The 42,518-nt window shown below is 50.4% G+C and carries 34 protein-coding genes; 17 read left to right on the top strand and 17 right to left on the bottom strand.

Annotated elements, in window-relative coordinates:
- Nucleotides 1-267: 267 nt before the first annotated feature.
- Nucleotides 268-990: a glutamine amidotransferase-related protein gene (locus IOQ59_RS17210; RefSeq protein ID WP_193954696.1), complete on the top strand. Its 723-nt coding sequence runs from the start codon at nucleotides 268-270 to the stop codon at nucleotides 988-990.
- A gap of 43 nt (nucleotides 991-1,033) precedes the next feature.
- On the opposite strand, the gene IOQ59_RS17205 is transcribed toward IOQ59_RS17210, so the two are convergent.
- Nucleotides 1,034-1,975, bottom strand: a complete 942-nt coding sequence (locus tag IOQ59_RS17205) for a carbon-nitrogen hydrolase family protein (protein ID WP_193954695.1) — start codon at nucleotides 1,973-1,975, stop codon at nucleotides 1,034-1,036.
- A gap of 350 nt (nucleotides 1,976-2,325) precedes the next feature.
- On the opposite strand from IOQ59_RS17205, the gene IOQ59_RS17200 reads away from it, so the two are divergent.
- From IOQ59_RS17200 to IOQ59_RS17175, 6 genes are all read left to right on the top strand, one after another.
- Nucleotides 2,326-2,664 (top strand): carboxymuconolactone decarboxylase family protein, encoded by a 339-nt coding sequence (locus IOQ59_RS17200; RefSeq protein WP_193954694.1) that lies wholly within the window; start codon nucleotides 2,326-2,328, stop codon nucleotides 2,662-2,664.
- A 506-nt stretch (nucleotides 2,665-3,170) separates the two neighbouring features.
- Nucleotides 3,171-4,244 carry a RelA/SpoT domain-containing protein gene (locus tag IOQ59_RS17195; protein WP_193954693.1) on the top strand — a complete coding sequence of 358 codons (1,074 nt, stop codon included), beginning with the start codon at nucleotides 3,171-3,173 and terminating at the stop codon, nucleotides 4,242-4,244.
- 95 nt (nucleotides 4,245-4,339) lie between these two features.
- Nucleotides 4,340-5,113, top strand: a complete 774-nt coding sequence (locus IOQ59_RS17190) for a hypothetical protein (RefSeq protein WP_228050977.1) — start codon at nucleotides 4,340-4,342, stop codon at nucleotides 5,111-5,113.
- Nucleotides 5,114-5,487: 374 nt separating this feature from the next.
- Complete coding sequence (locus IOQ59_RS21660; RefSeq protein WP_228050981.1) at nucleotides 5,488-6,270, top strand: competence protein CoiA; 783 nt, start codon at nucleotides 5,488-5,490, stop codon at nucleotides 6,268-6,270.
- A gap of 88 nt (nucleotides 6,271-6,358) precedes the next feature.
- Nucleotides 6,359-7,012: a hypothetical protein gene (locus tag IOQ59_RS17180; RefSeq protein ID WP_193954691.1), complete on the top strand. Its 654-nt coding sequence runs from the start codon at nucleotides 6,359-6,361 to the stop codon at nucleotides 7,010-7,012.
- A 495-nt stretch (nucleotides 7,013-7,507) separates the two neighbouring features.
- Nucleotides 7,508-9,067 carry an IS1182 family transposase gene (locus IOQ59_RS17175; RefSeq protein ID WP_193954690.1) on the top strand — a complete coding sequence of 520 codons (1,560 nt, stop codon included), beginning with the start codon at nucleotides 7,508-7,510 and terminating at the stop codon, nucleotides 9,065-9,067.
- A 335-nt stretch (nucleotides 9,068-9,402) separates the two neighbouring features.
- On the opposite strand, the gene IOQ59_RS17170 is transcribed toward IOQ59_RS17175, so the two are convergent.
- The 9 genes from IOQ59_RS17170 to IOQ59_RS17130 form a co-directional block, all read right to left on the bottom strand.
- Nucleotides 9,403-9,690, bottom strand: a complete 288-nt coding sequence (locus tag IOQ59_RS17170) for a cupin domain-containing protein (RefSeq protein ID WP_193954689.1) — start codon at nucleotides 9,688-9,690, stop codon at nucleotides 9,403-9,405.
- Between the two features lie 238 nt (nucleotides 9,691-9,928).
- Nucleotides 9,929-11,140, bottom strand: a complete 1,212-nt coding sequence (locus IOQ59_RS17165; RefSeq protein ID WP_193954688.1) for a CaiB/BaiF CoA transferase family protein — start codon at nucleotides 11,138-11,140, stop codon at nucleotides 9,929-9,931.
- Nucleotides 11,140-12,327 carry an acyl-CoA dehydrogenase gene (locus tag IOQ59_RS17160; protein WP_193954687.1) on the bottom strand — a complete coding sequence of 396 codons (1,188 nt, stop codon included), beginning with the start codon at nucleotides 12,325-12,327 and terminating at the stop codon, nucleotides 11,140-11,142. Before IOQ59_RS17160 ends, IOQ59_RS17165 begins: the two co-directional genes overlap by 1 nt.
- Before the next feature lie 509 nt (nucleotides 12,328-12,836).
- On the bottom strand, nucleotides 12,837-13,277 hold the full coding sequence (locus tag IOQ59_RS17155) for a universal stress protein (protein ID WP_193954686.1): 441 nt from the start codon (nucleotides 13,275-13,277) through the stop codon (nucleotides 12,837-12,839).
- 4 nt (nucleotides 13,278-13,281) lie between these two features.
- Complete coding sequence (locus tag IOQ59_RS17150; RefSeq protein WP_193954685.1) at nucleotides 13,282-14,598, bottom strand: TRAP transporter large permease; 1,317 nt, start codon at nucleotides 14,596-14,598, stop codon at nucleotides 13,282-13,284.
- Nucleotides 14,588-15,145: a TRAP transporter small permease subunit gene (locus IOQ59_RS17145; protein ID WP_193954684.1), complete on the bottom strand. Its 558-nt coding sequence runs from the start codon at nucleotides 15,143-15,145 to the stop codon at nucleotides 14,588-14,590. The genes IOQ59_RS17150 and IOQ59_RS17145 overlap by 11 nt, the downstream gene beginning before the upstream one ends.
- A gap of 140 nt (nucleotides 15,146-15,285) precedes the next feature.
- Nucleotides 15,286-16,308, bottom strand: coding sequence for a TRAP transporter substrate-binding protein (locus tag IOQ59_RS17140; protein WP_193954683.1), 1,023 nt, complete (start codon nucleotides 16,306-16,308; stop codon nucleotides 15,286-15,288).
- A gap of 478 nt (nucleotides 16,309-16,786) precedes the next feature.
- Complete coding sequence (aptA, locus tag IOQ59_RS17135; protein ID WP_193954682.1) at nucleotides 16,787-18,103, bottom strand: omega-aminotransferase AptA; 1,317 nt, start codon at nucleotides 18,101-18,103, stop codon at nucleotides 16,787-16,789.
- Between the two features lie 313 nt (nucleotides 18,104-18,416).
- Nucleotides 18,417-19,865 (bottom strand): NAD-dependent succinate-semialdehyde dehydrogenase, encoded by a 1,449-nt coding sequence (locus IOQ59_RS17130; RefSeq protein ID WP_193954681.1) that lies wholly within the window; start codon nucleotides 19,863-19,865, stop codon nucleotides 18,417-18,419.
- A gap of 426 nt (nucleotides 19,866-20,291) precedes the next feature.
- Between IOQ59_RS17130 and IOQ59_RS17125 the strand changes: the two genes are divergently transcribed.
- Entirely contained in the window at nucleotides 20,292-21,227 is a 936-nt protein-coding gene (locus tag IOQ59_RS17125; RefSeq protein ID WP_193954680.1) for a LysR family transcriptional regulator, read from the top strand.
- A 106-nt stretch (nucleotides 21,228-21,333) separates the two neighbouring features.
- Here the strand turns inward: IOQ59_RS17125 and IOQ59_RS17120 are convergent, their stop codons facing one another.
- On the bottom strand, nucleotides 21,334-22,263 hold the full coding sequence (locus IOQ59_RS17120) for a LysR family transcriptional regulator (protein WP_193954679.1): 930 nt from the start codon (nucleotides 22,261-22,263) through the stop codon (nucleotides 21,334-21,336).
- A gap of 117 nt (nucleotides 22,264-22,380) precedes the next feature.
- On the opposite strand from IOQ59_RS17120, the gene speB reads away from it, so the two are divergent.
- On the top strand, nucleotides 22,381-23,337 hold the full coding sequence (gene speB / locus IOQ59_RS17115) for an agmatinase (protein WP_193954678.1): 957 nt from the start codon (nucleotides 22,381-22,383) through the stop codon (nucleotides 23,335-23,337).
- Between the two features lie 840 nt (nucleotides 23,338-24,177).
- Here the strand turns inward: speB and IOQ59_RS17110 are convergent.
- The gene (locus tag IOQ59_RS17110; protein ID WP_193954677.1) at nucleotides 24,178-24,867 is read right to left on the bottom strand and encodes a TorF family putative porin; all 690 of its coding nucleotides are present in this window, start codon (nucleotides 24,865-24,867) and stop codon (nucleotides 24,178-24,180) included.
- A gap of 261 nt (nucleotides 24,868-25,128) precedes the next feature.
- Here IOQ59_RS17110 and IOQ59_RS17105 point away from each other — a divergent pair, with 261 nt between their 5' ends.
- Nucleotides 25,129-26,613, top strand: coding sequence for an aldehyde dehydrogenase (locus tag IOQ59_RS17105; RefSeq protein WP_193954676.1), 1,485 nt, complete (start codon nucleotides 25,129-25,131; stop codon nucleotides 26,611-26,613).
- 203 nt (nucleotides 26,614-26,816) lie between these two features.
- Here the strand turns inward: IOQ59_RS17105 and IOQ59_RS17100 are convergent, their stop codons facing one another.
- The 3 genes from IOQ59_RS17100 to IOQ59_RS17090 form a co-directional block, all read right to left on the bottom strand.
- Nucleotides 26,817-27,656 (bottom strand): helix-turn-helix domain-containing protein, encoded by an 840-nt coding sequence (locus tag IOQ59_RS17100; protein ID WP_193954675.1) that lies wholly within the window; start codon nucleotides 27,654-27,656, stop codon nucleotides 26,817-26,819.
- 125 nt (nucleotides 27,657-27,781) lie between these two features.
- Nucleotides 27,782-29,164, bottom strand: a complete 1,383-nt coding sequence (locus tag IOQ59_RS17095; RefSeq protein WP_193954674.1) for an aspartate aminotransferase family protein — start codon at nucleotides 29,162-29,164, stop codon at nucleotides 27,782-27,784.
- 287 nt (nucleotides 29,165-29,451) lie between these two features.
- Nucleotides 29,452-30,168 (bottom strand): GntR family transcriptional regulator, encoded by a 717-nt coding sequence (locus tag IOQ59_RS17090; RefSeq protein WP_193954673.1) that lies wholly within the window; start codon nucleotides 30,166-30,168, stop codon nucleotides 29,452-29,454.
- A gap of 241 nt (nucleotides 30,169-30,409) precedes the next feature.
- Between IOQ59_RS17090 and IOQ59_RS17085 the strand changes: the two genes are divergently transcribed.
- The 7 genes from IOQ59_RS17085 (at nucleotide 30,410) to IOQ59_RS17055 (ending at nucleotide 39,662) form a co-directional block, all read left to right on the top strand.
- Entirely contained in the window at nucleotides 30,410-31,747 is a 1,338-nt protein-coding gene (locus IOQ59_RS17085; RefSeq protein WP_193954672.1) for a glutamine synthetase family protein, read from the top strand.
- A gap of 459 nt (nucleotides 31,748-32,206) precedes the next feature.
- Nucleotides 32,207-33,301: a polyamine ABC transporter substrate-binding protein gene (locus IOQ59_RS17080; protein WP_193954671.1), complete on the top strand. Its 1,095-nt coding sequence runs from the start codon at nucleotides 32,207-32,209 to the stop codon at nucleotides 33,299-33,301.
- Nucleotides 33,302-33,514: 213 nt separating this feature from the next.
- A complete protein-coding gene (locus IOQ59_RS17075) occupies nucleotides 33,515-34,684 on the top strand; it encodes an ABC transporter ATP-binding protein (protein ID WP_193954670.1) in 1,170 nt (389 codons plus the stop codon).
- Nucleotides 34,681-35,640 (top strand): ABC transporter permease subunit, encoded by a 960-nt coding sequence (locus IOQ59_RS17070; protein WP_193954669.1) that lies wholly within the window; start codon nucleotides 34,681-34,683, stop codon nucleotides 35,638-35,640. Before IOQ59_RS17075 ends, IOQ59_RS17070 begins: the two co-directional genes overlap by 4 nt.
- On the top strand, nucleotides 35,640-36,455 hold the full coding sequence (locus IOQ59_RS17065; RefSeq protein WP_193954668.1) for an ABC transporter permease subunit: 816 nt from the start codon (nucleotides 35,640-35,642) through the stop codon (nucleotides 36,453-36,455). Before IOQ59_RS17070 ends, IOQ59_RS17065 begins: the two co-directional genes overlap by 1 nt.
- Before the next feature lie 346 nt (nucleotides 36,456-36,801).
- Nucleotides 36,802-37,524 (top strand): glutamine amidotransferase-related protein, encoded by a 723-nt coding sequence (locus tag IOQ59_RS17060; RefSeq protein WP_193954667.1) that lies wholly within the window; start codon nucleotides 36,802-36,804, stop codon nucleotides 37,522-37,524.
- A 158-nt stretch (nucleotides 37,525-37,682) separates the two neighbouring features.
- Nucleotides 37,683-39,662 carry a methyl-accepting chemotaxis protein gene (locus IOQ59_RS17055; protein ID WP_193954666.1) on the top strand — a complete coding sequence of 660 codons (1,980 nt, stop codon included), beginning with the start codon at nucleotides 37,683-37,685 and terminating at the stop codon, nucleotides 39,660-39,662.
- Nucleotides 39,663-39,863: 201 nt separating this feature from the next.
- Here IOQ59_RS17055 and IOQ59_RS17050 read toward each other — a convergent pair whose 3' ends face one another.
- Both IOQ59_RS17050 and IOQ59_RS17045 read right to left on the bottom strand, forming a co-directional pair.
- Complete coding sequence (locus IOQ59_RS17050) at nucleotides 39,864-40,991, bottom strand: polyamine ABC transporter substrate-binding protein (protein ID WP_193954665.1); 1,128 nt, start codon at nucleotides 40,989-40,991, stop codon at nucleotides 39,864-39,866.
- Nucleotides 40,992-41,084: 93 nt separating this feature from the next.
- Nucleotides 41,085-42,431 carry a glutamine synthetase family protein gene (locus tag IOQ59_RS17045; RefSeq protein WP_193954664.1) on the bottom strand — a complete coding sequence of 449 codons (1,347 nt, stop codon included), beginning with the start codon at nucleotides 42,429-42,431 and terminating at the stop codon, nucleotides 41,085-41,087.
- Nucleotides 42,432-42,518 lie beyond the last annotated feature (87 nt).

Genomic DNA, 42,518 nt, shown 5'->3' with positions numbered 1-42,518 from the left:
TGGGTACAGCCTCACCTGACCGGGGAGCTCTATCTAATCAAACAGAGCAGATGGAGAGATACAAGGTTGGGTCGAGCCAACGGCGATACCCAACATCTCTATTAAGATGACTCTGAGCCGTTGGCATATATAGCTGACGTTGCTTTCGCTGCGATGCTTCAGATAATCTGATGGTATCCAATTTCAATATCCACGCTTTCATGACTGAGCCTTTCCACGTGGGTTTAAGGTCACACATGCTTTGACTAAGCGGTGCAGGAAACAGTCATGATAATAGGTATCCTCGCGACCGGTATTACACCGGATGAGTTAATCGATCAGCACGGCTCTTACGCTGAGATGTTAATGCGGCTGTTTGATCATGCGCAGCATCAGTTCGACTATGAACTGTTTGATGTCCGGGACGGTATCTTTCCACAGGACGCGGTGCAGTGTGACGGATGGATCATCACCGGTTCTAAGTTCAATGTGGATGACAATTATGATTGGATCATTAAGCTCAAACAGCTGATTGTGGAGATCGATGCGGTGGGCAATCCAATCGTCGGTATCTGCTTTGGTCATCAGATTATTGCTGAAGCCTTCGGTGGGCGAGCTAAAGCATTTGAGGGTGGCTGGGGTGTGGGATTGCACCGTTACAATATTGTCGGAGCTCCCCGCTTTATTGCTGATGCCTCAGAGTCCTTTACGATCAGTGCCATGCATCGCTATCAGGTGACGGAAAAGCCTGAGAACGCATCGGTTTTTGCAACCTCGGACTTTTGTGAGTATGCGGGGCTAATATACGGCAACAATATCCTCACCTTGCAGGCGCATCCGGAATTTAACCTGCAATACGAAGAGGCGCTGGTGAATATGCGTAAAGGTATCACCATCCCTGAAGATACTGCGGATGCAGCGTTGGCAACCTTGTATCAGGATGGCGCGGCGACTGACTCTGTCGCAGTGGCACACTGGCTGGCGGACTTCTTAACTCGTAAACCGGTGTGATCTATATACGCTGAAGCTCTTCAAAGTGCGCCAACGCGTGAGGCTACTTGTCCACAAAACGTATCGGCGGTTTAGAGCTCCGATCAACATCCAGATGGAAAACATCGGGGCGACCGTAATGCCCCGCAACATCCAGCGCCTTACGTGAGCTTCGGGCGTCTTCCACGTTTATGTCCGCATACAAGATTCCTTTGTCCTGATGCAGCGGGCCGCTGTGAACGCCGCCAAAAGGTTTCACAATCACCGCGTCGCCGGGGTTCACCCATTCATCGTCACTAAACAGTGCGTCTCGCTCTGGAAAATCCTCGGGCACATCTGAACCGTGTATTGCGGTGGCTGTACTCAATACCCAGCAGCCACCTTCCCGCGCAATATGATTCATCGACGCAAGCCACATCTCACCACTGTCCCAGGTGGGCGCAATATAGATATCAATATCCTGGGCAAAGAGGGCGAATCGAGCGAGAGGCATGTAACTTTCCCAGCAGATGAGGCAACCGATACGTCCAACGGGGGTATCAACGACGCGCAGACCAGAGGCATCTCCCATTCCCCACACCATGCGCTCGGGATTGGTGGGCATAAGTTTACGATGACGGTTCAGGATTTTGCCATCTGCACCGATCACAACCACTGTGTTAAACAGCGTCGTGCCACTGTAATCCGAGTCCACTTCATTTAGACCCATGACCACCACAACGTTATGTTTGGCCGCCGCTTCGCAGATACGATCCAACCCGCCCTGACCGATATCGACCGCATTTTGTCTTAGCTTCGTGTGCAGCAGGTTACCCAGAGACATATCCCCGCCGGGGCGCAGTCGCCAGATCCATGTGGGATATCCGGGCAGGTAGGCTTCGGGGAAAACAACCAATTGAGCCCCGTTGGATGCCGCCTCTTCTAAGGTTTCCAAAGCGCGCTGTGTGGTTGCTTCGAGATTGAGTAATACCGGTGGTTTTTGTGCAATAGCTACCTTGGTGGTCATTGTGCTTCCCCTTTAAGCGACGTACTACCAAGCATAGCCAAGAGTTTGCATGTTAGATCAAAAAATGATCAGTGGTTTTTTGGGTGTCGCTAGGGCGTAAGGTGCTATTCACAAGGTGCTAGCAACAAGGTGATTCATAAGGTGACCCAAGAGGCGTTACATTATTTGATCAGGGTGGGAGCGGTCGACAGTTGTAAAGGGACGTTACATACAGCCCTAATCAGATCTGCTAAGTTCTGCCGCTGCCACACAGGTCCCTGACACCTGCTTATAAGCGGGTAGCTGCTATTCTTAAATCGATTACGTAAAACAGATCTCTCAAATGTTTAAAGCTGCGGAGATAACCACTCATGTCAGACGCAAAACTCCCCAAAACCTACACCCGTATACGGGCGCAGTATCCCAAACTGGCCGAAGCGATTGATGAGCTGGGGCAGGTGGTTAGGCAGGAAGGCCCAATCGATCTGAAATCAGCAGAACTGATCAAACTGGCCGCCGCCGTCAGTATCCGTTCCGAAGGTGCAGTGCATAGTCATGCTAAACAAGCACGAGCAGCTGGCGCCAGCACCGATGAGATCCACCATACGATCATTCTGCTGACCAGCACCATCGGCTTTCCGGCAGTCATGGCCGCGTTAAGCTGGGTGGATGATGTTATCGATCATGGGGATGTTGGGCATTACCCGTGAGTAGACGCAGTGACATTCGGTTCCCTTGCGTGTTGAACCGAATGTCTGATAAATCAGTGCTTGCTGTGGTGGGTGGGTAGTCGGTTAAACATCGCTCCGTAGACGCGGTAAGGCCTTGCGTAACCCTTCCAATATCTTGCTCCAGCCAATACGTCGTTTCCAGAGATTGCCATTGATAACAACGTTATAGCAATCAATCCGGTTGCTGCGGTATAGTTCTACACGATGGGTAATTGGAGTACCCGTATCGAAATCTGTTATTTCGATTAACCTGCGTAGCTCGGGCAGCTCAGGTGGAAAATCAGGATGATTATCTTCTTTCCTTGTTGTTCCTTCTGTTTGACCCTTCTCTCGCAAGGCTTTCGATGACCTGTTGGTATTTACGCGACCTTCGATACATTTTATTCCTCCTATCCTTGGAAGATATTTGAACCTTGCAAGCTACGAAAGCTTGCAAGGGCTATATATTAAAATATTAGCATCTAACAGATAAGTCGAGGTATAGCATGGCTTGGATGAAACCAAGGTTTTCGAAAAAGAAAGTATCTAAAGCCGGTAGCATCCTTAAAGCTGAGGATAATACACACCCGGAATATGAGTGGGCGATAGATGTCCTTACTAACTGGCGCTCGATTCATGGCTACCCAATTAATACATTTCAATCAACATTGAGAGATAAGCTATATAAAATTGATAGGGATGCTCTTGTTGCTCAGCGCCTAAAGCGATCTCCTTCAGTAATATCAAAACTGCAGCGTTTCGATTCTATGCAGTTACACAGAATGAATGATATTGCTGGCATTCGTGCGGTTGTAAAAAACTTAACGAAAGTCAGGGAGCTTGAGAAAAGCTACAAAAATGGAAGGCTGAAGCACGAACTGGTTAGCGAGAAAGATTATATCGAAAACCCAAAAGATACGGGCTATCGAGGTATTCACCTTGTTTACCGATACAAAAATGATAAGGCACCGGATTATGATGGACTTCATGTAGAACTTCAAATAAGAACACGGTTACAGCATGCTTGGGCTACCGCTGTCGAAACCATGGGAACTTTTCTTAATCAAGCTTTAAAATCTAGCGAAGGCCCTGACGAGTGGCTTAGTTTCTTTGCGCTGGCAGGCTCGGCAATAGCGCACTTAGAGGAGAGTTCACCTGTTCCAGGATATGAGTCTCTTGATAAAATAGCTACGTTCAAACAAGTCCTTCAAGCCTGTGACACTCTGGATGTAGAAAATAGGCTCGATGCTTTCAGTGTGGCAGCAGAATCTATACATAAGGATCATCAAGCGGGCAACTACCACCTAATAACTCTGGATCTCGAAGAGAAGCTTGTTTATATAAATAGTTATGGTCGTCGTAAGCTCGGCGAGGCAAACGAGGAATACGCTAAAATCGAAAGAGATATAGCCAACGGAAAACCATTTCAAGTGGTTTTAGTTGCTGCCGGCCCTATTGAATCGTTAAGGAAAGCGTATCCAAACTACTTTCTCGACACTCACGAGTTTCTAAAGCAAATTAAAAGAATGCGGCGTTCTGTGGAAAAAGATGCTAGCAAGAAAAAGCAGGCGGACGTATAAATTCGCCGTTGTTTTGGGTGTTAGCTGAAAATTCCGTTTTCACCTTTGTTTGGCAAACATAACTGATCATTGCTTTTTAGATTTCAGATAACCCTATGAAAAAGAACGAGTTCCCAGGTTGGGCTCCCAAATCAGTTATTTCTGAGTGGGAGGAAAAGCTAAAAGAAATAGATTATTGGAATCGAAAGTTTCCTATGCTGGAGCATGAAACGGATGAGGCTGATCTGCTGTATAGGATTTTAACTTACAGTGAAATGAAAAAGGTTTGGGAAAGGTTACCTAAATACGATATTAAGCCTGCTTTGTTTAGTTCAATGATACGGTGCTCTGATAGTTTTCTAGATATGAAACCATATAACCTCACGCCAAAGGACTACCGAGAGTGGATTAAAGAAGTTAGGTCGACTGCGTTAAAGCTAAGAGAGTTGATAAAACATAGTGAGTACGACCGGATTTTTCAAGAGCGCTATATAACTAAGAGGCAGAAGTGCATGATAGGCAGTGCTATCGAGCATTCAATGAAAGTACTTAGTCCGGATGTCGATATAGAGGAGCACAAAAAGGTTAAGCCACCCTATGAGTTGTGGCCTGATTTGATGCCGACTCTACTAACTGACGCGCTACTAGAAATCGCAAATCTTGATTCAGATACTAATATCGGCTTTGCTGGGATGAAGGCTAGGAACACTGTGAAACTAGACAAGCCAAACCACCCAAATGCTAAACGTAGCTTTTTCATCAAGAGCTTGACTCAAATGATGAGGGAGCACACGGGAAAGCCGCTGAGAGAAATTGTAACCATAACAACGGCAACTGTTTTCGACAATCCGTCTATCACGGAGAGACAAATCATTAGAACTGCCCCCTGACACAATGATCAAGGTTAAGAGGATTTAGTGTCATGTATGCGAGCCGGCAAGGATGTTTATCCTATCTCTCATAACATTGAGATAGGAGAAAGTGATGAGCGTGACGTTTGTTATAAATGTTAGTGTGAGCACCCAGTTTGTGAGACAAGCAATTGAGTTAGGCAGGATTGTTGTAATTTTATCTACCTTACTGATCTAGCAGAAAAAATTGTAAATTGTGGTTGTTGGTTGTAAGTGGTAGCTAACAATCCGCTAAGCGACAATCATCCGCCGTGCCATTTGTGCCATTTGTGCCAGTGGCGCGAGCGACAACATTGACACAAATCTCGCTCTGGCTGGTTGCGCCTGAGCGGAGCGTTAGCTTACGTAATAATATGCTTTGTGCCATTCAGAACGATACAAATCAGAAGGTAAGGGCTCGCCTTGTCGAAAGAAAGGATGGGCCGTTTGGCTGCCCAATATGTGGAAAGGAAGTTCTCGTACGCAAGGGGCAGATTAGAGTTCACCATTTTGCGCATAGGTCGGTAGTAACCTGTAAATACGGTAAGGGGGAGTCTGAGGCCCATCGAAAAGCAAAAGAGTCCATCTATGAGGCTCTTGCTAATCGGGAAGATGTGGCTGAGTTAGAGCTTGAAAAAAGCTGGGGAGAGGTAGTGTCAGATGTATACGCTGAGATTCAAGGTAGAGGTGTAGCTTTCGAAGTTCAAATCAGTAATTTAACGATGAGAGAAATCCTTTATCGTACCAAAGCCTACGCTTCGAAAGGTATAGCTGTACTTTGGTTGCCTCTGTTCAACTCGAAATTGAATCAGCCTCGGTACTCCCCATCTTCATGGGAAAAGTGGCTTCATGCGACTTACTTTGGTCGTGTTTATTATTGGCTTGATGGCCTTACGGTAATTCCGGTTAGGTATGCTGATTATGAGATAGAAGTCGAGTCATCCTCTTGGTACAACGAGTATGGGGAGGAGCAATATGCAGGCGGCTACTCTCGGCGTTCGAGGAGGTGGCGAAAACCGATCGTCTACCCAGCGGTTCAGATTCCGTCTGATTTCGTCCTAAGACGTAGAGCGTCTTGGGAAGGTGGAAAACTATTAATTCCAGCATGTCGTATTTTGCTAGACAAGAAGACCGCGAAGAAAAGAAAACGAAGATAAGCTAACAAGGCACAGCACGATCGCCCGCAAGCGGGCTGGACGCACTGCGTGTGCTCGTGCGCTAAGCTTTACATTTCAAGGATGATGGATGAGACAACCATTAGATAGCGCAATTTTTTTGGCTGCTTTCACAGGAGTTCTCTATTGTTTGAGTACAGCGCACTATCACGGTTTTTTAACAACAGCCAAGTTAGATGCCGATATGATGGAGCGAAGCTTTCACCAAGTAATTTATAGTGGGCTCATTGTTTCATTCGGGCCTATTCTAATATTTTTAATTACTGTTTCTTGTGTACTATTTTCCTATTCTCACGCTCTGTTGCCTGGCTATATAGATTGGGTCAGGGGTAGTATTAAAGCGAAGCGTAAGGTTGTAAGTTTTAGACGGCGCTGGATTGGAAAGAGGATTTCAGCTCTCGTCGAGATTAGAGCGAAGAAAACGTTTAACCACTTCCTTGTGCTTTCCTTAGCAGGTGTTTGTTTTATTGTTTCATTGGTCTATGTTGAGAAGAAAGGGCAGAGTCAAGCCCTTACTGCCCTTGGGAATCATGTGGAAGGTGAGACTAGGTCTAGTAGTAATATTAGTGTGGTGATTTCAAGTAATATAAAAGTTTTATCTTATTTGGGGTGTGGCGCTAAGAATTGTGCAGGTATTGAGAAGGGAAGTAATCGAGTATATTACTTTCCTCAGTCAACTGGATTTTCATTTGTTCATGACGTTGAAGGTGTAACAAAGCCATGACAATTCGCCCACAAAAAGTGTGGGCTGGACTCGCTAAAGCTCGCCTTTTATGGAAGCGTTACAAGGATAGTAGATGAGCCTCTGGTATGCTGTAGCAATCATAGGAGCATTGGTAGTGAGCTGGGTTATTTCCGTAGTTTACTGTTACCAGTGCAAACAGACTTCAAGATATTTTAGTCAGCATGGAGCACTAGAGTTTAATGTTTCTTTTTTCGGTTTAATATTCTCAATAATGTCGCTGTCATCTAATAAGGATGGGACATGGGAGATTGGAGCGTTAGGCGTAATCCTACTTCTCTTTGTCGCATGGCGTTTTTGGAAAAACTGGGAAATTACCAATGAAACCTAACAAATACGGGCACGGTCAGCCACTTCGTAGTTTGGACTCGCTACGCTCGCCCGTGCCGTAGGCGTTGAGGCTGTCGGATAAGTCCCGTAGCTCTTGGTTCACGGGCTAGATTCCCGCTACAATCGATCAACAGAATTTTACCGCTGATGGTGCAACGGATAGCACGCTACAAACACTACGATTACAACCAGACCAAGATGATTCCGTTGCGTTTTGCGGATCAGATCCAGCCTGGCACCTTCGAATATACCCTCAATCATGTGGTCGATAATGACCTCAATATGAGCCTATTTGAGTCCCGTTATCGCAATGATTACAACGGCGCCCCAGCTTATGATCCAGCCATCCTGTTAAAGATCGTTTTGTTTGCGTATTCCCGAGGGATTACCTCCAGCCGAAAAATTGCTCAAGCCTGTCGCGAGAATGTCCTGTTTATGGCGTTGTCAGCGGACAGCCAACCCCACCACAGCACCATCGCCGAGTTCATCACGCGAATGGATGATGTTATCGCACCGCTGTTTACTCAGATCCTGATGGTGTGTGACGGTATGAACCTGATCGGCCGGGAGATGTTCGCTATCGATGGTTGTAAGATGCCTTCCAATGCCTCGAAGGAATGGAGTGGCACACGGGCAGAGTTGAATCGTAAGCAAATCAAAATAGACCGAGCCGTTGAACGGATGCTGAAGTCGCACCAACATACAGATGCCATCGACCAGCAGCCGGAGATCACCGAACGGGAAGTGGCTCAGATTAAAAAGCTGGAAGAGGTCTCCGCCAAGATAAAAAAGCACTTAGCGACCGAACCTGAACGGCTCGGTCAGCGTGGTCGCCCTGTTAAGGGCAATATCACCGACAATGACAGTGCCAAGATGAAGACCGCTAAAGGTGTGATCCAAGGCTATAACGGTGTGGCGGCGGTGGACAGCAAGCATCAGATTATCGTTCACGCCGAAGCCTATGGTGCAGGTCAAGAACAGCACACTTTAAGACCAAGGCTCTTTGGTATCCGGCGGCAGTTCCGAGCGTTCAATAAGCCCGATACGCAGATCCTCAAAACCGCTCAGATTACCGCTGATAGTGGCTTCCATAGCGAAGCCAATATGAAAATGATTTATCGCCTGGGTATCGATGGTTATATAGCTGATAACCAGTTCCGAAAACGCGATCCACGCTTTATCGACTCGACAACGTATAAGGAACAACAGGCAAAGCGTCGGAAGGAGCGGGGCTATCGCATAAGCCGTTTTATCCCCGCCGACTTCGATTACGATCCGGTGACTGAAACGTGCCGCTGCCCGGCGGGGAATGCGATGTGGATGAATCTAAAAGGGAAGATTGAGGGGCGTGATGTGATCCGCTTTCAGGGTTACCGCAAGCAATGTCGAGTCTGTCCGCTGAATGGACAATGCCTGAGGAAACCGAATCAGCAGGAAGGGCGGCAGGTGAGCTTTTATCCTAAGAATGGCAAACCTGAAAGCAACTTCATGGATCGGATGAAAGAGAAGATCGATAGTCCGATGGGGCGACATGTTTACAGCAAGCGGTTAGGCACAGTCGAACCGGTGTTCGGTAATTTAGAAACGAATAAAGGTCTGAAACGCTTCTCGCTCAGGGGCAAAGATAAGGTTAACGCGCAGTGGTTGATGTACTGCATGGTACACAATATCGAGAAGATCTCGACCCAAGGGAAAATAAGGCATTAGGTGGCCTTATATAGCTGGGATAGTGACTGTTATCGGGCTGAGAAGATAAATACAGCGTGTTTGAACTGAGGAGTAAATAATCAATCGCTCCGGACAAACCGCCAAAATAAACAGGATCGAGCTGCGGTAGATAGATATTTTGCGCTCAAATGTCTAATCCGACAGTCTCGTTAGGCCTTCGAGTTATCCACTATTAGTAGACACCTTCTATAGTTAGGTTTGCCCTTGGTGTGGGGGTGTACCATGGCTAAACGGAAGCCCCACATATCTGCGCATGCGTATCGGCATGAAGGGCGTGGACCACTCAAACCGATAACTATGTTCGTTAGACAGCCCTACTTAATCTCCACCTCAATCAGCGTGATATCCGTATCTGACGGGTTAATCACGTTGTGCTCAACTCCCGCATCACGGTAGTAACACTCTCCTGCCTTTAGTGCGACAGGTTTAGGGCCTTCGCCTGTGTCGATCAGTAACTCGCAGGCCTGCATGGGCACAATCACGTAGTCTCTCTCATGGCGATGCCAGCGGGTTTCGCAGTGTGCGGGAAAGAGCAAGTGGTTCACGCAGGTGCGTGGATTGTCGATCTGTTCTGTCAGTACGAAAAGTGGGCGTTCAGTCATTGTTATCTCACGGTGTTATTGGTGTTATCTGGAGGATGGTCTTGGCGCTGTTCTATGCAATTGGAGTGAGCACAGCTCGCGATATTGTATGTGTGGTGTTTAAGTTATCGCGGAATCGCGCGGTCGCCGTTGTTGTTCAGAGTGGTGTTTAGATCGGTCTGGAAGGGCGCTGTTTTGCAGAGAAAGCAGTTGCGCCTCCGCTCATGTGAAGGAAGGCGCTAGGTGGTACGGTACAACATTATCCGATCACTTTTTCACTACGTAGTCTGTCGATCTCTCCGTCATCCATGCCGAGAACTTCATTAAGCACTTTCTGGGTGTGCTGCCCTAATTGAGGGGATGCCTGCCCGTATTGGATCGGTGTTTCAGAGAACTTAACCGGATTCGCCACGCTAGGGACTTTGCCTGCAGCTGGATGATCCAGTTGTACCTGCATCTCCCGGTGGAGTATCTGCTCGTTCTCAAATACCTGATCCAGCGTATTGATCGGACCACTCGGTACGCCTTGCTCTGCAAGGTTTTCCAACCACCACTGGGTGTCGTGTTGCTGCATCAGCTTACGCACAATCGGGATAAGCGTGTGGCGATTGTTCACCCGTTGTGAGTTGGTGAGGAAGTCAGGATCTGTCGCGAGTCCCGGTGCACCGGCAAGCGTGCAGAACTTGGCAAACTGGCTGTCGTTTCCGATCGCCAGAATGACGTGGCTATCAGCCGTTGCGAAGGCTTCATAGGGCACGATATTGGGATGTGCGTTACCCAGTCGCTGAGGCGGTTCGCCGCCGACGAGGTAGTTCATCGCCTGATTAGCCAGGGTCGCGACCTGAACATCCAGCAGTGCCAGATCGATATGCTGGCCCACACCAGTTTCTGTGCGGTGGAGGAGGGCGGCTTGTATGGCGTTTGAGGCGTATAGGCCTGTCATGACATCAGCGAGCGCCACGCCGACTTTCATCGGTTGTCCGTCTGGTTCGCCGGTCACACTCATCAAACCACCCATGGCCTGAATCATGAAATCGTAACCTGCACGTTTGCTGTAAGGGCCGTCTTGCCCAAAGCCAGTAATGGAGCAGTAGATCAGCTTGGGGTTGATCGCCTTAAGGCTGTCGTAGTCGAGGTTGTATTTCTTTAAGCCGCCGACCTTATAGTTCTCCAGCACAACATCAACGTTGGCGGCGAGTCGGTGGATCAGGGCTTGGCCTTCAGGGGAGGTGATATCGACGGCAATGGATTGTTTGCCGCGGTTTGCGGAGTGGAAGTAGGCCGCATCGGTTGGGTTTCCGGCGGCGTCTTTGACGAACGGAGGTCCCCAGCCACGGGTATCATCTCCCGATCCGGGCCGCTCCACTTTAATAACGTTGGCTCCAAAGTCTGCCAGCATCTGGCCGGCCCAAGGGCCCGCCAGAATCCGACTCAAATCCAGAACCTGAATATGAGACAGTGCTGTTTTCATTAGAAGAATGCCTGAATGCCTGTTTGTGCGCGTCCCAGAATCAGCGCATGAACGTCATGCGTACCTTCATAGGTGTTGACCGCTTCAAGGTTCATCACGTGACGGATAACGTCAAACTCATCAGAGATACCGTTGCCACCGTGCATATCACGGGATACACGTGCGATATCCAGTGCTTTACCGCAGTTGTTGCGCTTCAGCAGAGAGATCAGCTCGACCGGGCAGCGACCTTCATCCATCAAGCGACCCATCTGCAGGCAGCCCTGCAGACCCAGAGAGATCTCAGTTTGCATGTCAGCCAGTTTTTTCTGGATCAACTGGTTGGCGGCCAGTGGGCGCTGGAACTGAATGCGGTCCAGGGTGTACTGACGGGATGCGTGCCAGCAGAATTCCGCTGCACCCAAAGAACCCCATGCGATGCCGTAGCGTGCTTTGTTCAGGCAGCCAAACGGTCCGGCCAGACCTTCTACACCTGGCAGAATGTTTTCGTCAGGAACAAACACATCTTCCATGACGATTTCGCCGGTGATGGACGCACGCAGGGAGAATTTACCCTCAATCTTAGGTGCGCTAAGGCCTTCCATGCCTTTTTCCAGAATGAAGCCGCGTACGACACCATCCAGTTTCGCCCAGACAACAAAGACATCGGATACCGGAGAGTTGGTGATCCACATCTTTGCGCCTTTCAGTACGTAGCCGCCGTCTGTTTTAGTGGCGCGGGTTTTCATGTTGTTTGGATCAGAACCTACATCCGGTTCAGTCAGACCAAAGCAACCGATCCATTCGCCGGAAGCCAGCTTCGGCAGGTACTTCATACGCTGCTCTTCGGTGCCGTACGCGTAGATCGGGTGCATGACCAGAGAGGACTGAACACTCATCGCAGAACGGTAACCGCTGTCGACACGCTCTACTTCACGGGCAACCAGACCGTAGCATACGTAGTTGACGGCTGAGCCGCCGTACTGCTCAGGCAGAGTGGAACCCAGCAAACCCAGTTCGCCCAGTTCCTGCATGATTTCTGTATGGAAGATTTCTTTACGGTTAGCTTCAAGAACGCGAGGTTTTAACTGGCCCTGACAATAGTCATGTGCTGCATCGCGTATCATTCGCTCTTCTTCGGTCAGCTGTGTTTCCAGAGAGAATGGGTCTTCCCAGTTAAACGCTGGCTTCGTTGAAGATTGACTCATGGTTCATGCCTCTTGTTTGTTATTCTGATGTGCTTTCGGGCAGTACGATTCAAGTGATGTGGTTTGTCGTCACCGCAGCAATAACAGTGTGAGGAGTGCGAACTCCTGACTTTCTGTCATGCGTAGCGCGCTGAATGTACCTATGCCTGCATGCATTGATATGTTGTCGGGTCTGACCGCGTTGTGCGCAGGATGGTGGTGGATCTGACACTCTCCCTGTCGACCTCGATTTTGATTAATCCATATTAGGTGCAACTGAATATTTGCATAAATAGTGATCGGTCAATGCTTAGGTTAAGGGGGATAAAACTAAGATAACCGTTGCCTTAGAAGTCTATGGAGTAGTGTAGATGCAGGGCGGTGTTTAAGGGGTGGTGTTTATTTGCAATCAGCTCAAAACTGTTGTCTTCGAGCACGTTGAAGCGAGGGAACGTTTGCTTGCTAGGTGAGGAGTTAAAACAGGGAGCGAGAACGCCCCCTGTTGTGTCGCAATGCTTAAGATCCGGTGCTTACCAGGTATGGTTATCCCGGATAACGAATACCGATCCCTGTGCGTGACGCAGCACTTTCTCTGCATTGGAGCCGAGCAGATAACTGGATACGCCCGGTTTACCCGCTGCGATGAGGATCACTTCTGGATTGACCCGCTTTTCCTCTTCCAGAATCTCGTCATACACCACACCCCTGCGGATATGGCAGGAGCCACGCAATGCTTCAGGCACGTGCTGCTTGAAGAGCGAGTGAACAACCGCCTTAGTTTCCTGTTGCGCTTGTGCGGTGATCTCCTTCGGGAGCTGGGCAAACGTGATACCATGCGCTTTTGCCTGATCTACATAAAGGCTGTGGATCTTCCCGCCATCGGTATCGAGCAGTTGCAAGGCAACTTCGACAGCGCGGGGAAACATCTCGACATGCTCTAAGTCGATTGGAATCAAAATACTCTTATACACGTGGTTATCCCATGATCTTATTTGGTAGCCACATCACGGCATCAGGGAACAGCAAACAGAAGATAAGAACGGCCAGTTTTATCAATATGAATGGTGTCACTGATTTATAGATGTCTAGCATGGTTACATCAGGTGGAGCGATGCCTTTCAGGTAGAAAAGCGCGAACCCATACGGTGGTGTTTGTACCGCGATCTCGATATTCAGAATCATCAGGATGCCAAACCAGATCGGATCAAAGCCCAGATCAACCACAATAGGTGTGAACAATGGGGCACACATCAGGACGATAATGAATTCGTCGATGATAAAGCCCAGCAGTAACATGATCAGCTGCATCATGATGACGACACCGAGCGGTGGCAGGCCCAGATCTTCGGTAAACCCGGCGATCATATCCTGAATACCCATCATCAGATGGAAGTTACTGAAGAGGGTGGCCCCCAGAATAATCCACATGGCAACGCTGACGAGCATGGCTGTTTCCAGCCCTGCGGACTTGAAGAGTCCCCATCGGAAGCGTTTGAAGAAGAAGGCGAGAAGCACAGCACCCACAATGCCAATCGCACCGGACTCGGTAGGCGTTGCTATACCACTGATGATACTGCCCAGTACCAACACGATCAGCAGCACAGACATCAGGCCATCACGCAGGGTTCTGAACTTCTCCTGCGGTGACATGGTCGTTTCTATGCCCGTGCCCATCGGGGCTTTTTTCGGGTTTATTTTGCAGCTGATGACAATATAGGTCACGAGCATGAAAATCGTGATGGTTGCCGGTACCAGTGCGGCAATAAACATCTTGCCCACGGAGTTTTGGGTGGATGCGGCAAACATGATCATTGGAACACTTGGCGGGATCAGAATACCCAATCCGCCACCGGCCATGATAACGCCGAGTGCTAAGCGTCGATCGTAACCACGCTCAAGCATCGGTTTGAGTGCGATGCTGCCGGAGGTCATGATGCCTGCACCGATAATGCCGACCATGGCGCCGATCATTGAGCACACACCCACCACACTGATCGCGAGTGAGCCAGGAACACGACCAATGATGATCTGGCTGGCATTAAACATGGCATCGCCAATGCCGGAGCGTGTCAGCAGCTGGCCCATGTATATGTAAAGGGGGATCGCCAGCAATATAAAGCTGAACAGGATGGACTCAAATGAGCTGGGCAGGATGCTGAAAATGCCTTCCCCCCACGTTGCATAGCCAACTGCCATTGCGATACCGCCGAGTGCAAAACCGACGGGGGTACCTAATGCAAATGAGATTAATATACAGAGTAAAAGAACACCTGTGAGCAGTTCAATTTCCATGTGCGTCCTCCAGATCTTCTTCTTCCGTTGGAAGCAGGTCTTGTCCGGTGATTAAGTGGTAGATGTCTTTGAACATATCGCTGGTGATTTGCAGGACGATCAGTGAAGCGGCCACGATAAGCATGATCCAGAAGTGGTGCATCGGAGGTGCCCACTCACTCATGCGGCGGTAGTTAAACTGCATGGCTTCGCCGAATTTCTGGTAGGAAACCAAAATAATAATCGCCATGAAAAAGATCGCTAAGCTGCCAGAAAGCAGGTGAAAAATACGTTTCACGTTGGCCGATACAGAGATGTATAAAATATCGACGTTAATATGCGCCTGCCTCTGTTGTGCATATGCACCGCCAAGAGCAGCCAGATATGACGAGAAAAAAAGTGAAAGATCGTAAGCCCAGATAGTGGGTGCATTCAGGAAGTAACGTGAAAACACTTCGAATGCGACAACAAACGCAATCAGTGGCATCAGAATAGAGATGCTGCGTCCGATCAGTGAAACCAGAAACTCAACACTGGAGCAGTATGCCCGAAGAAGGGTTGCGAACATGGGAGTACCGTCTTGAGGGAAGCGGGATGAAAAGAGTACATCCTTTAACGATGCATTGGGCCCCAGCTGATGGGTCTTTAGCTGAGACGAAGAAGCTTCTGACCCGGGCCAGAAGCTTCTTCTTTACTCTCTGGGAGAGATTACTTCGCGCTTAACAGGTCAATCAGCTCTTTACTGAATTTGTCCTCTTTAGCGTACTCAGCCCACAGGGATTCACCGGCTTTGCTCCACTGTGCTTTGTCAGCATCGCTTGGCGCAGGGCTCCACTTCATGCCTTTCGCTTCCATATCTGCAACAGCCTGAGCTTCCCACAGACGGGATTTAGTCATCTGTTCGCGAGCGTGTACAGACGTCGCTGCTTTAACAATCGCTTTCAGATCAGCTGGCAGTTTGTTCCATGCTTTCTGGTTAACGAATACAGGCAGTACCTGTGCACCTGCCAGTGGCAAGCGGTACATGTATTTCGCAACTTCAACGTGGTTACCGTCGCGGTGGTCGATCAGGTTAGAACCGATAGAACCGTCGATAACGCCTGTTGCCAGACCTGTGTAGATTTCGCTCCACGTCAGGGATACAGGAGATGCACCCAGTTCGCGTACGAATTTACCGTATGCACCTGGCGCACGCAGTTTCAGACCTTCAAAGTCTGCGATGGTGTTGATTGGCTTTTTGGTCAGCAGGTAAACCGGTGGCTGAATGTAAGGGTCCAACCAAACCAGACCTTGTTCGCCATACGCTTTGGTCAGTACGTCACCCCAGCCTTTTTCATGGAACAGAGTGCTAAGCTCTGCTACATCGGATGTGCCACCTGGCAGACCTACTTCAACAATACCTGCTGGCAGTTCACCGGCATTCATTGGCTGAAAGGTTGCACCCATGGTGATCAGTCCGGTTTTGACGGCACCCAGAATACCTTTGGTATCCACGCCTTCGCCCGCATACATCATTTTTACTTTGATGCGGCCGCCAGACATCTCTTCGATGTTCTTCGCCAGATTGCCATACACTTCACCAAACGCAGTACCACGGGTGTACAGGTTGGCAAAGCGCCAGTTATGTTCAGCAGCCTGTGCTGTTGAGGTAGCGACTGAACCAATGGTCAATGCAGCAGCAAGAGAGCCAGTTACGATCTGTTTTTTAAACTTTCCGAGAAAATTCAACATGTCTGTTAACTCTTTGTAATTTTTGTTTTTTCACTGGTGTTCTGTGTTTCCAGCGAGACACCAATTCAAATTAACAGAGAGGGATTCTCTGTTACATCAAGCTGTGCATACTTAAAGTTTGGTAAACCTCAAACATTATATAACTCATTGAATAATAATAGATATATGGGGTGGCTAGGTGCGTTTTACGTATAAAGTCTTATGGGCTGAAGTGGCGCTTTACGTATGCCTTTGCACCAATTTCTATCGCTTTTCTGGTGATTCTCTCTATATATCCGATGGGTGTGAAAGTTCCAGTGGCATAACCGAGTTGGGTGATGGCAGGAATTTCAAATGACGGGCTTTACGGTGTGTAGGAATTATTTTTGATGACGGCTTTTTCAGGCATAAAAAAACCCGTTGGGCGAGGCCCAGCGGGTCAAGGTCTATCCGGATCTGTGAGTGCATTTCCTGGAAGACAAAGGGTGGAGAGAGTGCTCTAGAAAAGTTCGTTTGCTGTTTTACGGATAGCCGCAATCAGTTGGTCAATTTCTTCAGGGTTGATCGTCAGCGGTGGAGAGAAGGCAATGATGTTGCCCATCGCGCGGATCATGACATCGTTGTCATAACAGGCCACCTGGAACTTACCGCCAATCGGGGCGGTTGTGCCTGCAGGCTGTTTAAACTGCACAGCGCCGATCAAACCGTAGTTCCTGATATCAACAACCTGTTCGATATCTTTTAGGGAGTGCAGGGCATTTTCCCAATACTCGCCAATGTCGCCAGCGGCACGGGTTAGAAGGCCTTCCTGCTCATAAATATCCAGTGTTGCCAGACCTGCTGCACAAGAGACAGGGTTCGCGGAGTAGGTGTAGCCGTGATAGAACTCGATAGCGCCTTCGGCTGCATTGTCCATGATCGTGTCATGGATGTGATCAGCGACGAATACCGCACCCAGCGGAACAATACCGTTGGTGATGCCTTTTGCGGATACAATCATATCCGGCACAACATCAAACTCGACAGCGGCAAAGGCTGAACCGAGTCGGCCCCAGCCAGTGATTACTTCATCAAAGATCAACAGGATGTCATTGGCGGTACAGATTTCGCGCAGACGCTTCAGGTAGCCTTTTGGCGGCAGAATCACACCACCGGCACCACTGATCGGTTCTACGATAACCGCAGCAATGCTGCTGGCATCATGGAACTTGATCAGTTCTTCCAGTGCGTCAGCCTTTTCAAGGCCGGCTTCCGGCAAGCCTTTACTGAATGCATTGTTCTCCAGATCCAGTGTATGTGGCAGGTGATCAACCGGTAGCAGGGGACCGAAGCCTTTACGGTTTGGTGTCAGACCGCCGACGGAGATGCCGCCGAAGTTAACGCCGTGGTAAGCCATCTCACGTCCAATCAGCTTGAACTTGCCTGATTTGCCGCGGGAGTTCTGGTAGGCCAGTGCAATTTTTAGCGCACTTTCGACCGCTTCTGAACCTGAATTGGCAAAGAACACTTTATTCAGCGGGTCAGGGGTGTGCTGGATTAAACGCTCAGCAAATTCGAAACCGATGTCATGGCCGAAGTTAAAAGGGGAGGTGAAATCCAGCTCGTGTGCTTGCTTGGCAATCGCGTCTGCAATTTGCGGACGGGCGTGCCCTGCGTTTACGCACCACAGGCCCGCTGTAGCATCTAAAATTTTACGACCATCATCCGTATGGCAGAAAACTCCTTCAGTACGGGTAACGATACGAGGGTTTTCTTTGAATGCTCTGTTAGGCGTAAAGGGCATCCAAAAGGCATCTAAGTTTTTGTAATTTTTCATTGTGTGAGTAGCCATATATACAAGTAGAGGTGTGCAATTACTACCTAAGATAGGGTGATGGGCTGAACCGAAAAATAGCTGGGTTTCGATTTAAACTTTAAGATTTCCCAAACATTCATCCGACGCATTAACGCTTAGGAGACTCGGAAACACACATCGGGATGCGGCCTCACTCAGCCCCGGTCTTTTCCGTGGGAAAGGGGCGGGGCTGAATGTAAAAAGCGCAGGTTTACCGGGCAGAGATGTCGTCTACCCGATATGCAAGCGGTGTGTCAGCGAGATCAATCTATAGGGTGCAGCCCATCTGAAACTGTTAAATACCACCCATGCAGATGTATTTCAGTTCCATATAGTCGTCCATACCGTGGCGGGATCCTTCACGGCCGATACCCGATTCTTTAACACCGCCAAAAGGTGCTAACTCATTCGAGATCATGCCTTCGTTCACACCGACCATGCCGTATTCCAGCTCTTCGGATACGCGCCAAACCCGGCCAATGTCACGTGTGTATACATAAGCAGCCAATCCGTAAGGCGTGTTATTGGCACGTTCGATGACTTCATCTTCATCTTCGAACTTAAACACAGTTGAGATCGGGCCAAACAGCTCAGCCTGTGCGATCTCCATGTCATCAGTGACGTTGGTCAGCAGTGTTGGTTGGTAGAAGCGATCCCCGGCAGCGTCTTGCTTACCGCCACTGTGTAGCTCGGCACCTTGCTCCAGCGCGCGACGGACCAGACCGTCGGTTTTCGCAACGGCCGCTTCATTGATCAGAGGGCCAATGTCGGTGCTTGCGTCAAGGCCAGACCCGATGGTGAACTTCTCCACTTCTTCCTGGAAACGAGCGACAAACTTGTCGTAGATACCTGCCTGAACGAAGATACGGTTGGTGCAGATGCAGGTTTGACCCGCATTGCGGTATTTCGATGCGATCGCACCCGCCACTGCTGGTTCGAGATCCGCATCATCAAATACGATGAACGGGGCATTGCCGCCCAGCTCCATGGAGGCTTTCTTCACGGTTTTCGCCGCCAGACCCAGAATGGTCTTGCCAACCGGTGTTGAACCGGTGAAAGAGACTTTCTTCACAATTGGGTTGGTGCACAGCTCGTGACCGATTTCGATTGGGTTTGCTGTTGTTACAACATTGATGACCCCGCATGGGATTCCGGCTTCTTCTGCCAGCGCCGCCAACGCCAATGCGCACAGTGGGGTGTCTTCAGCAGGTTTGATCACAATGGTGCAGCCTGCTGCGATTGCCGGTGCTGCTTTACGGGCAATCATGGAAATAGGGAAGTTCCATGGCGTAATGGCGGAAACCACACCGATCGGTTGCTTAACGGTGAGCAAACGGGTGCTGTTGGTGTTGGACGGGATGTTTTCACCATAGGTTCGCTTGGCTTCCTCGCCAAACCACTCAAAGAAAGAGGCGCATGACAGGACTTCGCCTTTCGCTTCGCGCAGCGGTTTGCCTTGTTCAATGGTTAACAGCTCCGCCAGCGCATCGGCGTTGTCGGTAATCAGCTGGAACCAACGGTTGAGCATCGTTGCACGTTGTTTAGCTGTGGTTTTCTTCCAGCTTTTGAAGGCTGCATTCGCGGCTTCAATGGCTTGCTTGGCTTCATTTACATCCAGATCAGGAACAGTAGCAATCTGAACGCCAGTGGCAGGATTGATGACCGGCATTGTTTTACCAGACTTCGCTAACGTCCACTGTCCATCAATAAAAGCAGCTTCACGCAAAACGTTTTTGAATTTCATTGTTGTTGGCCCTTAACTTTCTTACACTGGAAAGCATTGAATTCGCGATGCTTTCTGTGAATATTTAGGAACCTGCGAACAAGTCCGAGACTTTCTCTGCGGGCGATAAAACCGCTTTATGAGCGAAAGGCAGCGCAGTGGAATGGCGGGTCCTTTCCAAGCTGCCTGACAAAGCAGAAAGCTGTTTTATCGCCCGCCCTTCGGGGCATTCAGAGCAACTCGATATCTACGTTAGCGATTTTCGCCAGGCAACCAGCATGGCTGTAATCGCTGCCTTGATCTCAAATTGCTCTGAAAGCCAGAGTCGTTTCGGACATCTTCGCAGGTTCCTTTATTTTTAGGAGACAGAAATTAGCTCGCAATATATCAATCAAGTTATGGGTGTCGGGTTATGATTTATAAACGTTCAGTTTTAGAAGATAACGCATGAGTTCAAACAATTATGCTCTCGGGCAGGTCAGTGATTTCGAAATTAAGCAGCTGCGAATATTCAAAGCTGTGGTCGATAATGGTGGATTTTCCGCTGCCGAAACCGAGCTGAATATTAGCCGCTCAACCATCAGCATCCATATATCTAACTTAGAATCACGCCTGAACCTGACCTTGTGTCGTCGCGGGCGAGGTGGCTTTTCCCTGACCGATGAAGGGCGTGTTATCTATGAGATGACCAATAAGTTACTCAGCTCATTGGATGAGTTTCGCGATACCGTCAACGAGATGAGCCAAAACCCTGCGGGCAATTTGCGCATCGTTGTGAGTGATGGCATGAGTCTGGATCCCAGAGCTAAGTTTCCTGAGATGATCAGCCAGTTTTTCACCCAGGCGCCGGATATCTCATTGCGAAGTGAAGTGTGTTCCATGGCTGAAATCGAGCGGATGTTGCTTAATGATGAGGCTGATGTAGGTTTGGCGCCTTATCATCGTCAGCTGGACGGGCTCGAATACCTGCCGCTCTATAGCGATGTCTGCCGCTTATATTGTGGGCCAACCAGTCCTTTATTTGACCTTGATGAAGCTGAGATTACCGATGAGGTGATTAACCAGTTCACGGCGATTCAACCGGGCCTGAAACCCCATGAAGAGGCTAACGAGCAGCTGTCATGTATGAGTCTGAAAGGCACAGCGTATTTCTACGAGACGCGGTTAGCTATGATCCTGTCGGGTAAATATATCGCGTTCTTGCCTGAGGACTACGCCAGACCCTACGTGGACAATGCTCAGTTGAGGATGATCGCGGGAGAAAACCGTTTCTATACGCTGGGTATCGCTTCTATTGTTAAGAAGCGTGCGCAGCAACCGAAAGCGGTCGAGATGTTTTCGAACATTGTTTCGTCGCTCCATCCGTCGGTGGCGGGTGATTAACACCTATCGCCGTGTCGCAGGTCGTTGCGCGCGATAACGTTCTTTTCATTGTGACGTCACTGTAGAAGTGCAGATTGATTAATCGTACCCAGTTACCGCCCTGTCGCTAGCCCGTTGTCATCATGGCACGGGCGTAACCCTGCACCTCCTGTTTCAGCCACTGTATTGCCGGATCTTCGGCGTATAGCGGATGTTGAACAATCGTCATCTCAATCTCTGGTATACCCTCTGGTGGTGTGACTATCCGCAACGGCAACATCTCGCAGAACAACTGTGCCATATGAAATGGCAGCGTCATGATCGCATTGGTACGAGCAGTAATGCGCGCGCCTGCAGTGTAATTCGTGATGCGGGAGATGTGGTCACGTTGTGTATTCTGTGTACTGAGCCAGCTGTCGATCGGGTTGGCTGTTTCACTTTCCAGATCAAAAAAGACCACATGGGGCTGATTTAAATAGTCCGCCAAACTCAGGTTGTCCGCTATATCTTTATTGTTGATGCCAGCGATACAGACCTGCTGTTGTGTAATCCAAGGCTCTACGATCAGGCGAGGTGGTAGAGGCTGGCTGGCATCCAGTCCAACAATCAGATCCACGGTGCCCTTTTCCAAGCGTGAATAGGCAGTCTCCATCGCAATCAGGTCGATCTCAACTTTTATCTGTGGGGCACGTTGTTGTAACTGGCTGAACCAGCCGGGAAACACCACTGTTTCGAAGTAGTCAGTAGCGGCTATCCGGAATCTACGATTGCTGTGACTTTCAGAAAACGGCGGCGGTGGGTTGAGTGTTTGCTCAATCAGTTGCAGGGCTTTTCGTACCTCTGGCAGCATCGCCAGTGCACGCGGTGTGGGGTGAAGTCCCCCTTCAGTCCGCACCAATAGAGGATCGTTCATCTGTTCCCGCAGTCTGTTTAATGCGTGACTCATGGCGGATTGGCTGAGACACACTTTCTCAGCAGCACGGCTGACATGGGATTCGGTAATCAGCGCTTCAAAAATAATCAGCAGATTCAGGTCAAATTGACGCAACGGTTTCATGAGTCATCTCTGTGGTATGTATATCGTACATATATGAATCATAACTATGCATTTCAATAATTAAAATGCTCTGGGTACTCTAAAGGAAATATAAAAACCGTTTGTTTGGAGAGCCTGATGTCCGAGAACCATACGACCGTTGCTGATGCGGAAATGCCACTATATGGCGCACTGGGAATGACGTTCATGCAATTTCCGCTGTTGCGCCACCTGTCGCAAAGCGATGCGGAAGTGATTGTGAGCGGTGTACCCTATGATATGTCTACATCCGGACGCTCAGGTGCCCGTTTCGGGCCTGAGGGTATTCGCTCTGCGTCAGTCAATATGGTGTGGGAAGGTGCGCGCTGGCCATGGAACTTCGCACTCGATGACCACCTGAAAGTGGAAGATGCGGGCAACGTTTTGTTTAAACACGGTGAGCCACAAACACTGGTCGATAACCTGGAAGCGCATATCAGCCAGATTATGGATGCCGGTAAAACCGCACTGACCTTTGGTGGCGATCATTTTATTACGCTGCCGGTATTGCGTGCCTATGCCAAAAAACACGGCCCGGTGGCGATTATTCACTTTGATGCCCACACGGATACCTATTCCGGCGGCACTAAATACGATCATGGTACGTTGTTTCATCATGCGGTGAATGAAGGTCTGGTGGATACAGAGCACTCTCTTCAAATCGGCATTCGTACCGCTTACGAAACCGATGGTCATCCATTTGAAGTCTTGGATGCTGCGTGGGTGAATGGACACGGGCCAGAGGCCACGCTTCAGCGGATTAAGGATCGTGTAGGCGACAAGCAGGTCTATGTTAGCTTTGATATTGACGGTCTTGACCCATCTTTCGCGCCTGGAACCGGTACCCCGGTGTCTGCGGGATTAAGCATTGATACCGCCTTGAAGATTATCCGTGGGCTGCGTGGTCTGAATCTGATCGGTATGGACGTTGTCGAAGTGGCTCCTGCCTACGATCATGCAGATATCACCTCACTGGCGGGTGCCACGTTGGCACTGGAGTATCTCTATGTCGTAGCCGCCAACAAGGGGGCGGGTGGGGATTACTTGAGTAAGTAAACGGACTGGATCTCCGTTTCTATTTAAGAACCATCTTCTGAAAAGAAGGTGGTTTTTTTATGTGTGGGGCGTGTAAGGGCGGGGCACGCTGCCGGTATACCCTGCAGGGGCAAGTAGGTGATTGGTCTAGGGTTGGGGTGTTGTAGGGCAGGCTTCAGCCTGCCGGTAGCCTGAAGGTTACCCTACAGGAGTACGCAGGTGATTGGTCTAGGGTTGGGGTGTTGTAGGGCAGGCTTCAGCCTGCCGGTAGCCTGAAGGCTACCCTACAGGAGTACGCAGGTGATTGATCTAGGGTTGGGGTGTTGTAGGGCAGGCTTCAGCCTGCCGGTAGCCTGAAGGCTACCCTACAGGAGTACGCAGGTGATTGGTCTAGGGTTGGGGTGTTGTAGGGCAGGCTTCAGCCTGCCGGTAGCCTGAAGGCTACCCTACAGGAGTACGCAGGTGATTGATCTCGGGTTGGGGTGTTGTCGGGCAGGCTTCAGCCTGCTGATAGCCTGAGGTCTACCCTATAGGAGTAAGCAGGTGATTGGTCTAGGCTTGGGATGTTGTAAGGTAGGCTTCAGCCTGAAGGTTACCCTACAGGGATAGCGGGCTTGTGAATCGGGCGGCTGGTAGGCGGTGTCGTGGCATAGTGAATTTGGTCACCGGATTCGAGGCGATATGATTGCTCGGATAAGCAGAAAAAAGCCGCCCGGTACGGCAGGCGGCAAAAGCATTATACGAGCAGGGGATAGGAGACCCCATGACTGAAGAAACCGGGGTAGCGCTGTATGAAGAAGGGGATACCTACAGCGCTGAAAGCCTGTATGTCAGTCAACAAACAGGCCTTTAGAATGTTGATCAGAATGAACGAGAAACTGTCAGCAGCAGTGTATCGTCGTTGCGGAAAGCATCGGAATTTGTTTCGTCAGCGTCTTCTACATCGTTAAACAGGTATGCAGCAGACAGGTCTAGGCCAGCAACAGAGCCGGAGATGCCGATGGAGTAATCTTCGTAATCTTCGATGTCTGAAGAACCCCAGTAGTCACCGAAAGAGTGACCCGCATGCAGGTCCAGGCTGATTTCATCGGTCAGGCCATAGCTGTAATCCACTGCTACGTAGCTTGCGGATTCACCGGTCTGGAAGAAGTCATTGGAGTAGGCGAGGGTCAGAGCCAGATCGCCGTAGTAAAGGCCAGCCATCACTTCCGTGTAATCAGCATCGGAGCTGTAACCCGGATAGGTGTAGTAGTTCAGGGATAGATCGTAGCTGAAATCATCGTTGATATCGGCGCCGTAACCCACATAGTAATCCACTTCCAGATGAGCATCTTCGCCAGCGCCGAAGTCCACATTGCTACCCCAGACACCCGCATAGATACCGTTGTCGAAGGCGGCGTCCAGGCTGCCCTGAATGGCTGCATCACCTGATGACTGGGAGATCCCGCGGAAGCGGTAGTCGTTAGTGAAGCCAACGGTGCCAGAAATCTCTGCAGCTTGTGCGCTACCCATAGCAACCGCCAGAGTGAGACCTGTTAGAACCTTTTTCATCTCTATTCCTCGTTCTTATTTTTTACGTGAGGATTACATTCTCGTGAACTTGAGAGGGTGCTTTATATACCGTTGAGTAGGTATGTCCTAGTAGGTAGACAGAAGGGTTTATAGACGATTGTGAATTGAGCAGAGTTGCATTTTTGCTCCTACCTACTCGGGTGTATATCTCTGCAAAGTGCCGATTGCGTAGACTCCGGCTAATAAGGAACCCTCGGACGCATTCGTCGGTTCCCGGTAACTAGCAGGAGAATATTAATAATGAAAAGCTATAGCGAGTGGCAGGCACAGAGTGAAACGCTGACATTTCACGGCCAAGCCTATATTAATGGACAGTTTCAACCTGCGGTGAGCGGTGAAACCTTTCCATCGATCAACCCCGCTACCGAAAAACTGCTGACGAATGTTGCCAGTTGTGATGCCGCCGATGTGGATCTTGCCGTCGACTGCGCACGTGAAGTTTTCAAATCGGGTGCGTGGTCTGAGATGCATCCGCGTCAGCGTAAACAGATCATGCAGAAATGGGCTGATCTGATTGAACTCCACAAAGATGAGTTCGCGTTGCTGGATACGCTGGATATGGGTAAATCCATCAGCGAGATGGTCAATATCGACGTGCCGGATGCGATCGACTGTTTCCGCTGGACCGCTGAGTGTATCGATAAAGTCTACGGTGAAATTGCTCCAACGGGTGAAGATACACTGGCGATGATTAGCCATGAGCCTGTGGGTGTTGTGGGTGCGATCACGCCTTGGAACTATCCATTGTTGATGGTGAGCTGGAAGATTGCTCCTGCACTGGCTGCCGGTAACTCGGTTATTCTGAAGCCCTCTGAGAAGTCCCCTCTGAGTGCGCTGCGCCTCGCAGAACTGGCCTCTGAAGCGGGTATGCCGGATGGCGTGCTGAATGTCGTGCCGGGCTTTGGTCATACCGCGGGTAAAGCATTGGCGTTGCATATGGATGTTAATGTATTGGCCTTTACAGGGTCGACTCGTGTTGCGGGTATGCTGATGGAATATGCCGGTCAGTCCAACATGAAGCGTGTATGGCTGGAAGCAGGCGGAAAGTCTCCGAATCTTGTGTTTGCAGATGCAGATATTAAGAAAGCTGCTGCGGGCGCAGCCAGTGCAATTTTCGCCAATCAGGGTGAAGTTTGTATCGCTTGCTCTCGTCTGTACGTAGAGAAGAGCATTAAAGAAGAGTTTATGGCCGCGCTGGTGGAAGAGGCGTCACGTTTTCAGGCGGGTGATCCGCTTGATCCAAAGACCACCATGGGACCTATGGTAGATGGCTCGCAACTCGCCACTGTTGAGCGCTATATCCGCTCTGCACAGGATGAGGGCGGTCATGTCGTGGTGGGTGGTGTGCCCGAGTATAAGGAAGGTAAAGGCTACTTCGCTAAGCCAACCATTGTCGATAACGCGCATAACGGCATGACCTTTGTAAAAGAGGAGATCTTTGGGCCGGTGCTGGCGGTATGCGAGTTCGAAACCGAAGAGGAAGCTATCGCACTGGCGAATGACTCCATTTATGGTTTGGGTGCTGCGCTTTGGACACAGAATCTGTCGCGTGCGCATCGGGTCAGCCGTAAGCTGGAAAGCGGCATGGTGTGGGTGAATACGTGGGGTGAAGGTGACACGACCGTGCCGTTCGGTGGCGTTAAAGCCTCCGGTAACGGGCGTGATAAATCCCTGCATGCACTTGAAAAGTATATTGATATTAAGAATGTCCTGATCCGTCTGTAAGGCGGGTCGGGGGCTGCATTGTTGTGATTTGCCCGGTATACGGCCACCGGGTTTCTTTTGAAACCGCTCATTTGAGCGGTTTTTTTTGTATGGAGTTTAGGTGTTGGGAATCGCTACGCTCGTGCGTAACTTGCGGTGAATCAGGCGCTCATGCAGGCTGAGGGCGGTGGTTCTACCCTACATGCCTCAATAGAAGGGGCTCATCAATGGCTGATGATGGCTGTTGCGTCTGCTGCGGCGCTTTCCAGCTCATTCAAATGTGCTAAAAACAGGGTGAATATCTCTGATTGAGTCGAGGTGTTCAGGCGAGTATGAATGTTTTTGCGATGGACCTTCACTGTCCCCAGGCTGATGCTCAGCATGTTGGCGATTGCTTTGGAGGAGTGTCCCTGCAAGATCAAACCTGATATCTCCTGTTCGCGTCGCGTCAGTACGCCGCTGCCAAAGGTATTAAGTGCCTGTTTCATGGCGCCATCAGATTTTTCGTACTGCACATATTCCTGTGACTGAGACAGCCAGAACTGACGCACCAGTGAGTTAATAATCGGATAGATATCCTGCAAGCGATGAAGCTCTGCACGTGTAATCGTGCCCAGACTGGATTTTCGGCCCAGCGAGATGGTGCAGGTGACGTGCTTATCCAGCTCGATAACAAAGTTGATCTCATCGACCAGGTCGAAGTTTTTATAACAACTCTGATAATACTCGGTGGTTTCAAACGAGTCGGGGGCTATTTCGGCCAGACGACTCACACCCGGTGACATGCCGTGCTGAATCGCATTAAACAACGGGTCCAGAATGTAGGACTTATTGATGTAGTTATGCAGGGTTGGGCTTTGATCCGCCGGATCGGTTGGGTGCAGGATGATGGGTTTGAATGACTTTTTATAGGTCACCATCAGAACTGTATCAAAATGGCACTGGGTGGCGAGAAAGTCAGCCAGTACTTTGGGAAAACTGCGCAGGCGGATGTGGTCGATCAGTGATGCGAGATCTTTCTGCCAGCTTACGGATTGTGCGTCCGGATGATATCTGTTGTGCATAAGAACCTCTCTGAATCGGAGTCCTGTCCGCGTTGGTTATACCGCACTGTATGTGCTTGAAAAAAGCTGGCTACATTGCTGTAGCCAGCGAAAAAGGAGTTGTAAAACAACTCCCTGTCTCGGATTTAGCTAACAGACTCAAGTGTCAGGTCAAAGCAGATGCGTGCTTTTTCAATCAGCTCATCCACTTCAGCGTGGCTGATCACCAGCGGTGGTGAAAGCACCATGCGGCTGCCAACAGCGCGCATGATCAGGCCGTTGTTAAAGCAGTGGTCGCGGCAGATCATGCCGATGTCCAGATCACTAGGGAAGAACTCTTTTGTCTCTTTATCCTTAACCAGTGCAATACCGGCAACCAGGCCAACGCCTTCTATATGGCCGACGAGCGGATGCTCTGACAATGTCTCACGCAGTCTCTGCTGAAAGTATGGGCCAATATCTTTGCCTACGTATTCGACGATGTTTTCTTCTTTCATCAGGCGAATGTTTTCAATCGCAACAGCCGCCGCGACCGGATGACCGGAGTAGGTAAAGCCGTGGTTGAAATCATCGTCGTGTTCAATCAGTGCGTTGGCGATACGATCACCCACGGCAACAGCTGCGATCGGCAGGTAACCGGAGGACAGGCCCTTTGCCATCGAGATGATATCCGGTTTGATCGCCAGCGTATCGCTGCCAAACCAGCTACCGGTACGGCCAAAACCACAGATCACTTCATCAGCGGCCAGCAGAATATCGTACTTCTGGCAGATCTTCTGGATTTCGCTCCAGTAGTTCGCTGGAGGGACGATCACACCGCCGGCACCCTGAATTGGTTCGCCGACGAAAGCGGCGACATTATCCGGGCCCACTTCCAGAATCTTCTCTTCCAGCGCGTTGGCACAGGCGATACCAAACTCTTCTTCGCTCATGTCGCCCGCTTCACCATACCAGTATGGCTGGCGGATGCGCTCGATGTTTGGCACCAATGGCGCGCCCTGTTTATGCATACCGCTCATGCCGCCCAAGCTGGTACCGCCCACGGTGCTGCCATGGTAAGCATTTTCCCGGCTGATCAGAATGTTGCGGTATGGCTTGCCTTTAATGGCCCAGTACTGGCGCACCATGCGAATGATCGTATCGATCGCTTCAGAACCTGAGTTTGCAAAGAAGATGTGGTTCAGGTCACCCGGGGTCACGCTGGCGATCTCTTTTGCCAGCTCTGCTGCCGGTGTATGCGTGGTCTGGAAAAAGGTGTTGTAGTACGCCAGCTCGTTCATCTGTTTGGTGGCGACATCGACCAGCTCTTTGCGGCCGTAACCCATGTTGACGCACCACAGGCCTGCCATGCCATCAAGAATCTTCTGACCTTCGCTATCCCACAGATAAACGCCTTCACCTTTACAGATGACGCGTGCGCCTTTTTTATTCAGTGCGCCGGTATTGGTAAACGGATGCAGGTGATGTTCGGCGTCGGTGGCCTGAACCACGGCGGTGATTGAGGAATTGTTGTTTTTATCTTCTAGCATCTCTCTCTCCCAACGGTGCTTTCACTGAATCGTAAATGGCGTGAAAGCTGAAGAACGTGACATTGTTAATTGAAAAAATGTGATCATAAAAACAAAGGAGGCGTGCTCCTTGAGATGATCATTTGATTTCATTTTGTGATCACAAAATTACAAAGTCAACAAAAAAACGGATATGACTGTACGCCGGGTTGTAGAGAAAACAGTCTGATTTTGTCTGGAAGTGGGATGGATTCTGGGAATGTTAGGCTGCAATAAAAAGGTGCGAAAAGGAGGGGGAGCCGCTAAATCTAGTTAACGGCGTGAGTCGATTGTTCGATGAAGCTGTGTAGCAGCTCGGGGGTGCCAGCGAAGGCGATACCCTCACGAATATCGGCAGTGATTGCCAGTTGAAGGGCAAATGCATCCTGCTTTTCTATCGCACTCATGGCTTCATTATGCCGGTCGATCAGATAGTGTTCTTCCAGTTTGCTGGTGGCCAAACGCATAAAAGGGCCAAGCTGTAACCACAAACTTTCGATCAGTGGCAGCGTGACCTGGTGGGGGTTCGCTGTATACAGGGCACGGTGAAAATTCTGATTAAGAATGCTGACCTGTTCCAGGTCACCTTGCTCCTGGGCCACGTCAATCAGGTGATCCAGCTCCCTGAGTTGATTCAGTCGTGTCGCGTCTATATAAGGTAGTGCCCGTGCTGCGGCATGGGATTCGATGGCGATACGTGCTTCGCAGAGCTCATTAAATTTCATCGCGGTCATGCGCGGCACCATGACACGGCGATTGCCCTGGATCTCCAATGCATTTTCTGCTGCAAGCTGTCGCAATGCTTCGCGTACTGGCATGGGGCTGACGTCCAGAATGCGGGCCAACTCACGAATCGTGAGGGCGCGACCGGGTAAAATCTGGCCATTCATCACGGCGTAGCGCAGGGTCTGATATACCCACTGGGTTATAGTTACAGCGTCGTCACGCTCAGTTAAGGTGATTTCTATCGGAGATTTTTTATCCATTTCGATTACGACTTGGCTCTTTTTTATCTCCTATTCTAATGCGATCACGAATCTGGGTGAATGGTTTTTTGTCTTTCAGGCAAATCTTGACCATAAGGATGATTTGTGATCACATTGGGTTAAGGTTTGTGATCACATTTTTGGTTTTGCTCTATGCTCAAAAGAGAGCGTGCAAAACACGGTGGCACATGTAGCACTGCACCGAATAAGTGCGACAAGATTTCGAGAGAGAATCTTATATATGTCTTCTAATAACGATAAAGAATTTGACCTGTTTATTACCGACCTCAACGGTAATCTGCGCGGCAAGCGTATGCCTGCAAACGCAATCAGCAAGGTAATGGAAGAAGGCGTTAAACTGCCGCGCTCCGTTATCGGTTTCGACTTCTGGGGTGATGATGTACTGGATAACGGTCTGGTATTTGAAACCGGCGACAGCGATGGTGTGTGCATGCCAGTGCATGACAAACCGGTACCCGTGCCTTGGGCTGAGTCTCCGCGTGACCAGATTCTGGCGACGATGTTTAATCCGGACGGCACGCCGTTCAGTGCAGACCCTCGTCAGGCGCTGAATTCAGTGGTTGATCGCTTTAAAGCACTGGGTCTGACCCCGGTCGTGGCGACTGAACTTGAGTTCTACCTGATGGATGGCAAGTCTGAAGAGACGCAGCGTCCGCAGCCGCCGATTCTGGTGGAAGGTCATGGCCGTCGTTTGGCTGAGACTGATTGTTACTCTATTGATGAGATGGATGGACTCTCTTCTTTCTTCGCCGAAGTGCGTTCAGTCTGCGAAGAGCAGGGTGTGCCAGCGGATACAATTATCTCCGAGCTGGGTCCGGGACAGTTTGAGATCAATCTCAACCACGTGCCGAATCCGATGCAGGCCGGTGATCAGGCGATTATGTTTAAGCGTCTGGTGCGAGGTATTGCACGCAAACACGGTTATGCCGCGACCTTTATGGCAAAACCGTATGCGAACAAGAGTGGTAACGGTTTCCACGTGCACTTCAGTTTGCTCAACGAATCCGGTGAAAACGTCTTCGACAACGGTGGAGATGAAGGTACCGATGTACTGAAGCACGCAGTGGCCGGTCTGATGCACACCATGGCTGATAGCATGCTGGCCTTTGCGCCACATATGAACTCCTATCGCCGCTTTATGGTCGGTGCACATGCGCCAACCTGTGCCAGTTGGGGGTATGAGAACCGTACCGTAGCGATCCGTATTCCAGAAAGCCCACCGATTGCCCGCCGTATCGAGCATCGTGTTGCAGGTGCGGATGCGAACCCATATCTGGTGTTGGCGACGATTCTGGCCGGTGCGTTATACGGCATTGAGAACAAACTGATGCCACCATCCCCGATTCAGGGTGATGCCTACACTGAGGCGAATCAGGATCTGATCTTGCCGAACAAGTGGGATGAAGCGACCGATATCTTCAATCGCAGTGAAGTGTTGAGAGAGTATCTCGGTGATGAGTTTGTGCGGGTGTTTACCGCCGCTAAACGTCAGGAGCTGCGAAAACTGCATGCGCAGATCTCCGATATAGAATACGAATCCTATCTCGGATTCTTGTAAGACCAGACCCCTGTGGATCGCCGTAAGGATGATTCACAGGGGTTTTTTTATGCCTTGCTGAAAGGTTTTCATGGATGGTGAAAATCAAAGATATACCGCTCTGTAAAGGGTGAGAAGGTGTTGCTGAAAGGGTTGATTTTGTCGTGGCTTATACCTTTGGTTAATGGTTAACATCATGATTTGTAAGGGGATTTTAAAATACCTACTGGGGGGTATATAGATCATCCAAGTGGGTAGCGTACATTCAAATTAGCGTGTTACGCGTGATGAGATAAGCGCCTTAAAGCGACTGTCTCTGGCTAGGCTTGAACGCGGTTGATAGAGCAAGCCCCTATCGCCTCTGATGACCGTGATAATAAAAACAAAAGATAAACGTCTGATGACGCCAAACGAAACCTACGGGTTGTGAGGGTGACCAGACGAAGCAGCGAAATGCTGTGCCTAAAATGGAGAATCTTTATGCACCTCAAGAAAATTGGTTTGACCGCCGCACTTCTTACCGCCGCTCTGTCTACCACTGCTGTTGCTGAACAGCAGGTTCTGAACGTCTACAACTGGTCTGATTACATTGATCCTGCTGCGGTTAAGCAGTTTGAAGCTGAAACCGGCATCAAGGTGAATTACGACGTTTACGATTCAAATGAAGTTCTGGAAGCAAAACTCATGTCCGGCGGCAGCGGCTATGACGTGGTGGTGCCAACCGGTTCATTTTTGGAACGTCAGGTTAAGGCGGGTATCTATGCTGAGATCGACCGTTCTAAGCTGAGTAACTACAGCAATCTGGACAGCGTGCTGATTGAAAAAATCTCGCGTCATGATGCTGGTAACAAGCATAACGTTCCGTACGCATGGGGCACGATTGGTCTGGGCTACAACGAAGCGATGGTGAAAGCCCGTTTGGGTGATATGCCAGTTGATACGCTGGACCTGCTGTTCAAGCCGGAAGTTGCGGCCAAACTGGCGGATTGTGGTATCGGCTTACTGGATTCACCGGCAGAGGTGATGTCCATCGCGCTGAACTATCTGGGCTTAGATCCAAATTCTGAAAAGAAAGCCGATCTGAAAAAAGCCTCTGCACTGATCAGTGCGGCCCGTCAGAACTATAAGTACTTCCACTCCGGCAAATACATCTCTGATCTGGCGAATGGCGAAATCTGTGTTGCGCTGGGCTACAACGGTGATGTTCTGCAGGCGCAGAGCCGTGCTGAAGAAGCCGGTCAGGGTCACAAGATTGGTTATGCCATTCCTAAAGAGGGCACGCTGGTCTGGTTTGATCTGATGGCGATCCCGTCAGACGCTCCGCATCCGGACGCGGCGCATCAGTTCATCAACTACGTGCTGAAAGCTGAAACAGGCGCAGGCATTGCGAACTACGTGTACTACGCAGTGGCGAACAAAGCGGCCGAGCCGTTGCTGAATAAAGATGTCATTGGTAACCCGGGTATCTACCCATCAGACGAAGTGAAAGCGAATCTGTTTACCCAGAATGCGCACACGGCGAAGTTTGATCGCAAACTGACGCGTGCCTGGACAAACATCAAAACTGGGCGTTAAGGCCCATACTAGAAGGGGAGCGTTGTTCCCCTTCTGTTTCTCGACCGCTGCATTTGGCAAGTCTCTAAATAAGCGTGTTCTGTTCATAGCGTGCTTATTTAGAAACTTCCCCCTTTGGAATTTCTGGTTTGGTCTGATCTAAAAACCGTAGGAACAGTGATCCACCGGATTTTTTCAGAATTACTAATAAGAATAAATAAACGAGGGTTTGTTATGACTTCCTCTCAGGTAATCGATATGCAGAGCTCCACCGCGGCCGCAACAAAAGAGGTACCGCTGTGGAAGCAGGATGGCGCTGAGCCCTTCCTGAAAATAGAGAACGTCACCAAGATGTTTGGTGAGTTTACTGCTGTCGATAATGTCTCTCTGAATATCTATAAAAACGAACTGTTTTGTCTGTTGGGTGGATCAGGTTCCGGTAAAAGTACGCTGCTGCGTATGCTGGCCGGTTTCGAATCGCCAACCAGTGGTCGTATCCTGATCGATGGTGTTGATATGGCAGGCATTCAGCCGTGGAAACGTCCGGTTAATATGATGTTTCAGTCCTATGCGTTGTTCCCTCATTTGAGCGTGGCTGACAACGTAGCCTTTGGCCTGAAGCGCGAAGGAGTGGGCCGCAGCGAAGTTAAAAAACGCGTCGCTGAGATGCTGGATATGGTGCAGCTGGGTCATTTGGGTAAGCGTAAGCCGAACCAGCTGTCCGGCGGTCAGCGTCAGCGTGTTGCACTGGCCCGTTCCCTGATCAAACGTCCGAAGCTGTTGTTGCTGGATGAGCCCTTGGGCGCGCTGGATAAGAAGCTGCGCGAAGAGACCCAGTTTGAGCTGATCAATATACAGGAAGAGCTGGGTGTGACCTTTGTGGTCGTGACCCACGATCAGGAAGAAGCGATGACGCTGGCGAGTCGCATCGGGGTGATGAATAACGGTGTTATCGTCCAGACGGATGAGCCGCATGATGTCTATGAGTATCCTAACAGCCGCTTTGTGGCGGAGTTTGTGGGTTCCGTGAACCTGTTTGAAGGGCAGGTGATACAGGATGAGCCGGACAGTGTGCGGATCAGCTCAGTGGAAGCCGGTGCGACCTTGTACGTCAATCACGGTATCAGCTGTTCGCCGGATCAAGTGGTGCATGTGGCAATTCGTCCCGAGAAGATCACCATCAGTCACAATCGCCCGAATCAATCTGAGAACTGCTTACAGGGTGAGATTGAAGAGATCGCTTACATGGGCAGTTTGTCCGTCTTTAAAGTACGTCTCCCAAGCGGAAAGGAAGTACGGGTCACGCAACCTAACTTTACCCGTGATATGGGCGAACGCTTTACCTGGAATGACAAAGTGTTCCTGTTCTGGGATGAAGACAGCAGCGTGGTACTGACCGTATGAGTATCTCAACCGGATCCGCTTGGGTCGACGGCTCTTCGGCGTTGATGAAGCGATACAACATATTTCGAAGCATTAATTGGGGTAAGGCCGCAGTTGTTGCGGTGCCAGGGCTGTGGCTGGCGATATTCTTCTTTATCCCGTTTCTCGTCGTGTTCAAAATCTCTCTGTCTGAAACAGCGATAGCGGTACCACCCTATACCTCGCTGCTGGAATGGGATCTGGAGGAGGCCTATGTCACCTTCAAGATGAACCTCGGCAACTACCTGTATCTGATTGAAGATGCGTTTTATCTGGACGCCTATCTCAGCTCGATCAAGATTGCCGGTGTATCGACCTTCTTTGCACTGATTGTGGCGTTCCCAATCGCTTACCTGATCGCCCGTTCCGAAGGCTCTACGCGTGGTTTGTTGCTCGCGCTGGTGATCCTGCCGTTCTGGACCTCCTTCCTGCTGCGTGTTTACGCCTGGATGGGGTTTCTGAAGAAGAACGGAATCGTGAACGAGTTTCTGCTCTCCACCGGTCTGATTGACCAGCCGTTGACCATGCTGCAAACCGACTTTGCGGTGTATATCGGTATTGTTTATACCTACCTGCCATTTATGGTGCTGCCGCTTTACAGCGCGCTGGAAAAAATGGATGTCACTTTGCTGGAAGCTGCTGAAGATCTGGGCTGTCCGCCCGTGAAAGGCTTCTTCCTGATCACGTTGCCACAGGTGATTCCGGGGATTATTGCGGGTTGTATGCTGGTGTTTATCCCGGCCGTGGGTGAGTTTGTGATACCGGCGTTGTTAGGTGGTTCTGATACCTTAATGATTGGTCGTGTTTTGTGGGATGAATTCTTCCTCAATCGTGATTGGCCGATGGCCTCGGCAGTGGCAATTGTCATGCTGGTGGTGCTGGTATTGCCCATCATGTTGATACGTAACGGTCAGGGTAAAAGCGAGGAGGCCATCTGATGAAACGCAGATCATTGTTCCTGAATTTTGCAGCGGCAGGTGGTTTCCTGTTCCTATACGCGCCCATTATTGCGCTGATTATCTACAGCTTTAACAAATCTAAACTGGTGACGGTTTGGGGTGGTTGGTCATTAAAATGGTACGGTGAGCTGTTCCAGAATGAGCAGATTATCAACGCCGCACTGCTCAGCTTTAAGATCGCCTTTATCAGTGCATCGCTGGCCGTGGTGCTGGGTACGATGGCTGGTTTTGTCCTGAGTCGTTACGGGCCATTTCGCGGCAAAATGATCCTGTCGGGCTGGATTACCGCACCGCTGGTGATGCCTGAAGTGATTACCGGTCTGTCGCTGTTACTGCTATTTGTGGCGATGGAGGGTCTCTTCGGATGGCCATCGGGTCGCGGCACCAGCACCATCATCATCGCCCACACCACGTTCTGTATGGCATATGTGGCGGTCGTTGTGCAGGCCCGTTTGGCATCGATGGATGAAACGCTGGAAGAGGCGGCGATGGATCTGGGCGCCAAGCCAAGCTCACTGTTCTTTCTGGTGACGCTGCCGCTGATCGCGCCGGCGATTATCTCCGGTTGGCTACTGTCCTTTACCCTGTCGCTGGATGATCTGGTTATCGCCAGCTTCGTTTCCGGTCCGGGTAACAGTACCTTGCCGATGGTGATCTTCTCCAAAGTCCGTCTGGGTGTCACTCCAGAAGTGAACGCTCTGGCCACCATTATGATCGCGATTGTGGCGATTGGTGTTATAGCCGCGATGTATCAGATGCGCCGTCAGGCCCGATTGCTGGCCAAACCGGAATAATCACTCTGTTTGTGGCCGTATGCTTCTGCACGGGTGTATGGCCACAAATGCTCTAAGGAACCTGCGAACAAGTCCGAAACGACTCTGGCTTTCAGAGCAGTTCGAGCTTGAGACAACGATTTAAGACATGCTGATTGCTTGTCGAAAAGCAGTTAACACTGAAATCGGATTGCTCTGAAAGCCCCGTAGGGCGGACGTTAAAATAGCCTTCTGCTTTGTCAGGCAGCTTGGAAAGGACTGGTCATTCCACTGCGCTATCTTTCGCACATAAGGATATTTTATCGTCCGCAGAGAAAGTCTCGGACTTATTAGCAGGTTCCCAAATTAAGTTTTGCAGGAAATAGTCATGAAGATAGGTATCCTCGCCACCGGTATTACACCGGATGAGTTAATCAACCAGTACGGTTCTTACGCCGATATGTTTGTGCAGCTGTTTGATAAAGCGCAGCATCAGTTTGAGTACGAGCTGTTTGATGTGCGCGACGGTGTATTCCCACAAAGTGTGGCGCAGTGTGACGGCTGGATCATCACGGGTTCTAAGTTCAACGTGGACGAAAACCGTGACTGGATGATCAAGCTGAAGCAGCTGATTGTGGATGTCGACGCGGCGGGTAGTCCGATGGTGGGTATCTGCTTTGGTCACCAGATCATTGCGGAAGCCTTTGGTGGTAAAGTCGAGGCGTTCGAAGGTGGCTGGGGTGTAGGGCTGCACCGTTACGAGATGGTGGGTGACAGCAGTTTTATCGCTGACGCGCCAGAATCGTTTACGATCAGTGCCATGCATCGCTACCAGGTGACGGCAAAACCGGATAATGCATCTGTCTTTGCTGAGTCTGATTTCTGTCAGTATGCCGGTCTGGTGTACGGTGACAATATCCTCACCTTTCAGGCGCATCCGGAATTTAATCTGCATTACGAAGATGCGCTGGTCGATCTGCGCAAAGGCACAGCGATCCCTGATGACACGGCGGAAGCTGGTCTGGCGACCTTGCGTCAGGACGGAGCGGCGACTGACTCCATCGAAGTGGCACACTGGATGGCTGACTTCTTAACCCGCAAAACGGTCTGATCTACATAACGTCGTAGCCACGGATTAACGGCTGGCTGCGACGTCTTATCTGTTTTCTAACGTTACCCCTCTATCTCTTCAGCTTGGCAGCATGATCAGGCTTTGGGTTTCTGTGCCTGCTTGTCTGCAATGTTGATGGAAAGGCAGGAGCTCCAGATATGAATCTTTCAGTCGGTCAGCGCATTATGCTGACGATGGTTGTGACACTTGCTCTGTTTCTGGCCACTTCACTGGTGGCGTATCAGCGCTTCAACTCGGTCAGCCTGCAAGTCTCGTCGGTCATTCACGATGCCACACCTCGCGTAACGATCAGCGCAAACCTGCGCGCGAATCTGGCGGATACCCAATACATTCTGCTGGAATATATCAGCGGTGCTTCGGAAGCAGACGGTAATAAGATCAACACCCAGTTGCGGGCGTTGGATAAGGAGTTCAAAGACGATTTTGCATCGTTAAGCCGCATCGAAGGTGAATCTGTCACGCTGGTTGAGATGCGAAAGGTGACGGCTGAAATCTTCAAACAGTCAGAGAAGATTGTCGCTCAGAAAGCACGTGTTCGTGCTGAACAAGCGCATATTCTGAAGCAGGCGGACGAGTTTAAATACCTGACCGACGAAATGGCCTATACCCTTGAAGACCTCTTGCATGGGGAGTTTCGGTTTGAGTTTCTCAAAGTGGTGAAGCCGCTGCGTGATGATATCGCTTATCTGAACGGCCAAGTTGCTCAACTGCTGAAATCGACTGAGCCTGCGAAGGTCGCGCAAATAGAAGTGGAGATCAGCAAATACGTACAACGTCTGGATCAGGCCGTACCTACCGTTGAAGCGCTGGACAAGGAAGCCTATGAATCGATTATGGAGATCTGGCTGCCTTATCGTGAGCAGCTCACCGCTGAAGATCTAACGCTCACCTCCTATCTGCAATCACTGGCGGCTTTACGTGAATCGGAGCGTCTGTTGCGTCATACCGAAAAATTGGTGGCCCGCAACAATCACCAGATTAGCCAATTTATCGACGCCGCCACCCGGTATGCAGCGTCAGTCCAGCAGGCTACCAGTGACACTATTAATAACGGCAAACTGCTGATCGCCGCAGGTACACTGTTAGCTGCACTGTTCTCCGCATTCTTCGGTTATCGTCTGATCACGTATCTGCAACGCTCACTCAACCGCGTGGTATCGGGTATGGGGCGGATTGCGTCTGGTGATCTGGCCACTGAACTGGAGGTTGTGGGGAATGACGAGCTGAGTCATCTGGCGCAAAGTACCAATACGCTGTCCAGCGAGTTACGCCATCTGGTGGAGGAGATTGTCACCACGGTGGATGAAGTTCACAAAACCGCCTCAACTGGCAGCGAGATCAGCCGCAATACGTTAAGTGGGGTGGCACAACAAGGTCTGCAAAGTGCACGACTGGCGGCCACGGCGACTGAGATGGAAGCCAGTGCTACCGAGGTGGCGACCCATGCTGATCAGACATTATCCGATGCGGTTGAAGCGGACGCGATTCTGGAAACCAATAATCGCTCCCTTATGGAAAATAGCGAAGCGATCAGCGCTCTGGCAGGGCAGGTCACCCGCTCCATGGAGGAGGTGAAATCGCTGCAACAACACAGTGACTCCATCAGTGAGGTGATCAACGTGATCAAAGCCATTGCCGAACAAACCAATCTGCTCGCGCTGAATGCCGCGATAGAAGCGGCGCGTGCCGGAGAAACCGGGCGGGGTTTTGCAGTTGTTGCGGATGAAGTGCGCTCACTGGCTACCCGCACACAAGGCTCGATCAGCGCGATTGAAGAGACCGTCAACAACCTGCAGCAGGGCGCAGGTAAAACGGTGAGTGCGATGTCCAATTGTTCTGCTGATGCGGTCAGTTGCAGCGAACATCTGGATCAAAGTACGCGTGAACTTAACAAAGTGGTTGAAGCGGTACAGCGGATGCGCGAGATGAATTCACTCGTCGCCAACGCCACCGATGAGCAGAGTGCCACCGTGCGTGATATCAGCCAGAGCCTGAACGAGATCAACAGTATTATGGAAACCACAACAACGGGTGCAGAGCGTGCAGCCGGGGAGAGTGCCTCGCTGTTACAGTTGTCAGATAACCTGATGGGGTTGGTGAAGCGGTTTAAAGTATAAGGGTATGTGTCCTTCCTGGAGAGGTATGTCGATCCGTTGTCCCTTTTGTCACCTGTCGGCCCAGCAACAAAAAAATCCCCGACATACATCTGGCTGAGCGACAACCAAACTTAAGTCGGGGAGAAGAACGGATCTAATGCACCTTCAGATCCGGGAGATTTGCCGCCCGAATGAGGGTGGCAGTTCGCTCGAAACAGTCAGTTAGCGTCCGGCTTTGAGATCAGACCAGACGCGGTTGCGGATCTTGGCAATCTTTGGTGTGACCTGTTCGCTGATAAACAGGTTCTTTTTGGTCTCTTCTGTTGGGTAGATCGCGGGGTTGCGGGCAATCTCCTGATCGATCAGCCTGGTCGCATCTTTGTTAGGATTGGCGTACCACACGTAGTCGGTGATTTCGGCGATCACATCCGGGCGCATCAGGTAGTTAATGAACTTATGTGCATTCTCGGAATTCTTTGCATCGGCCGGAATCAGCAGCATATCAAACCAGATCTCGGTGCCTTCCTTCGGAATGCTATAGGCCACTTCGATACCGTTATTGGCTTCCTCTGCGCGGGCTGAGGCCTGAAAAATGTCACCGGAGAACCCCACCGCGACACAGCTATCACCGTTTGCCAGGTCGTTAATGTACTGGGATGAAGTGAACTGCTTAATATGGGGGCGAACGGCTTTTAGTGCCTTGACCGCTGGGCTGCTCGGCTTGAAGTCGGCGCGTTTGTTGGAGTTTGGGTCCATTCCTGCGTAGATCATCGCAAATGAGAACATCTCGTCGGGCGAGTCAAGAAACGTCACGCCGCACTTGGCCAGTTTTTCCATGTATTTGGGATTGAATACCAGCTCCCAGCTATCCACCGGTGCATCTTCGCCTAACACCTCAGCCACCTGTTTCGGGTTGTAGCCGATGCCGGTGGTGCCCCATAGATAGGGTACGCCGTATTGGTTGCTTGGATCTTTGGCTTGCAGCGTTTTCATCAAAGAGGCATCGAGATGGGGCAGGTTGGACAGTTTGCCTTTATCCAGTGGCTGGAAAATACCGGCTTTGATCTGCAGTGCCATAAAGTGAGAGCTGGGTACGACCAGATCGTAACCGGAGTTGCCCGCCAGCAATTTGGCTTCCAGCGTTTCGTTACTGTCGTATACGTCGTACACCACTTTGATGCCCGTTTCTTTTTCAAAACGGGCGATGGTCTCTTCAGCAATATAGTCGGACCAGTTGTAGAAGTTCAGAACTTCGTCGGCCTGTACGTGGGTCATTGGTGTTAGTGCGGCCAAGCTGATTGCTGCAGTGGCCAGTGTTTTCTTCAAACGAGAGGGTGACGCTGTTTTCATTATTTTTTGCCTCGCATCGGATTCAGGTATTCGAAATTCAGTCAGTCACCGTATTCATCTGACTGGATTGAATACGGTGACGGCTTAAAACGGTTAAACGGTCATCAGCAGGAATTCACGCTCCCAGGAGCTGATGACCTGATGGAAGGTTTCAAACTCGGCACGTTTAACACCCACGTATGCTTCTACAAATTTTTCACCCAAGATCTCTTGCAGCTCGGGGCAGTCTTCAAGCAGGCGCAGGGCTTCTTCCAGCGAACGGGCGACCTCTACAGGATCACCTTCATCCGCTGCCAGCCCCTGATTGGGTTGGCCCGGCTGCAATTGGGCTTTCAGGCCGAGATAACCGCAGGCAAGGCTGGCCGCAATCGCCAGATAGGGGTTGCAATCGGCCCCTGCAAAGCGGTTCTCGATGCGGCTGGCGGCGAGCGGTACATCGGGTGCGCGTAAACCGGCGGTGCGGTTGTCGATACCCCATTCAAAGTTCACCGGAGCAGACATCTCGGGTGTAAAGCGACGATACGAGTTCACGTTGGGGGCATAGAAAGAGATCGCGTGCTGGGTGAATTTCTGTAATCCGCCCATGTAGTGATAAAACGCATCTGAGAACTCGCCTTCTTTCTCGCCGGCAAAGATATTCTTGCCGGTCTTGATGTCGATCAGGCTCTGGTGGATATGCATGGAGCTGCCGGGTTCGTGCTGCATCGGCTTGGCCATAAAGGTTGCGTACATATCGTGTTTCAGGGCGGTTTCACGCAAGGTGCGTTTGAAGACAAAGACCTGATCCGCCAGCTTGAGCGCATCGCCGTGCAGGAAGTTGATCTCCATCTGCGCGGCACCGGATTCGTGGATCAGCGTGTCGACATCCAGACCTTGAGCGTCACAGTAGTTGTAGAGCGTATCGATCACCGGATTGAACTCGTTTACCGCATCAATACTGTATGACTGGCGTGCGGTTTCACGGCGACCGGAACGACCGGTGGCGGGTTTGAGCTCGTAGTCCGGGTCGAGATTTTTTTGGACCAGATAGAACTCAACTTCCGGCGCGATGACGGGAGCCAGTCCCTCTTTTTCATACAGCGCTAATACGCGCCGTAAAACGGAGCGACTGGCGAGCGGGTGTAAGTTGCCGTCACGAGTGTAGCAGTCGTTGATCACCTGCGCGGTGGGTTCATCCGCCCAAGGGACATTGCGCAGGGTATCGGGATCAGGTACCAGCACCATATCTTTGTCGGTGGGATCAACGATGTCGTAGTGGTTGTTGGCCCATTCCCCGTTCACGGTCTGCACCAGCAGGGTTTCGGGGATTTTACCGCCTTGTTCGTCGATGAACTTGTTGGTTGGGTAAAACTTACCTCGTGCATTGCCTGTCATGTCAGGGAATGTCGACTCAACTTCTGTGATGGCGTTCTCTTTGAGAAACCTGGTAAAGGCTTCCATAAATCACCTTTTTATATTTCTAGTGTCTTTTGTTTAGGGAACCTGCGAACCAGTCCGAGACTTTCTCTGCGGGCGATGTCGTAGGTT

This window comes from Pontibacterium sinense (assembly GCF_015209595.1).
Taxonomy (GTDB): Bacteria; Pseudomonadota; Gammaproteobacteria; order Pseudomonadales; family Balneatricaceae; genus Pontibacterium; species Pontibacterium sinense.
This window is presented reverse-complemented; position numbering and strand designations above follow the sequence as displayed.

Excerpts from the sequence above, each read along its gene's own strand:
- IOQ59_RS17210 (WP_193954696.1), top strand. The coding sequence starts at position 268 with ATGATAATAGGTATCCTCGCGACCGGTATTACACCGGATGAGTTAATC.
- IOQ59_RS17205 (WP_193954695.1), bottom strand. The coding sequence starts at position 1,975 with ATGACCACCAAGGTAGCTATTGCACAAAAACCACCGGTATTACTCAAT.
- IOQ59_RS17200 (WP_193954694.1), top strand. The coding sequence starts at position 2,326 with ATGTCAGACGCAAAACTCCCCAAAACCTACACCCGTATACGGGCGCAG.
- IOQ59_RS17195 (WP_193954693.1), top strand. The coding sequence starts at position 3,171 with ATGGCTTGGATGAAACCAAGGTTTTCGAAAAAGAAAGTATCTAAAGCC.
- IOQ59_RS17190 (WP_228050977.1), top strand. The coding sequence starts at position 4,340 with ATGAAAAAGAACGAGTTCCCAGGTTGGGCTCCCAAATCAGTTATTTCT.
- IOQ59_RS21660 (WP_228050981.1), top strand. The coding sequence starts at position 5,488 with ATGCTTTGTGCCATTCAGAACGATACAAATCAGAAGGTAAGGGCTCGC.
- IOQ59_RS17180 (WP_193954691.1), top strand. The coding sequence starts at position 6,359 with ATGAGACAACCATTAGATAGCGCAATTTTTTTGGCTGCTTTCACAGGA.
- IOQ59_RS17175 (WP_193954690.1), top strand. The coding sequence starts at position 7,508 with ATGGTGCAACGGATAGCACGCTACAAACACTACGATTACAACCAGACC.
- IOQ59_RS17170 (WP_193954689.1), bottom strand. The coding sequence starts at position 9,690 with ATGACTGAACGCCCACTTTTCGTACTGACAGAACAGATCGACAATCCA.
- IOQ59_RS17165 (WP_193954688.1), bottom strand. The coding sequence starts at position 11,140 with ATGAAAACAGCACTGTCTCATATTCAGGTTCTGGATTTGAGTCGGATT.
- IOQ59_RS17160 (WP_193954687.1), bottom strand. The coding sequence starts at position 12,327 with ATGAGTCAATCTTCAACGAAGCCAGCGTTTAACTGGGAAGACCCATTC.
- IOQ59_RS17150 (WP_193954685.1), bottom strand. The coding sequence starts at position 14,598 with ATGGAAATTGAACTGCTCACAGGTGTTCTTTTACTCTGTATATTAATC.
- IOQ59_RS17145 (WP_193954684.1), bottom strand. The coding sequence starts at position 15,145 with ATGTTCGCAACCCTTCTTCGGGCATACTGCTCCAGTGTTGAGTTTCTG.
- IOQ59_RS17140 (WP_193954683.1), bottom strand. The coding sequence starts at position 16,308 with ATGTTGAATTTTCTCGGAAAGTTTAAAAAACAGATCGTAACTGGCTCT.
- aptA (WP_193954682.1), bottom strand. The coding sequence starts at position 18,103 with ATGAAAAATTACAAAAACTTAGATGCCTTTTGGATGCCCTTTACGCCT.
- IOQ59_RS17130 (WP_193954681.1), bottom strand. The coding sequence starts at position 19,865 with ATGAAATTCAAAAACGTTTTGCGTGAAGCTGCTTTTATTGATGGACAG.
- IOQ59_RS17125 (WP_193954680.1), top strand. The coding sequence starts at position 20,292 with ATGAGTTCAAACAATTATGCTCTCGGGCAGGTCAGTGATTTCGAAATT.
- IOQ59_RS17120 (WP_193954679.1), bottom strand. The coding sequence starts at position 22,263 with ATGAAACCGTTGCGTCAATTTGACCTGAATCTGCTGATTATTTTTGAA.
- speB (WP_193954678.1), top strand. The coding sequence starts at position 22,381 with ATGTCCGAGAACCATACGACCGTTGCTGATGCGGAAATGCCACTATAT.
- IOQ59_RS17110 (WP_193954677.1), bottom strand. The coding sequence starts at position 24,867 with ATGAAAAAGGTTCTAACAGGTCTCACTCTGGCGGTTGCTATGGGTAGC.
- IOQ59_RS17105 (WP_193954676.1), top strand. The coding sequence starts at position 25,129 with ATGAAAAGCTATAGCGAGTGGCAGGCACAGAGTGAAACGCTGACATTT.
- IOQ59_RS17100 (WP_193954675.1), bottom strand. The coding sequence starts at position 27,656 with ATGCACAACAGATATCATCCGGACGCACAATCCGTAAGCTGGCAGAAA.
- IOQ59_RS17095 (WP_193954674.1), bottom strand. The coding sequence starts at position 29,164 with ATGCTAGAAGATAAAAACAACAATTCCTCAATCACCGCCGTGGTTCAG.
- IOQ59_RS17090 (WP_193954673.1), bottom strand. The coding sequence starts at position 30,168 with ATGGATAAAAAATCTCCGATAGAAATCACCTTAACTGAGCGTGACGAC.
- IOQ59_RS17085 (WP_193954672.1), top strand. The coding sequence starts at position 30,410 with ATGTCTTCTAATAACGATAAAGAATTTGACCTGTTTATTACCGACCTC.
- IOQ59_RS17080 (WP_193954671.1), top strand. The coding sequence starts at position 32,207 with ATGCACCTCAAGAAAATTGGTTTGACCGCCGCACTTCTTACCGCCGCT.
- IOQ59_RS17075 (WP_193954670.1), top strand. The coding sequence starts at position 33,515 with ATGACTTCCTCTCAGGTAATCGATATGCAGAGCTCCACCGCGGCCGCA.
- IOQ59_RS17070 (WP_193954669.1), top strand. The coding sequence starts at position 34,681 with ATGAGTATCTCAACCGGATCCGCTTGGGTCGACGGCTCTTCGGCGTTG.
- IOQ59_RS17065 (WP_193954668.1), top strand. The coding sequence starts at position 35,640 with ATGAAACGCAGATCATTGTTCCTGAATTTTGCAGCGGCAGGTGGTTTC.
- IOQ59_RS17060 (WP_193954667.1), top strand. The coding sequence starts at position 36,802 with ATGAAGATAGGTATCCTCGCCACCGGTATTACACCGGATGAGTTAATC.
- IOQ59_RS17055 (WP_193954666.1), top strand. The coding sequence starts at position 37,683 with ATGAATCTTTCAGTCGGTCAGCGCATTATGCTGACGATGGTTGTGACA.
- IOQ59_RS17050 (WP_193954665.1), bottom strand. The coding sequence starts at position 40,991 with ATGAAAACAGCGTCACCCTCTCGTTTGAAGAAAACACTGGCCACTGCA.
- IOQ59_RS17045 (WP_193954664.1), bottom strand. The coding sequence starts at position 42,431 with ATGGAAGCCTTTACCAGGTTTCTCAAAGAGAACGCCATCACAGAAGTT.